Raw genomic sequence first — 57671 nt, forward strand, 5'->3', positions numbered from 1 at the left:
ATCTGGCCCAGCCTGATGATCCCGACGTCCTTCGTCTGCCCGGCGGTCAGCAGCCCGGTGCTCGTGCCCTCCGTCGTGTGGTCGTCGGCCTGTGCCCACACCGGGTAGTCCTGGTTCGCGGCCACGCGCTCCAGCCGGAAGACGCCGTCCGTCCCGGTGCCGACGGCGCGCGGGGCGCCCTGCAGCCACACCGTCGCACCCGCCAGAGGCCGGCTGCTGGTCAGGTCCACCACCTTGCCCGTCACCGTCGCGCGGGGCCCATCCACCAGCGCCAGGTCCAGCACGCAGTCATCCGTCGCGTGCGAGGTGCGGGTCAGTTGAGCCGTCGTCTCCTTGGTCTGGAAGCCGTACGCCCCACAGATGATCCGGTGCCGGCCCGGCGGCACATCAGGGATGCGGTACCTGTGCCCGGTGGCCCCACCCGGACAGTACAGGTCGTCCGTATCGCACAGGAACGCCTCGATGCTCTCGTCATCGAGGAACTGACCCGTCCCGGCCACGCGCACATCGCCCACCACGTTCAGCGCCCGCTCGCACTGGATGGCCAGGTCGAGCGTCTGCCTGTTCTGCACCGTGAACGGTGCGGCATAGCCTGTGAAGAACCGGGGCTCGGGCTGATCGCGGTCGGCGTAGAGAGCCTTGGCGTCATAGCTTCCGGCGGGCACATCCGCGATCTCGATCGCCCCCTGTGCGTCGGTGAAGCCGCCCCACATGTCCTTGAGCACGACCGCCGCATGAGCCACCGGCGGATGGGGCGCGGTGTAGTCCGTCACCCGGATCCTCAGCAGCCCGCCCGGGGGCCGCACACGGAAGCGCAGCGTGGCCGCGTTGTTGTCTCGCAGGCGGTCGGCGAACACGTCCTGCGGGTCCACCGCGATCTGCAGCGTGTGGTCGCCCTCGGCCACGCTCGTGAGGTCTACCGGGACGCGCAGTTGCACGCCGCTGACGTCGGGCTTCGGCGGCACCGGGTCGTAGATGATCGCCCGCCCCAGATAGGCCGAGCGCAGATTGGGCGTCCGCTCCAGCACCGGCACCGTCTGCTGGAACAGCGGCTGCCCGTCGAGCTTCACCGTCACCAGCGTGTTCAGGAAGACGCCGGCCAGACGCGGGCTGCCCACCAGCAGGTCGAGTTGGGTCGGCCGCTGGACATAGCCCGTGTGCAGCAACCGCGTGTTGCTCCGGAGGATGGGCGTGGTCAGCAGCCCCACGTCATTGAGGCCGTAGACCGTCTTGGCGCCCACCTTCTGGCGGTCCTTCGCGTCATGCCCGTCGGCCACCACATAGCCAACCTCGGTGGTGTTGTTGTCCTCGTTGGCCTCGCGGATGGCGTTGTCGGGGTCCACCTGGACGGTCAGCTGCTTGCGCCCCAGGCCCGTGTGCAGCATGATCTTCGTGTCGCGGGGGGCGTAGTCATACGTGAGGGGTGCCGGAGGCTGTGCTGTGGGCTCGTAGCGGTAGGAGTACACGAAGCGGGGCAGATAGAGCACGCGCTTCTGCCCGCGCGTGAACAGTGCCGTGCGGTGGTCACTCTCGTCCTTCAGGCGGATGCGCAACTGTGCCCCGTCCACGTTCACCGCGAAGCTCAGGTCGCCGAAGTACTGGGCGCCCTGGTTGGTGATCTCGATACGCGGCGACAGCGAGAGGCTCTCCCAACTGCTGAAGGGGCCGACGCGCAGGGGTTCGTCATCGGCCGCCGGGACGAGAATGCGCGCGACGAAGTCCGGGTCCGGCCCGGTCTCCGTTCCTCCCGCGGTTGTGCCTCCTCCGGTCGTCCCGCCTCCGGTCGTCCCGGTGGTGGTCGTGCCGCCGCCGCTGATGGCGGTCGGTCCACCCGTGACCGCCGAGTAGAACACCCGCCGGATGTTGGCGGGCATCTCCCCGCGCTTCTGACCCACAATGACGACATGCGCCACGCCGCGGTCGTCAAGGCAGCAGTTCATCCCCTCGCCGTCGAGGGACTGAAAGACGGAAGCCTCTGTCTGCGTCCCCGGCCGCAGGATGGGGATGGCCGGCCCCAGCCCCGACGCTCCCAGCCAGTGGAACGTCAGGCTCGGATCGCCGCCCGCCTGCTGGTACAGCAGCAGCCCGACCGCCCCGTGTCCGTTGGACACCAGTTGGTACTCGGTCCTTGCCGCCCTGGGCAGCACGGGCACTTGAACCTGTTGCCATTGCGCAGCCGACGTCGCTCCCACCGGCGCCCAGGCCAGCGTCGGCTGCTCGGCTTTGCTCCAGATCACGAACACCCGCCGGTGCGGCCAGTCCAGCACCGCCCGCAGTTCCGTTGCCGCCGCCGGGGCCGCACTGGTCCAGCCCTCCCGCGACCCCGGGGGCTGTATCTGCCAGTTGGCCTCCTGCGTCCCGTCCGCTCCCGGTGGCAGCGTGGCCACGATGGGCACGCCCCGGTGCATCCCGAACAGCTCGGTCGTCCCTGACAGGTCCACGTAGGCCGGGGGGTAGCTGTGCTGGCCGACCGTGAACCTCAGCTTGCTCAGCGGCCACTGGCTGCCCTGCTGCCCGTACCAGTTGAAGGTGGTGCTGCGCGCCACCGCCGCCAGCCCGGCCGGCGTGCGCACCAGCCCCGACGCCGTGACCCCCGTCACGCTCTGGGCGATCTCCGTCGGCCCCGTCCAGGTGTTGCCGTTGCCCTGCCATAGCAGCAGGTGGCCCCCCTGAGACCCCATCAGCAGCGATTTGTGCCCCTCGGCCAGCAGCGCCCGCAGGTTCGGCAGACTGCTGCCCTCGGGCATCTGGAGCGTGCCCCTCTGCCAGGGCCCGCCGCTGCTGGTCGCGCTGAACAGCCCCAGGGGCGCCTGACCGACGTGGCCCTGGTACACGATCACGACGCGGTCGCCGCAGGCCGCGACCTGCAACTCCGTCGTGATCCGCGCCACCGTATCCAGCGGTGAGACCAGCGAGAGGATCGAGGCGCTCCCCGCCTGCCCCGTGGCAGCCGATGCCCCCAGCAGCGTCACCGTCAACACAGCACACAGCGTCGCCATCGTCTTCATGCCGATCACCCTTCCCGCATCAGGGGTGTGACCGTGACAGACGGTCGCCATCGAGCACAGTGTTCGGCGTAGGCTACGAGCGCTCCTTGTATGAAAACGCGTGAGCGCGGACGTCCCTGTCAGGCGCGGGCGAGGCCGTCCGCGCTACTGGATGATGGAGCGGACGCCTCGAACGCGCCCGGCTACTCCAGGTCCAGCGGCCACATCGGGCGCCCCAGCTTGGAGAACGTGTACTGGGTCACGTCCGGATTGTGCACGCCGGGTGTATCCACCTCGAGGATGCGTCGGGCCAGCGGACCAAAGGCCGCGCGGAAATGCACCGCCGACTTCAGGCCGATAAGCAGCCGCTCCGCCGGCTCGATCCCCAGGCACCGCAGGGCCTGGGTGTCGTAGGGCTGGATGCGTCGCTCGGTCAGCACGATCTCTACACCGCCCACGACGAACACGGCCGTCCGCCCCATCGCCACCGGCAGCCCCCGGGTCATGGGCCCCTCGTTGACGTAGTTGCCCTCGGACAGCAGGCGGACGGTCCCAGTCAGCGTCAGCGGCTGGCCATGACGATCGTCAGTCTTGCCACCCACGTTCAGGGTGATCTCCCGGCCCTCCCCGGCGTCCCAGGCGGCGGCGACCGACTCGGGGTCCACGATGATGGCGACGGTGGAGTTCGGCGCCTGTGCCTCGATCAGCGCCTGGAGCATGACCGTCCCATCGCACGGCGCGCCGCCGCCCGGGTTGTCCGAGCCGTCGGCCAGGATGACCGGCCCGCCGTGCTCCAGCGCCCAGCCGATCGCTTCCTGCAGGGGCGTCAGGCGCAGGCGGAAGTCCTCGCGCCGCGCCCACATCTCGTCCGCCACGCCCTGCGCGGTGCTCCGGGCGAGGGCCTTGTCGCCATCGGCGATGGCAACGACTGCCGCGCCGGTGCAGGGCGTGTCGGCGAAGGGAAAACCGCCTGCCAGCGTGATGCTGATGATCCCCGGTTGCTGCTCGCGCTCATGCACCAGCGCCAGCATGTCCTGCATGGGCGGGGTGAGCGTGCACTGGCGGGGCGGGCCGATGAGCATAGGGACCTGCGCCAGGGCCGCCACAGGGCGCGTGCGGCCGCGGACGGCGTCCGCAATGATCCCGAAGGCCTCCTGGCCGCGCGCGAAGTTGTCCACGTGCGGGTAGGTGTCGTAGCCGACGAGGGCGGTGGCGTGCTCCACCATCTCGGGGCTGATGTTGGCGTGCAGGTCCAGGGTCGCCACCACCGGCAGGTCCGGGCCGACGACCTGGCGCACGCGGCGGAGCAGCTCGCCCTCGGCATCGGGGCACCGCTCGGTGACCATGGCGCCGTGCAACTCGAGCAGGACACCATCCACCGGCAAGGCCTCCGCCAGGCGCACCAGCAGCATCCCGGCCAGCATCTCGAAGGCGGTCTGCTCGACGAGGCCCGACGGCTGGGGGAAGGTCCACAGCAGCGGCACCAGTTCGGCATCGCCCGCCGCCTCGGCGGCGGCGATGAAGCCATCCGTGCAGCCGGAGGTGCCGCGCATCGCGGTGATGACCTCCTCCCCCCGAATGAGCCCGGGATAGCGGCTGGAGCCCACGAAGTCGTCCAGTGTGGTCAGACCATGGGCAAAGGTGTTCGTCTCGTGGGACAGGCCGGCGACAGCGAAACGCATGGGAGAAGCCTTTCGTGTGTCTGTTGTTCAGCGTGGGGCAGGCCGGCGGACCGGCCGCCCGGAGCATTCCCCGCCCGCGGGCCGGGGTCCTTGCCGATACTCCGCTAGCCTTGACCCCGGCGGCGGCGGGGGCCACAATGCGGGGCAGCGGCTGCCATCCCCAGCCAGTGGAGCGGCGACACCCATGCAGACCACGGCAGACACCTACGCGACCGCACTCGCCGCACGGCGAGAGGCGTATGTGGACTGGATATTGGAGCACTTCGGCGCGCTGGAGCCCAGGATGGCCGCGACCGATGGCCGCCGCTGGGCGCTCAACCACGTGCGGCTCGTGCGCGGGCAGCAGACCGACGAGGCCAACGAGTACTTCGCGTCCCTCGTCCTGACAAAGGACGCCGACATCCACTTCATTCGGTTCCTGAAGACACTACTCGACCACCGGGCCTCGCCTCACCTGTCCGAGGCAGCCCGGGGGCGGATCGGTGAGGTCCTCACCGGCTGGCCCCGCAACGACCTGAGCAGCGTCGCCCACTGGCCCCCCCGCCACACCGAGAACCACGACCTGATGCACCTGACCATCGGCCTGTTCGCCCGGCAGCAACTGGGCGACGACCTGTCGGGTCAGGTGCGCGAGATCATGCAGGCCCTGCGCTGGCGCTTCGAGCGAGGCTGGGTCGAGTGGAACTCCGCCTGCTACCAGTGCCACTACGCCAACCCGCTCACCATCCTGGCCGACCACGCCCCGGTGACCCAGTTGCGCCGGGCCGCGCAGAACCTGCTCAACGTGCTGCTGGCCGAGCGCGCCGTGCTGGGGCTCAACGGCTTCCTCGGCGGCCCGTCGTTCCGCTGCCGCACTGCCGATGCCATGCACTCGCTCACCCGGCGCAAGGTCGCGTACCTGCAAGACAGCCGCTACGACGGGTTCCTCCCCACGGTGTGGCTGGCGTTCGGGCTGGGGGAGCCGAGGTACGACTTCGCGCAGGCCCGGCAGGAGGGGCTCGAGCCGGCCACCACCGAGTATGCCAGCAGCAACGAGCCGCGCCTGAAGCAGGATGAGGGTCTGTTCTTTGCCTGCAGCTCGTTCGCGCCGCATCCGGTGGTGGTGGCCCTGGCCGCCGAGGGGGCGACCCGCGAGGTTCTCATGTACAATGGCCAACGCTTCCTGGGCTGGCCCGGCCCGGAGCATGGCGAGGTGATGTGGCGGACACAGCGGTGGATGCCCGGCGCGCTCACCGTCTACAACACCCCCCATGTCTCGATGGGCTCGATCCACTCGTCCGGGTGGGTGTGCCAGAGCCGTTACGACCAGGTGCTATTCGCCGCGGACCCGGCGGTGGGCCTGCGGGTTGAGCTGCCGCTGCCGGCAGTGACACCGCACAAGCGGCGATACGAGGTGCGGGGGAGGGTGGTGCAGTACCGGAACTGGCTGCTGGGGCAGGGCACGCTGTTCGAGGACGGCGGCCTCACCGCGCGCCCGATGGGGCCATGGCGCCTGTACCGCGTCGGCCAGGGCCTGTGCGCCCACTATGCGCTGCCGGATTCCTACCATGTCCTGCAGGTCGCCGACCTGGATCAGTACCCCACCGAGGAGGCGTTCGTCAGGGTCCTGTCGGCACCCACGCTGGCCGGGCAGCAGGTCTGTGGCGACACCAGCAGTGGGGATCAGCTCACAGTGGATGTGCGGGACATGAGCCTCCGGATCAGCGGCGTCCCCCGGCCGCACCCCCCGGCGATGCTGCACGACTGCCCGCAGATGCAGTCCGAGTATGGCAGTGGTGAGATCACCCTCCACTCCGGGGTAGGCTCGGTGACCTTCTCTGCCGACGCAGGCGCAGAGCACTGAGGACGCCGTGCGCACGTTGCTGCTTCAGGGGAGGGTGACGAGGCGGACGCAGTTGTTGCCGAAGTCGGCCACGTAGAGGTGCTTGCCATCCGGCGCCAGGGCCAGGCCGGCGGGACAGGCGAAGGCGCAGCGGTCGCCACTGCCGTCACTGAGCCCGGGACTGGGCTTCTGCACGTCCACGACGCCGGCCAGGAGCGTCTGCGGGCCAGTGGGGCGGGCCACGAGGCAGTGGGCGCCGGCGTCGGAGAAGATCAGGCCGCCGGCCACAGCAATCCCCGTCGGCAGCTTCCAGAAGGGTGGGTTCCCCAGGCCGGGCAGGGGCGCGACGGAGGCTCCGTTGACGACGAGGACGCGGGCGGTGCCGGGGTCGGTCACGTACACCGTGCCCCCGGCGAGCGCGAGGCCGAACGGCGCCTTGGCCCCGGCGGCGGACAGATCGGCCACGGTGCTCGTGACTCCCTGGGGCGTCACCCGGCGCAGCTTGAGGTTGCCCGAGTCCACCACCAGCAGACTCCCGTCAGGAGTGCGGCACAGGCCGGTCGGATAGCGGAAGCGGGCAGTGGAGCCGGGGCCGTCGGCAAAGCCGCCGGTGGGCAGGCCGGTCTCGTCAGTCGGTGTGTCGCCCCCGGCCAGCGTGCCCACTTGCCCTGCCCGCAGATAGCGGAGCCGGTGGTTGCCGGTGTCGGTGAAGACGATGGCGCCATCGGGCGCCACAGCCACGCCTGAGGGGTTCGACAGCAGGGCGGTGGCGGCCGGGCCATCCCGAAAGCCGCCCACGACAGTGGCCGTCGGGCCGCTGCCGGCGAGCGTGATGACCGCGCCGCCGGGGCTGACCTGGCGCAGGCGGTGGTTGCGGCTGTCGGTCACGATGAGTACGCCGCCGGGCCCGAGGGCCAGGGCGTTGGGGCCGTCGAAGCGCGCCTCGGCGCCCGTGCCGTCCTGCAGGCCACTCTCACCGTTGCCGGCCAGGGTGCTGACCTGCACGGCCGGGTTGCCCGATAGCGGCGGTGGGGGCATGCCGCCGCCCCCGCCCGGTCCCCCGCCCGCGTCAGTCTTCGGCTCGTGCACCAGCCCGTACCAGTAGCCGACCAGCACCACCGTGCAGGCGAGCACGATCACCAGGGCGGCCAGGGCCGGCGACATTCGTTGCTTCACGCGTTACGGCATCCTTTCCGGTGTGCCTCAGGGCCCGAACAGGCCGCGCAGTCGCGCCGCGAGGGTCAGCGGGGCGCGGACCAGACGGCTGTCCTTGCCCTCACCCATTCGGCTGTAGAGCGCCCCGCCGTAGTCGGCCAGGCAGTCGGGGACCACCTTGACCTTCGCGATGGGCCGGGCCTCACCCAGGCGCGACGGGATGCGCCAGACGGTGTCGGTGTCACAATACAGCGGCCGCCCCCGCAACAGGATCAGGCGGCCATCGGTGCGCATCCAGTCCGTCAGCGTCCGCGGCTCGCCCCCGGCCGGCGGGACGCACCGCACGACCCGGCCCCCCATGGGCGGGTTCATCTCCTCCGACGGGGCCGTCCAGTAGAGCATGTTGCGGGCGAGCACGGCCTCCTGCAGGCCCTCGGCGCGCACGACCTCCTCGGCGACCCCGCCCCCCACGGGCGCTCGCGAGACTGTCATCGTCGGCCGGCCATATTGCTGGCCGAAGTGCTGCAGCCAGTACACGCGCCCGTCCCGTTCGCCCAGCAACCGGCCGGGGAAGTGCGTGTCGGCACTTTCCGAGACCGCCAGCAGCGTGCGGCCCTGGCCGTTGCGGTCGGCCGCGCAGATCAGGCTGAGGGGCTGCATCACCGGCACACAGGCGATGCCCGGGGTGGGGGAGGGCCGCGTCTCAGCCCAGTAGAGACGGTCGCCGGTGACCAGCAGCCCCTGAGGCGACTTCAGGCCCTGCACGAGGCTCTGGGGCGCGCCGCCCCCCCGGCCCGCGCGCCACAGTTGCCCGGAGTTCGGCTGCTTGTCCTCAGTCAGGTAGACAATGTCCCGGCCCGCGGCGGCCACGGAGCGAATGTCGACAGCCGTGGCGACCGGCTGCCCCTCGCGTCCCACACGCCCCGCGCGCAGCAACGTGGCCTGGCCGTTCTCCGGCTGGCTCACCCAGTAGATGCCACTCCCCGAGGCGCACAGCAGCTTCACCTCGCCCGGTGGCGCGGCGGCCGGCCGGTGCAGTCGCACGTGGGTGGCCGCGAAGACCACCAGCAGCACCGCCAGGATGAGGAACAGGGGCTTACGCATGATAGATGTCGCTCACGGCGCGCCGCCGATCTCCCGCAGCTTGGCCTCGGCCTGCTTCTCCGCCCGCCGCACCTTGCCCCGGGCCCGGATCTGGTCGAGCGCCGCGTCTTCGTCGTCACCGGCGGCCACTGGCAGCGCGTCACGAGCGGCCCGGGCGGACGTGAGCGCCTGCCGGTACGCCCGGCGCGCCATCTCCAGCCGGCCGAGGGACCGCAGGAAGTCGCCGATGCCGATGAGCGCCGTCGGGTCGCCGCCCGCAGCCATGGCCCGCAGCGCCGTCTCGGCCGCGGCCGCCGCCTCGTCCGTGCGGCCCCGCTGGGCGTAGAAGGTCATCATCTTGTTGGCGGTCTCGCTGGCCAGCGGGTCGGCCGCGTAGGTCGTCACCAGCAGCTCATACGCCGACCGCATCTCGCCCTCGTCATCCATGGCCATGGCCAACGTGAGCATGCGCTCGGCCACCAGCGGCCCGAAGGGACTGGCGGGGTAGTTGCGCAGCAGTTCGTGGCCGTACTGCAGGGCGGAGCGGCGGTTGATGACCTCGCCCTGCGGGCCGGCCTGCGGGGCCCTGCGGTCGTCCACCACCTGCGCCGCGGCGCGGATCAGCTCGTAGTAGGCGTTGTCGGCCCAGGGGCTCTCCGGGTAGGTGAAGGCCACCGTCCGGAGCTGGTCCACCTTGTGCTGGAGGCCCTTGACGCGCTCCCTCTCCAGGAAGTCGCGACGGACTGGGTAGCCGATGTAGTTGGCGTAGGCGGGCCCGAAGAGGTAGGCCACCGGCACGCGGCCGTAGGCCGCGAAGACCTGCTGGTGGGCCAGGCGCAGGTCAGGCAGTGCCGTGCGGTCGGACTCCAGCGCGACCAGTTGCTGCATGCGGACCGCAACCCCCGACCCCACGTACAGCAGCAGCCCCAGCCCCACCGCCACTGCGGTGCGGGCGATCGAGCGCCACTTGACCGGGCTGGCTGGACGCCCCACCGCGCGGGCAGCGATCCACGCCAGCACCGCCCCGCCCAGGCACAGCAACGCCTTGCTCGCGAGTAGATCATCCCCGGCGGCCGGCACTTCGGCCAGCTTGTTGGCGTAGGCGTGGAGCGTCAGCAGCGGATTGAGGGCCGTGCCCAGCAGGGCATCCCCCGCCCAGACCGCCCCGGCCACGGCGAAGCCCACGACCGGGCTATGCCAGACGGCGGCGACAGCCAGGCTGAGCATGGACAGGAAGAACACCGACGGCAGCCCCGCCAGGACGACCGCGGACAAGTCGTAGTCCGACTTCAGGCCGACGCGATAGACCAGCAGCATCACGGCGATGAGGGCGGCGAGGAAGAGATACATCGTCACCAGGCGCGCCAGGACCGTCCGCGCGAACGGGACAGGACGCGAGAAGACGATGTCCTCGAGGCGGTTGCGGTACTCGGGGGCCAGGACATGGGCGCACAGGAAGGCGGCGAACAGCGGCGCCGCCAGTTCGGTCGTCCGGGCCACGAAGGCGGCGTTGCCCTCGGTCAGCGATTTCATCGCCATGTGCCAAAACAGCATGAGCTGGCTCGCCACCAGCGGCACCACGAACAGCCAGTAGCTGTTGAGCACCACCAGCCGTGCGTTGTAGCGCAGCAGATCGGGCGAATAGCGGCGGGCGGGGGAGTTAGCCACGGGGCCCCGCCCCCTGGCCCTGCGGCGGCAGTAGCGGCGTCAGCTTCTGCACCAGCCCCTCCCACACTCCGGCCGGCAGGCCATTCCAGTGCAGTACCACGCGGCGCTCGTCATCGGCCAGGAACACAGTCGGCAGGTCCGACAGCTCGTAGGCCTCGGCCAACGGCGCGGAGTCGCCCAGCTTCTCGGCCCAGTGGCAGCCGGTATCGGTCAGCATCGGGAAGCGGTAGCCGCGCTCGCGCGCCACGCGGCGGGCGACCGACCAGTCGTCCGCCAGGCAAATGGCGGCCACGCGCAGGCCCCGGGGGCCGTACTGCAGGTGCAGCGTCTGCAGGTTGGCCAGCACCGCCGCCGACTCCGGGCGCGCGGGTGACCAGAAGGCGATCACCAGCGGGGCCGGGCCGAGGTCGTGCAGGCCCGTGCGCCGGCCGTACTGGTCGGGTAGCCAGAAGCCGGGCAGCACCTGGTTGCGGATGGACTGGCCGGCCATCGCCTGGGCCAGCGGCTTGGGATGGAAGGGGGGGTCGTGGCGGCCCATGACCAGGGCGTGCGCGGAGATCAGCCCCAGCAGCAAGCACCCGGCCGCGGCCCCGGCCAGCGGCGGCGACCACGGGCGAGTAACGCGTCCGCGCCAGCGCGTCACCTGCATCGTCAGGGCCAGCAGACCCGCCGTGAGCACCAAGTAGGGCACGGCGTTCTGGGTCAGGGCGAAGTCGAAGATGCGGGAGAGGTAGTCGCGGCCCAGCAGGATCAGCAGCCAGTACAGCGCGACGATCGCGACCGACAGCAGGTTGGGACACAGCACCGTGACACAGTAGGCCAGGGCGCTCACGTAGAGCAGTGCCGGCAGGCCCGCCGTGAAGGCATGCACGGGCGCGCCCAGCGAGAAGCGGCTGCCGCTGCCGGCAGGAAGCGGGCCGCCCACGAAGAGCTGCGCCAGCCAGGCCGCGACGATCAGCACGGCGTAGGCCAGCAGCACGAACGCGAAGCTGCCCAGGAAGCGGACCAGCAGGCGGCTGACGGCGGGCTGGGGACGGGACTCGATGCTGTCCACGGCCCCCGACATCGCGTCCAGACGCGCCGCGACGGCCATCAGCGGCAGGGCCGCGAAGCCGACGAGCAGCACTCCGAGGCGCCAGGCCCGGTACGCGGCCAGCGAGGGGCCCAGGCCGGAGCCGAGCCCCGCGATGACCCCGGCGCAGCCGCACAGGACCAGCAGCGCCCACCCGAGCCGCGAGCGGCGGGGGACCAGGAACTCATAGCGCAGCCACGCGCGCCAGGCGCTCCAGTCCAGTCCTGTCGCGCCGGCGACGCTCTGCGTCCTGTCGGTTGGGGGTGCTGCTACGGCCATGACGGCTACGTTACTCCGTGGGTTGTTGGGGCCCGACCTAGGCGGCTGAGTCGGCTCCCGCGCGGGCGCGGGCGGCCTCGATGATGCCAATGTAGGCATCCTCGAGCGTCGGCTCGACCGACACCGCTCGCGGGTGGTCCACCTCATCGGCCAGTAGACGGATGGCGACACCGTGGGCGCCGCGGAACACGCCGGTGAAGGTGTAGGCGGCCTTCAGGCGCGGGATCTCGTCCACCTCGACGTCAATGCTCCAGACCTTGCCCCGGGTGTCGTCTATGAGGCCCTCGACGGTGCCCTTGCGCAGCAACTCGCCCTGCCAGAGGATCACCAGTTGGTCGGCGGTGGCCTCCACGTCGGCGACGATGTGGGTGGACACGATGATGACGCGGTCGTGCCCGAGCTCGGCCAGCAGGCTGCGAATGCGAATGCGTTCCTCGGGGTCCAGGCCGGCGGTGGGCTCGTCAATGATGAGCAACTGGGGGGACACGAGGAGGGCGGCGGCGATGCCGACCCGCTGCTTCATGCCGCCGGAGAGCTTGTCCACGTAGCGGTCGCGGAAGCCCTGCATGTTGACCTGGTGCAGGACCCGGTCCACGATCTGCTGGCGCTCCCCGGCCTGCGCGACATCGGACAGCAGCGCCAGGTAGTCAAGCTGCTCGGCCACGGTCAGGCCCGGGTAGAAGCCGAAATCCTGCGGGAGATAGCCCAGGAAGCGGCGGATGGCCGCGCGGTCGTGGCGCACGTCCAGGCCATTGACCTTCGCCGTGCCCGCGGTGGGCTCCAGCAGCGTCGCCAGGATGCGCATGAAGGTCGTCTTCCCCGAGCCGTTGGGCCCCAGGAGGGCGAAGACACCGTCACCGAAGTCCATCGTCAGGGATTTGAGGGCGCGCACCCCGCCCTCGTAGGTCTTGCTGAGGCCCTCGATCTGGATTTGCAGTGCAGACTCCCCTATGGTAGGTGAGATGATAGGCGTGGACGCCCGCGCCAGTCTACCCCATGGCGACGGTTCTGTAAACGTCCCCGCGCCCGACGAGGTGCCCTGGCCGTACAGCGTCGCCCCACAGAGCCTGCGCGCGTCAGATCCGGTTCAGCAGGGCCTTCAGCCTGAGCATCGGCAGGCCCCGCTCCCATTCGCTGATGATGCGGGCCGCGTTGGCCTCGGCCATGATCGCTCCCGCCGGGCCCCCCTGCACCAGCGCCAGCAGCTTGGTCAGCTCCTCACCCCAGCCCTGGTAGCGCGCGGCGGCCTCCCTGTCATCGGGCACCAGCGCGAGGAAGCGCTGCACGTCGGCCTGCTTCTGCGCCAACGGCCAGGCCGTCAGGACGGGATCAGTGAAGGCGAAGGCTGCCAGCTCCTGCCGCAGCGCCGTCCCCCGGGCCTGCAGATCAGCTCGGGCGGCCTCGTTCTTGACGCCGGCGTCGTCGAAGAAGATGAACCGGAAATCCCGCAGTGTCGGCTGGAGGTCGAAGGCCGTGTCGGTGCCATAGCTGCCCACGGAGAAGCCCGCCTTGACGGTCTGCTCGGGTAGCCACAACATCGCGCACGGCCCGGCGCCCTTCTGTGTCGTCCCGACGTAGCCTGCGTCATAGAGGCTGTCGTAGTAGAACGTCCACCATTCGCTCGCGAGGTCCAGCTCTGCCCGCTGGCCCTGCTTCAGGTCCCGTGTGGGTGTGCAGACGTGGCGGTCGGAGTCACTGACATACGCCGACGGGTAGCAACGGGTGACGACGCGGACGGAGGTGAGCGTCTGCCGGGGCTCCAGCAGTACCTGCGCGTACAGGCAGTCGCCGCCGGCCAGGGCCACGAAACGGATGCGCACCAGCGCGAGGGGCGTGTCGAAGACGAAGTCAGCGGTCCCGCGGTCCCCGGAACTGCGCCCGGTCAGCGAGTGGATCGGCGTACTGCCGATGCTCTGCCCGTTGAGCTGCAGATCGAAGAAGCCGCCCGCGTACCAGTTGCAGTCCACCGGCTGCGGCATGCCGATGTAGCCCTCACCGGGGATGGCCACTCCGGGCCGCTTCGCGTCGCGCGCGACCCCGTAGCGCAGGCCGTAGGTCCGCTTGCCGGTGTCGAGCGTGATGATCTGTCGCACGCCCTCCAGGCCGACCGTGTGGGCGGGGGCCCCGGGACCGATGGTGATGGTCTGCACACCGGAGTCCGAGACGAGCACCTGCGCCGGCAGCAGGCTGCACAGCAGCAGGGCGAGGCAGATGGCCAGTGCTGCGTCCCGCGAGAGACCGGTCTGCCCCTGTAGGGCGGGCGGCCTCGCCTGCCCTTTCCCCTCGCGCGCGGGCGGGGCCGCCCGCGCTAATGGGTGACGGAGCGCATTCGGGCGACACGGTACTTCAGCCAGGCGATGGGTGGTCATGGCGCCCCTCCTCAGATGCGATCCAGCAGCGCCTTCAGGCGCGCTTCCCCGACGGTCTTCTGCAGCGTCGTCGCCAGGCTCTGGAGGGCCAGGTCCAGCCGCGTCCACTGCGCCGCGTCCAACGACCCGGCTGTCGTCCTCATGGCTGCCAGACGGGCCGCGTAGTCGTCCAGTCGTCGCTTGACCTCGGCGGCGGCCGCCGGGTCCTTCTCCTTCTGGCGCGCGGCGTCGAGGGAAGCGAGCAGCCTCTCGACCTCGGCGAACGCCGCCGTGGCCAGTTGGGCGTAGCTGGTCTGCGCGAAGCCCTCAGCGCTGTACACTGCGATGGGGCCGGTGCGTCCGCCCTTGCGGAAGTCCGCCGACAGCTTGCCGATGATCTCCGGCGTCCCTGACAGCACGAGGTGGGCGAAGCGCTCGGGGTCGTGGAAGCCGAGGGTGGTGTCCACACGCGCCCAGGTAGTGCAGGCCTGCGCGCCGACGTTGCGGTCGCGGCTGATGTTGAAGCCCACGATCTGGCCTACGCGTGGTCGGGCCTTCATCGGTCCCCACGGCACGGCCATCTCAGCCGACCAGCCGTCCGTGCCCGCCCATGTCTTCACCTGCGCGTTGCTGTCCCACGTGGTCGTCATGCCCTCGCCGTCGTAGAGGCTGCCGGCGACGCTGAAGGCCAGTTGGTAGTAGCGACCATGCGTGTGCTCGGGCTCGATGAAGACCTCGACGGTCTCGCTGCGGAAGATGTCATGCTCATCGTGGGCGTTGCGCACCGGGGTGACCTTAGCCATCAGCGGTTCATCGCACGTGAGGCCGAAGTAGAGGTTGTCGTCATCCCACAGTACGCGGAAGAACGTCTGGGGGTCGGCGGTCTGCCCCGACTCGTAGTGGACGAAACCTCCGACCAGCGGGGCCTGCTGCCAGGCGGCGTCATCGAGCTTGCCGTCGAGCCGCAGGGCGGGGGCCTGTGCCCCGCCGACCTTCGGGCACGGATAGACATTGATCGGGTAGCTGTCGGTGGCCGGGACCGGCCGGGCCAGCGCGAGCAGCAGTATCACGGCGCTGCAGTGCCTCATGCTTACCACCTACTTCACGCTGAATTGCGCGGTCGAGGTCTGGCCGGTATACAGGTCCGTCGCGCTGACACTCCACGTGCCTGCGGGATCGTTGTAGGCCACGGGCACATCCACCGTCGCGCCCTGCGCGTCCACCAGGGCCACGCGGGCTGCCCAGTCGGCGCTCTGCCCGTTCGGGAGCTTCACCGTCACCTTCACCGCCTGCCGCCCCTGCGGCAGCACGGTCGCCAGCCGTACCCGCTGCACGCTGCCCCGCACGGCGGCCGGAGCGGCCTTGAGCGTCACGGGCTTGAGTGGCTCCGCCGCGAAAGCGAAGAACTGCGCCCGGGACGGCGTGAGCGTCACCGTGAAGGACGACTGCTTGCCCAGGCTGCGACGGCCCTTGAGGTCGTAGACAACCCGTGGCTGCGGCAGCCGTATGATTGCCTGGTCGGCGGCGCCGCCGTGGCGGAAGATCGAGACGATCTGCACCGGGCCGTTCGCCCAGCGCGTGACTTCGACGTTCCGCAGGCGGCGGCCCTGGGCGTCGCACAGGTCGAGCGCCGGCTTCACTGTCGCCTGTTCCAGGGCGGTGCGGAGCAGGCTGGCTGCCCGCTCGGGCGTGGTCTCGACGCCGAGCTTGGGGTAGCTCGCGAGCGCCAGGTTGAGCAGCAGCGTCCGCCCCTTGCCGAAGCTGTTGGTCAGCCACAGGGGAGCCTTGCCGGCAGCGCCGGCCGGTTGCGCTCCGGCCGCCTCGACGCCGGGATCCGCGCGAACCTTCTCGACGGACAGGTCGCCGATCTGCCCGTCGGCGAGGGCGGCCTCGGACGTGCCCGTGCGCTTGATCCCGAAGGCATCATCCAGTTGCCCGGCTGTCAGCGGCTTGACATGCCCGTCATAGATGGCCGGGCGCACGTCGGCGATCAGTGTGCCGCCATTCTGCACGTACTGGCGGAAGAGCTGAGCCTCCTGGGCCCCCATGGCCTGCGTCAGCGGCAGGATGATGGCCTTGAACTTACTCAGGTCCACCTCACCCAGGCGCATCTGCCGGTCGGTGAAGTAACGGAAGTTGAGCCCCAGCTCCCGCAGCGCGGCATGGCAGGCGGCGTGGTTGGCCTCGTAGCCGCCGTAGCTGGGCGACGACTGCACCTTGGCGGCATATGCCGAAGGCTGGGAGTACAGGATGCCGATGCCATCGGTCTGCATGTCGGACTGCAGCAGCAGGTCGCCGAGGCCGTCGCGCACGATCTGGGTGTCGCGCAGGATCTCCTGCACGGCGGGATAGGGGTCGAGGCTCGGGGCCAGCCAGCCGTGGAAGCGGCCAATGACTTCCCAGCGCCACCACCACACGGCATCACACCCGCGCGTGACCATCCGCCAGTACTTCTCCAGCAGCGAGTCGGCGTCTTTGGTGTAGCCCATCCAGTTGGCGCGCGGGAAGTCACGCGGGGCGATGGAACGCAGCACCTCATCGGCCGTGCCCGGATACGGCGACCAGAAGGTGTTGTAGCGCACGAAGCCATCGAGGTCGTCGGCGCTGGTGAAGGTGCCAGCGCCCTCGAAGCCGCAACGGCTCTGCGGGTCAATGGTGCGGAAGCCCTTGCCGAAGCGCTCGCACAGCTTGCAGAAGTTGTAGGACTGGTAGGCCTGCCGGTCGTACCAGCGCGGGAAGTTGCCGGACTGCAGGGCCTCCGCCTCCTCGTTGTCAGTCGGCGTGCTCAGTTGCACCTGGTCGAAGCTCGCGTACTGGCTGCCCCACGAGGCGTTCAGTGCCGCGATGTCCTTGTACTGGTCCTGCAAGTAGCGCTGGTAGGCGGCGAGGCACTGCGGACTGAGGCACGAGCCGCGCACCGCGATCTCATCGCCCAGCGAGTAGACGAACACGCCGTGCTGGCGCGCGGGCAGGTGCTTCTGCACGACCTCGTCCACGCGCGCCTGGATCGCGGCCTCATCGTTCCAACAGGAGGGCTTCATCACTCCCTGTTCGTCTCGGCGGTTGGCGATGTCGGTGGTGTAGGGGATCCAGGCAATGTCCTGGGCGGCGAGGTACGGCGGGGGCGTGCCGCCGCCCAACTGCAAGGTGACGCTGTTGCGGGCCAGGCTCTCTTCGGCGACCGGCGCGAGATTCCCGCGGGGAGTGTCCCACATGACGAAGTTGAACTGACCGCGATGGCGCTTGACGACATGGGCGAACTGCCAGGCCGAAGCGACCTCGTGCTGCCAGCCCGGAGCCGCCGCCTCGACAAGGGCCGCACGCACCGTCACCAGCATCGGCATCCACGGCTCGAGCTTGACGGCAAAGGGGGTCTCAGGCTGCGCGGGAATAGCCTGCCGCACCAACTCGCGGCCCCGGCGGTCGAGCAGACTCACCACGACGGTCTGGCCGGCCGTCGGCGCGTCACCGGCCAGTGTCACTACACCAGAGAGCGTATCGCCGATCTCGCCCCAGTCGCGCTCGAGCTTCACGCCGCCGACGGACTGGGTGCTGGTGACTGTGAACGGCAGCGCGCCGAAGGCCGCCACGCTCTTCCCGGTGCGGGCGATCACATCGCAGAAGTAGTTCCCGGCCGGCAAGACGGAGAGGTTGACCTTCGCTCCCGCGGCGAGCATCCCGGCGGGCAGCGGGAAGTCCTGTGTCCAGCCATCGTCGCGGCGCAGCCGCACCCGCATGCTGACACCGGCCCCGGCCGGCAAGCCCTCGGCGGCTATGGTCAGGGGGTTCCGCGCCGCCTGGCGGCGGTCCACGGTGGTTGCCGGCATGGACAGCTTGAGCCGGACCTGCGGCTCTTTGCCCGCTGCCCACAGGATCGCCTTGCCCACACCCATGTCCCACTCGTCATAGGCGACCTCCCAGCCCGGACGGTACTCGATGGTCGGCGTCCGGGTGATCCGCACCCCCCGGCCCTTCAGGACAGCGAAGGCAAGCGCGTCGGGCACGTCGCCCAGAAACGCGGGCAACTGCGCCAGCCGGTTCTTCTCCTTGAGGAGGCGCTTGTCATCAGTGCTGACGAGCACCAGCCCGGCGCCCTCGGTCACGGCCTCGATCATCGCGTACTGCTGGTCTACGGGCATCAGCTCGGGTGAGACACCCATGAACACGAAGGCATCCCATTTCTGCGCGAGCAGGCGCGTCATGCGGCGCAGGCCATGCTCGCCCCCGTGCCAGTCGTCCCTGGTGGTGTCCACGAGGCGTCCCCAGAAGACCATCTGCGGCTCGAAGTCGAAGCGCTGCTTCAGCTCGATGACCTCGCGCGCCGCCGTGCCCCGGCCGTTGAGGAAGAACAGCACGCGCGCCTTGCCGAGGGCATAGGGGGTCGCCCAGTCGGTGTGGGTCGTGACGAAGGTGCTGTTGACGCTGTGGTCCGCTTCCACCTCGTCGGCGTCCTGGGCGAGGCCGAGTGAGGCCACGATCAGCAACAGCACCAGCGGGAGTGCTACGGTCTTCATGGGGTGAGGCTCCCTCCTTCGGGTTGCCGCAGGGGCGGCGCATCGCGCCCCAGAACGGCCGGCTTCGCCCTGAGGGGGTGGTCCTCCTCCTCGCCGTCGCGCACATGAAGCGACCTACACACGGAGGAGAACCCGCCCCGCGCGGCGTACACTACCTCCAGTACCGGGCCGCGCGCTCCCGGACCGTGACCCGCCGCGCTTCTGGCCCGGCCTCGACAGGAGTCTCCCATGACAGTCTCAATCACCCTCGGCTTCGTGCCGTCCTATCGGCGCTGGAGCGACTGGACGGAGCAGATGCGCCGCGAGAGTCTGCAGGCCTTCGCGCAGCTCCCCGGTGTGCGCGTCGTGGCTCCCTCGGTCGCCCCGGCCGAGGCCGCGCCCGACCCCGCCACCGGCGCCACGGCCTATGGCGCCGTGCACACGCTCGACGAGGCCGATGCCGTCGCGGACTTCTTCGCCCGCGAGCGCGTGGACGGCCTCGTGCTATGTCCGCTGGACTTCGGCGATGAGCGGTCGGCGGCGAAGGTGGCCGAGAAGCTGCGCGTGCCGGTGCTGCTGTACGCCACCAAGGAGCCACCGGGAGCGCCCGGCCCGGGCCTGCTGCGGGTGTCGGACTCGTACTGCGGGAACCTCTCCATGGCCGCCGGGCTGCACCGCCGCCGCCTGCCGTTCCGCTTCGCGGGGGTGTTCTTCCCCGCTGAGCCGGGCTTGCGGGCTGAAGCGCAGGCCTTCGTGCAGGCCGTCGCCGTCGCCAAGGGCCTGCGCTATGCCCGCATCGGGCAGGTCGGGGTGCGGCCGCAGACCTTCGAGACCGTGGCCTATGATGAGATCGCCATGGCGCGCAAGTTCGGCCAGAACGTGATCTACGCCAACCTGGTTGACCTGCTGACCGAGGCGCGCGGCCTGGCGGATGGCGACCCGGCGGTGCAGGAGATCGTAGCCGACATGCGCCGCACCATCGCGGCGCTCACGGTGGCCGATGACTACGTGCTCAAGGCCGCGAAGCTGGAGGCGGCGCTGGCGGCGTTCTGGCAGCGCCAGGGCCTCTCGGTCATGACCATGCAGTGCTGGCACAGCATCCAAAGTGAGTACGGCATCTCCCTGTGTGCGCTGTTCGGGCGGCTGACCGGGCGGCATCTGCTCACGGCCTGCGAGGCGGATGTGATGGGCGCGCTCTCGATGCTCGCCCAGTACCAGGCGTCCCTCGGAGAGCGGCTGCCGCACTTCGTGGACTGGACGATCCAGCACCGTGACGACCCCAACCGCCTGCTGGCGTGGCATTGCGGCAATGCGCCGGTGTGCCTGGCGCGCAACCCGGCCGAGGTGGCCCTGCGGTCGCGGGCGGACATGACCGGCGCCGAGCCGATTGCCCCCGGCGACCCGAAGGCCGGCCTGTACCAGTTCCAGCTCCAGCCCGGCCCCGTGACCTTCTGCCGGATGGCGGAGTATGATGGCGACTGGAAGATGCTCATTGCGCGGGGGGAGATCATCCCCTCGGATGAGACCCTCGCCGGGACATGGAGCTGGGTGGAGGTCCGCGACCACGCCCACCTGTACCGCACGCTCGTGGAGGAGGGCTTCGTGCACCATGCCAGCATGATGCACGGCGACCAGGTCGCGGCGTTGACCCGGGCCTGCGAGTTCCTCGATCTGCAACCCATCATCGTGGAGTAGTGACGCAAGCATGGCCAATCTGGACATCGTCGGGCTGGGCCTGGCCACGCTCGACGTGCTGATGCGAATGGGCGACATGCCCACCTGGGACACGCCTCAGGGGATGAGCGACTTCGGGCTCGATGGCGGTGGGCCGGTGGGCACCGCCTGCGTGGCCGCCTCTCGGCTGAGCGCGCGGGTGGGCTTCATCGGCACTGTCGGCAACGACCTCGTGGGCGAGCTGAAGACCCGCTTCCTGGCGGACTACGGCGTGGACCTGAGCCACCTCGTGCCCGTGGACAGCCCCGAGCGGCAAGTGGTCGGTGTCTATGTCCACGCGCAGAGCGGCGAGCGCCTGTTCTCCGCGCTGGCGGGTCTGCACACGACGCCTCTGCCGATGGCGGCGCTGGACCGGGCCTACATCACCTCGGCCCGCTTCCTGCACCTCGACGGCTTCTACCACGACTGCGCGCTGCAGGCGGCCCAGTGGATGCACGAGGCCGGCGGCCGCGTCTGCATGGACTGCCGCCGCACCGATGACCTCACCGTCCCGGCCCCGACGCTGGAGTTGCTCCGGCATGTGGACATCCTCGTCTGCGGCAACGGCTTCTGCCGGGCACTGACCGGCGAGACGGACCTGGAGCGGGCCGGACCGGCGGTGCTGGCCCATGGGCCGCAAGTGGTCGTGGAGACCCACGGCGAGGCCGGCAGCTTCACCTTCACCGGCGACGAGGCATTTCACACACCTGCCTTCGCGGTCGAGGTCCTCGACACGACCGGCGCGGGCGACGTATTCCACGGCGCGTATCTCGTGGGGCAGTTGCACGGCTGGGACCTGCGCCAGACGGCGCAGTTCGCCGCGGCGGCCTCGGCGCTCAAATGCACCAAGCTTGGCGGCCGGCGCGGCATCCCGACATATGCCGAGACGATTCGCTTCCTGCACGAGCGAGGGGTGGCGCTGCCGGACGGCGAAGAGGCGTAGGACGGGGCCTCGCTGGTACGCCCGACACTCTTGTCGGGCGCATCGCCCCGTCGCCCGACAGGAGTGTCGGGCGTACCCCCGTCCTGCAGACTGTGTAGGAGGGGTCACCGACCCCGACCGGGTGCCAATGACGACGCAAAGGCGGCAAGTTGCATGAAGATCACAGACGTGAAGGCGCTGGCAGTCAAGGGGCGGCACTGGCCGCGCTTCCCGATGGTGTTCGTCGAGGTCTACACCGACGAGGGCATCGTGGGGGTAGGGGAGGCGCTGGCTTTCCAGGCCACCGGGGTGATGGAGTCGGTCGTGCAGATCGGTGGTTGGCTGCGGGACGAGAACCCGCTGCAGATCGAGCGCCTGTGGGAGCGGTGCTTCCGGCGCGGGGCAGGCATGGCGGCGCTCAGCGGCATCGAGATCGCCCTGTGGGACATCCTGGGACAGGTGGCCGGGCTGCCCATCTACCAGTTGCTCGGTGGCGCGTGCCATGGCCGGGTGCGCGTGTACGCCGACGGGTTCTTCCGCGGCGCGGACCCGACCCCGGAGGCCTATGGCGACAAGGCCGAAGCGGCCGTCGCCACCGGCCTGACGGCGCTCAAGCTGGACATTGACGACTTCCTGTACCTGGGCGAGCGCCCAGCGCTCATCCGCTGCCACGGCGCCGACCTGGGCCGGCACATCACCAACGCCGAGATCCGCCAGGTCGCCGCCAGCGTCGCGGCCATCCGCGAGCGCCTCGGCCCGGATGTGGACCTCGCCCTGGACTGCCACTGGGCTTTCGATGTCCCCTCGGCCCTGCGGCTGGGGCGGGCGCTGGAGCCGTACGGGCTGATGTGGCTCGAAGACCCCACGCCCTCGGCCAGCGCCCCGGCGCTGGCGAAGCTGGCGAGCGAGCTACCCGTGCCGCTGTGCCTGGGCGAGGCGCTCGCGACGCGCTTTGAGTTCCGCGAGATACTGGAACGCGGCGCCGCCCATATCATCATGCCCGATGTCGCCAGCAGCGGCGGCCTCCTGGAGATGAAGAAGATCGCCGCCCTGGCCGACACGTACTATGTGCCGATGGCGCCGCACGACATGGTGGGGCCGGTGGCCACCGCCGCCTCGGTGCAGCTCTGCCTCACCATCCCCAACCTGCTCATCATGGAGCACCAACTGACCGACGTGCCGTGGCGGCATGAGCTGACCGACGAGCCGCTGCTGGTGCAGGACGGCCACTATGCCGTGCCCACCCGCCCGGGGCTGGGCCTGAAGCTCAACCACGACGCCGTGCGCAAGTACCGGGCCGAGTAGTCTGTTCCGTGGAGGAAGACCTATGCCGAACGATGTCGTAGCACTGCTGATCAACGGTGAGCGCGTGACCACCGGCCGCACCTTCGCGGTCGTGGACCCCGCCACCGAAGAGACCATCGCGCAGGTGGCCAACGCCGGCGTGGCCACCATGCAGGCAGCCCTTGCCGCCGCACAGGGGGCCTTTGCCTCCTGGGCGCAGGCTCCGCACGCCGAGCGCAAGGCCGCCGTCCTGCGCCTCACCGACCTGCTTGAGCGCGAGCGGGAGCGCCTGGCCGGCCTGCTGGTGCGCGAGGCCGGCAAGACCTGCGACGTCGCCTCGTACGAGGTGACCTGTCTGATCGGGTCGCTGCGGTACTTCATCGAGGAAGCCGAGCGCCTGCGGCAGGATGTGATACCCGACCCGACTGGCCGCTTCCTGCACTACACGCTGCGCCAACCGCTGGGTGTCGTCGTGGGCTTCCTGGCGTGGAACTACCCGCTGCTGAACCTGGGCTACAAGCTGGGCCCCGTGCTGGCCTCCGGCTGCACGGCGGTCATCAAGCCCTCGCAGCACACGCCGCTGGCGACGCTGGCGGTCGGGGAGTTGCTGGCCGAGGCGGGCGTGCCGGCGGGCGTCGTCAATGTCGTGGCGTGCGATGACCGAGCCACGGGCGATGCGCTGCTGCAGAGCCCGGTCCCCTCGCTCATCACGATGATCGGCTCGACGGCCTCGGGCGTGAAGCTCATGAACACGGCGGCCACGACCATCAAGCACTTCTCGCTCGAGCTGGGCGGGAATGCCCCGGCGCTGGTCTACCCGGACGCCGACCTGGCCGACGCGGCGGTGCGGATCGTGAACCTGAAGTTCAGCAACACCGGGCAGGTCTGCGTGGCCCCCAACCGGGCGTTGGTGCATGAGGCGGTGTACGAGGAGTTCCTGAAGCTGGCGGCAGAGCGCGCCGCGCAGTTCACGCTCGGCAGCGGCAAGAGCGACCGCCCGCTGATGGGACCGCTGATGACCCCGGGGGCGCGCGACCACATGCTGGCGCTCGTGCAGGAGGCCGTGGCCGAGGGCGCACAGATCGTGTGCGGCGGTCGGCGTCCCGAGCAGCCCGCGCGCGGGTACTATGTGGAGCCGACGATCCTGCGCGATGTCCGCATGGACATGAAGATCGCCAACCAGGAGATCTTCGGCCCGATCCTGCCGGTCATTCGCACCACCGACGCCGACGACATGGTGGCGATGGGCAACGCCACAACCTACGGCCTGGCCGCCTATGTCTTCACCCAAGACCTGAGTACGGCGCTGCGCGCGGCCGAGGGCCTGCAAGCAGGAAGCATCTGCATCAACGAGCCGCACTTCGGGGTGCACCTGCCCCACAGCGGCCTCAAGCAAAGCGGCGTGGGGCTGGACCGCTCGACCTACAGCCTCGAAGAGTATCTCACCCTCAAGCGGGTGAGCATTCGCAAATAGGCGCGCCTGCGGCGCGTGACAGCCGCCGGGGCAGATGGCGGCAATCTGAGGAGCACTGACATGAGCAAGATCGGTTTTGGCGTCGTGGGTTGTGGCCGCATCAGCGAGAGTCATTTGGCAGGTCTGGCAAAGCTGCCCGACGCGCAGTTCGTGTGCGGGGCCGACGTGAACCTCGACTCCGCCCGCGAGAAGGCCGAGAAGTACGGCGCCGCCAAGTGGGTGGCCGACTACCATGAGATGCTCGCTCTGCCGGAAGTGGACGCCGTCATCGTGTGCGTGCCCACGTTCCTGCACGCCGAGGTGGTCTGCGCGGCGGCCGCGGCGGGCAAGCACGTGCTGTGCGAGAAGCCCATCGCCCTGAAGATGGAGGACGCCGTGCGGATGACGGAGGCCTGCGCGACCGCCGATGTGCGCTTCATGATCGGCTTCGTGCGGCACTACTCCACCGAGTGGCTCAAGCTGCGGGAGATCATTGCCAGCGGTCGCATCGGGCGGCCCGTACTGTGGCGCAACACCTCGGCCATCCGCGTGCCCTTCCTGCGCTGGTTCGTGGACGGCGAGAAGGGCGGCGGCCCGTTCATTGACGGCCTCGTGCATGACTACGACTTTGCCCGCTCGATCTTCGGCGAGGCGGAATGGGCGATGGGCAGCCTGATGACCTTCAGCGAGCACTCCACCGCCCTGGACACCGGCAGCGCCGTCATCCACTTCCGCTCGGGCGATGAGCTGGTGCGCAGTTGGTCGTGGGGCATGCCGGGGCCGAGCTGCACCTCCGCTCCGTGGCACGATGTCATCGGTCCGGGAGGCGCCCTGCGCTTCCCGAAGGGTAACGAGGGCGCCAACCTGTTCGTGGTCAACCCCGACAACAGCGAGGAAGCCGTACCCTTCGAGCCCAGTGGCGGCCAGGACTGGTTCGACCAGCAGATCGCGCACTTCGTCCAATGCGTGCAGGACGGGACCGAGCCGCTGGCAGGCGGCGAGCGCGGGCAGAAGGCGCTGGCGATCGCACTGGCGGTGCTCGAGGCCGGCCGCACGCACCAGACGGTGGCGATTCCCTGACGCATCAGAGTTGAGCCGCCCTACAGCGCCCGACAGGAGTGTCGGGCGTACCCCCCACAGGACGACTGAGGTGAGTGCAGGTTTGCAGTTCGCGAATGCTTCTGCCGAGTTATACGTGCCCGATGGCGTCGCCGAGGAGATGGCGCTGTCGCGCGTGACGCATCTGGCGATTGCCGCCCATCAGGACGACATCGAGATCATGGCCTACCACGGCATCGCCGCGTGCTTCGGCAACCCGGCGCGCTGGTTCGCCGGGGTGGTCGTGAGCAACGGGGCGGGCTGCCCGCGCACCGGCGACTACGCGGCCCTGACCGAGGACGAGATGCTCGCCATACGCCGCCGGGAGCAGAAGACGGCGGCCTTCGTGGGCGAGTATGCGGCGGTGGCGCTGCTGGACTACCCGCCTCTGGAGAACCGCAATCCCGACAACCCCGCGCCCACGCACGACCTGCGCGCGCTGCTGGCCGCCACGCGCCCGCAGGTCGTCTACACGCACAACCTCGCCGACAAGCATGACGCACACGTGGCGGTCGTGCTGCGGACGCTGGCGGCCCTGCGGTCGCTGGCGCCCGAGGACCGCCCGGCGCTGCTGCTGGGCTGTGAAGTGTGGCGCGACCTGGACTGGCTGGCCGACGCGGACCAGACGCTGCTGGATGTGAGCGCGCACGAGAACCTGGCGACGGCGCTACTGGGGCTGTATGACTCGCAGATTGACGGGGGCAAGCGCTACGACCTGGCGGCGCTGGGGCGGCGACGGGCGCACGCGACGTACAACGCCCCGCTGGAGACCGACGCGACCTCGCAGCTCTCCCTGGCGATGGACCTCACGCCCCTGATGCACGACGCGGACTGCGACCCCGGCGAGTTCGTGGACGAGCACATCGCGCGGTTCGCCGAGGATGTCCGGGCGCGGCTGGGGCGCGTCCGGCCGCGCTACCGGCTGTAGGCCCAAGAAGGAAGGCACTCTCCATGGCGTTCGAGTTTGACCTCGCCCGCTTCATCCCGTTTCGCGACCAGGAGGCCTGTGCGCGGGTGCGCGCGATTCGGCGCGAGGACCTGACCCGCCACCCGAACCCCGACTTCCACGTCCGCATCATCGAGGACACGGACGACTTCTTCCTGGCCTTCGCGCTGGACCTCGTGCGGCGCATCCAGACTGCCGCGGCCGAAGGGCGCCGCTTCGTCGCGATCCTGCCGTGTGGCCCCCTGGCCCAGTACGACAAGGCCGCGGCCATCATCAACGAGCTGCGCCTCTCGCTGGCGCATGTCCACACCTTCAACATGGACGAGTTCGCCGACCAGGACGGACGCTCGGCGCCGGGCGATTGGCCGGGCTCCTTCCAGTACGCCATGTGGCAGCGCTTCTTCTCGCGGATTGACGAGGACCTGCGCCCACCCGCCGCACAGATCCACTTTCCCTCCTCCGCCAACATCGCCGACTACGGGCAGCAGATCGCCGACCTGGGCGGGGCGGAGGTGTGCTACGGCGGCATCGGTTGGTGCGGGCACGTGGCCTTCTGGGAAGCGCACCTGGGCAGCGAGTTCGCCACGCTGGAGGAGTTCTGCCAGGCCCGCGGGCGCGTGGTGGAGCTGCACCCGATGACGATCATGCAGGCGGCGCTGCACCACGGCGGCGACTGGTCGGTCGTGCCGCCGCAGGCCGTGACCATCGGCCCGGCGGAGATCCTGGCCTGCCAGCGGCGCTCGTTCTGGCTGAACGTGAACCTGGCCGGGGTAAGTTGGCAGCGGTTCATTGGGCGCCTGGTCGCCTTTGGCCCGGTCACCCCGTGGGTACCCGGCAGCCTCCTGCAACTGGCCCCCACCGACTACACGCTCATCGGCGCCGTGGCCGACAACCTGGAGTAGCCCCCGACGCTTCGGCGAGAGGAGATCCCCCGTGGCCGACCCGTCCTTCCTGACACCCAATGACTTCACCGGCTCGGATGTCGAGCGCATCAACCAGGCGCTGGCCGCCGCCGCCGGCACCGGCCGGCGCGTCGTCATCCCGCGCTGCAACCGCGCTGCCGACGGCGACCGCGACGTGTGGCTGCTCGACTCGGCCATCCTCATTCCCGGTGACAGCACGCTCGAGCTGGACAACTGCCACCTGAAGCTGTCCGACCGCTGTCGCGACAACATGATTCGCAGCGCCAACTGCGGGCTGGGTGTGGCCGACATCCAGCCCCTGCGCGGCCTCCACATCATCGGGAGGGGGAACGTGCTGCTGGAGGGCGCCGATCACCCGCGCGCCACCGGTGACAGCGGCAAGACACTGGGGGAGCGGACCTATGGCACCGACGCCGGCGTAGACGGGGAGAGCCAGACCGGCGACTGGCGCAACATCGGCATCCTGATGGCCTATGTCGAGGACTTCAGCGTCGAGCATCTCGCGATGCAGGACTCGCACTGCTGGGCGATCTCGCTGGAACGCTGCGCGCACGGGACGCTGCGCGACCTGAGCTTCACCTCCAGCGGCGTGAAGACGATTGACGGCGTGGAGCAGACGATTCTGAACCAGGACGGTGTGGACTTGCGGATGGGGTGCCACGACCTCCTCATCGAGAACATCAGCGGCTACAGCGGGGACGACCTGATCGCCCTGACGGGCATTCCGCGCGCCGACAGCGTCGCCGGGAGCCTGGGGTCCACCATGGTCAGTTCGCTGTGCCCCCGGGGCGAGGGCGCCGACGACATCCGGCACGTCATCATCCGCAATGTGCAGGGCTACTGCCGGGGTGGGCATCACATCGTGCGGCTGCTGAACACCCCCGGCGTGCGGATGTATGACATCGTGCTCGACGGCCTGGTGGACACCTCACCGGCCGGGACGCGGTGCAAGGCCGCCGTGAAGATCGGGGATCACCACTACGGGGGCGGCATGGCGCCGCTGGGCGACACCAGCCGGATCATCGTCAGCAACGTCATCAGCCGCTCGGAGCACACGATCATGATCGGCGGGTCGCTGTGCGACTCGGTCCTCAGCAACATCATCCGGCACGACCTCCCCGGCGAGGCCGTCACGCTGGTGGCGGGCCCCGAGTCCATCCGCGACGTCACCTGCGCCAACATCCGGGTCGTGGGCGACTGACAAGCTCGTTGCCACCGCGCGCGGGCGAGGCGGCCCGCGCTACTGAGAGCGAGCGGTCTTCCTCCGGGACAGCACACTGACCGGAGCCGCGGCACAGGCCGCACAACTACGGAGGGTTACAGATGAAGATCGGAGCGAGTACCTACAGCCTGCGGACAGCCATCCAGGCGGGCGATCTGGACATGTGGGGCGTGTTCGACTGGCTGGCCGGGAACGACGCCGCCCACATCGAGATTGTGCCGCTGGTCAACCTCGGCTTCACGGTCACGCCGGACGTGGCCGAGGCCATCGCGGCGAAAGCCGCGGCCGTGGGACTGGAGGTCTCCTGCTACACCTTCGGGGCCAGCTTCATAGACAAAGCCACCGACGAGTACGAGGCGGAGTTGGCGCGCGTGCGGGGCGAGATTGACAACGCCGCGCGGATGGGCACGAAGCTCGTGCGGCACGATGTCGCCTCCCGCCCCGCCGATCAGGCCACCGACGAGCGCTTCGAGCAGGACGTACCCGTGCTCGTCGAGGCCATCCGGCAGCTCGCCGACTACGCCACGCGGTATGGCATCACCACGATGATCGAGAACCACGGGTTCTACGTCCAGGGGGCGCGGCGGGTGCTGCGGCTGCAGCGCGAGGTGGCGCGGGACAACTTCCGCCTGCTCGTGGACACCGGCAACTTCTACCCGGTGGAGTTCGACAACACGCTGCACGCCATCGCCCAGTGCGCGCCCTGCGCGGCCATGGCGCACATCAAGGACCACCTCATCCGCACCTCGGCGCCTGAGTCGCTCGACAACTGGCGCGAGCGCGGCCGGGGCATCTACACCCAGGCGACCATCGCCGGCGACGGCGACATCGGCATCCCCCAGGCCATCAAGTCCCTTCAGGACGCCGGCTATGACGGCTTCCTGTCGCTGGAGTACGAGGGGCCGGACGAGGCGCGCTACGCCAACCGGAAGGGCCTGGACAACCTGCGGCGCATCCTGGGCCAGCGCCCTGCGGAGGGTGGCGCGAGCGGCAATCGTGACAGACGACGACAGTAGCGCGGGCGGCCTCGCCCGCGCGGCGGGGACCGGGCAGGCGAGGCCGCCTGCCCTACGGGGAAGGCGCGGCGTACGTCCGCGCGCGGATCAGACCAACAAGGGAGCATCAGGCAATGAGCGAGAGCACCATTCGGGTTGGCCTCATCGGCTGTGGCATGATCACCCAGCGCAGTCACGCACCGCGCCTGGCGGAGGTCCCGGGCGTGACGATCACGGCTGTGTGCGACCTGGACACCGAGCGCGCGACGAAGGCGCGCGATGAGCACGCCCCCGCAGCGGCCCTGTTCACAGACTATCAGGAGCTGCTGGCCTCGGGGCTCGTGGACGCCGTGACCGTCGCGACTCCGGTCGCGCTGCACTGCCCGATGACGCTGGCAGCGCTGCAGGCGGACTGCCACGTGCTGTGCGAGAAGCCGATGGGGATGTCGCAGGTGGAGACGGCGCAGATGGTAGCGGCGTCGCGGGCGGCGGGGAAGGTGCTGCAGATCAACCTGTCGCGCCGCTACGACCCGTTCTACCAGACGGTCGCCCGACTGCTGGCCGAGGGCGCCATCGGCGAGGTGTGGCACATGCGCGCCATCCGCGTCCACACTTCCGCGCCCGACAAGGGCTGGTCACCGGGGGCGACGTGGTTCGTCACCCGGAGCCAGGGCGGGGGCATCGTGGGCGACATCGGCGTGCATGTCGGCGACACGATGCAGTGGTACTGCGGCGCAGTGGCCAGCGTCTCAGCCCAGACCGACAGCCGCCGGGAGGACATAGACGTGGTGGACAACGCTACGGCCCTGTTCCGCTTCCACAACGGCGCCACGGGCGTGCTGGAGCTGAGCTGGACCAGCCCGACCAACCACATGAGCTTCGAGATCTTCGGCAGCGAGGGGATACTGTCGGCCGGGGCGCCCGGCGAGGGCCTCCAGATCCGCGGCCGCGACGGGAAGACGACCACGGTGCCGCCGGCGGACCTCAACCCGGCCGGCCCCAACAGCTTCCAGTGCTTCGCCGACGCCATCGCCGGTGTGGCGCCCACGCCGGTGCCCGGCGAGACCGGGCACGCCATCCAACTCGTGCTGGACGCCATCCTCGCCTCAGGCGAACAGGGCGGCGCGCCGGTGACGATCGCGGGGGCGTGACGCGCCGTTGCAGGGCGGGGGCTTGTACCCCGCCGCGACGCTCATCCGCCAGCCCCTCCGGCGGGGTACCAGCCCCCGCCCTACAGGACAGCACCCGCGCCCTGCCTCGCGCGTGGCGCGGACGACACGACAGAACGCACAGACGAACAGACAGGTGAGACCATGGCAGCAGGAAACCGCAGTGCACTCGTCGTTCTGGACAGCCGCCAGACCGCCGCGCGCCTCGGGGCGGATCAGACCATCTTCGCCGCTCTCGATCACTTCGGGATCGCGTGCGAAGTGCTGGACGGCGGGGACTACATGGGCGCGATCCCGGCGTACATCGCCCCGCGCGCGCTCTATGTCATCGCCCATGACGGCGCAGCCGGCTGGCTGAAGCCCGAGGTGGCCGTGCAGATCGCCGAGGCCGTGGCGCAGGGCGCGGGGCTGGTGAGCTTCGACCGGTGGCCCCAGGACTGGCCCGCGCCCCTGCGGGAGCTGTTGCCGGCCGACCTGGGCGACGCGCGCACGGGCTTGCTGCGCTTCGGCCCGGAGGCTTCGTTTGTCACCTTCGGCCACGAGGCAGGGGAGGAGATCGAGCTGGGGGAGGAGATCGCGGCCCTCGCCCTGCCCGCCGGGGCGCCGTGGCAGACCCTCGCCACCGACGCCGCCGACCGGCCCGTGATCGCCTGCGGCCAGGCCGGGCAGGGGCGCATCGTCCTCTTCGGTACCGGCAACGAACTCTACGCCGAGGGCGTCTACGGCCATGTGCGTGGGATTGACGGGCTCATGTGGCGCTCGCTGGTGTGGGCCGCCGCGAAGCCCTTCCCCATGCGCTGCGTCCCGCCGTATGTCACCGCCCGTATGGATGACTGCAACGGCACCTACAACGCCTTCGACTACGTGCGGGTGATGAACCGCTATGGCATCGGCCCGAACCTGGGGCTGTTCACCGACGAGATGGGGCCGACCGACTGGGCGGCCGCCAAGCGGCTACACGACGCTGGTGGCGCGGACTTCTCGATGCACGCCTTCCGCGATGACTTCTACATGGCCCGGCCCGACTACAAGCCCTACGCGGTGCTGGCCGACAAGCCTGACCTGTCCTGTGGCGGCACGCAGACGCTGTTCGAGGGGCTGTCGCTGGATCACAACACCGGCCTGGACCTGCCGGTCGAGACCATCCGGCGCAGCTTCCGCCGCATGGACGAGGCCTTCGCGCAGGCCGGCATCCGCCACAGCCGCGTCCTCAACGCACACTTCGGCGAGGTGGGCTGGCCGGCGGTGCCGCTGTTCCTGGAGCGCGGGGTGGACATGCCCTGCAACAACTCGGCTCTCGGGCAGCTCTACAGCAACCAGCCGGTGTGGCGCCCCCGGCCCTACGGCATTCGGGGCCGCACCGGGCGCCATGGCCTGACCATTGACCGCTGCCCGCAACACCCCGGCATGACCTTCATCGCCATGAGCGTCTCGCACGTGGGCAAGACGCACATGACCACCGACATTCTCAGCGGCCGGGTGCCGTTCATCGGCGAGTCGGACACGCCCAAGCTGGCCGAGGCCTCGGCCGCCGGGGTCGCGAACATCAAGCTGGGTCTGGACGCCCTGGCCTACGGCCTGCTGTTCACCCACGAGGAGCGCATCAACGCCATCAGCTTGGACGACTGGGAGACGGTCGTCACCGCAATCGTCGCGGGACTGGGCGGCTGGGATGTGCAGTACGCCGAACGGGAGCATGTCGGCATCATCTGCAAGCGGCTGCTAGACTCCCGGCTGGTGCGGGCCAACATGACCGACCAGGGCCTGCAGTGCGAGCTGTGCGGGCAGACCGACGGCCCCTCCCCGCTGACGATCTGGGAGAACGAGGGGGACGGCTGCACCCGGCGGGTGGTGGAAGTGGACACGATAGACGGGTACGCAGCTACGCTGATATAGCACCGGCAGACGCGTAGGCGGGTCCGTCTCCGAACCCGCACTCCAATGGAACCGAGGCAGACGGCACATGAGCACCAAGATCCGGATCGGTTGGTCACAGCAGGACATCACCCCCCATCGGCCGGTGTCACTGCGCGGGCAGTTCAACCTGCGCATCGCCACGCGGGTGCAGGACCCGCTCACGGTGACAGCCCTGGCCGTGGAGAGCGGTGACGCAGGCGTCATCATCGCCTCCATGGACTTCTGCGCGGTGGACGAGGAGGTGCTGACGAAGGCACGGGCGGCCGTGGCGGAGCGCCTGCCGGGCTTCGACGCGCGGCGGCTGCTGGTCAGCGCCACCCACACCCACACCGCGCCCTTCGGCGGCCAGCAGGCGGGGCTGCAGCGGGATCTTGAATACGTTGCGGCACTCAAGCAGCGCTATCCCGACTACCTGTCCGTGGATGAGTACAGCGCGTTCCTGGTTGAGCAACTGGCGACCGCCGCTTGCGAGGCCTGGGAGCGGCGCGCCGAGGGTTACGTGGGCTGGGGCTACTCCCACGCGGTCATCGGCGAGAACCGGCGCGTGCGCTACTTCGATGACCGCGCGGTGATGTACGGCAGTACCAGCGCGGCGGACTTCTCCCACATCGAGGGCCACGTGGACCACAGCGTCAACCTGCTGTGCACCTACGACGCCGCGCAGAACCTGACGGGTGTGCTGATCAACGTGGCCTGCCCCTCGCAGGCCAGCGAGAGCGGGCAGGACTTCATCTCGGCCGACTTCTGGCACGACGTGCGTGAGGCAGTGCGCCGCCGGCATGGCGCGGGGCTGTTCGTCCTGCCGCAGTGCTCCGCCGCCGGCGACCAGAGCCCCCACCGGCTGATCGCCAAGGCCGCCGAGAACCGCATGTTGCAGCTCAAGTACGGCGGCGGGGTCGAGCGCCCGCTCAACGCCGCGCTGCGCGCAGACATCGGCCGCCGCCTCGCCGACGCGGTGGATGACGCCGAGCCCGCCCTCCGCAAAGACCTGCGCGACGAGCTGGTCGTCAAGCACGAGCACAAGACCCTCGCCCTGAAGCACTGGGACTTGAGCGCCGAGGAGTACGCCACGCTGCAGACGCAGATGGCCGAGGCGCAGCAGCGTCTGGCGGAGCTGGGCGACGCCGACCCGCTGGGCGGGGAGGTGACGTCCCTGCGCTCGCGCGTGGCCTGGTGCAAGCGCGCGGCCGATCGCTATGAGCACCCGCTGACCAGCGTGCCCAGCGAGGTGAACGTCCTGCGTCTGGGCGACATCGCCTTTGTGACCGCGGGGTTCGAGTACTACCTCGACTATGGCGACCGCATCAAGGGCCGCTCGCCGGCAGTGCAGACCTTTGTGGTACAGCTTGCCTCCGGCGGCACATACCTGCCGACTGACCGGGCGGCAGCGGGCTTAAGCTACGGGGCCATCCCCGCGAGCTGCAAGGTCTCGCCGACCGGCGGGCAGCAGATAGTGGACGAGGCCGTCGCGATCCTGGAGGGGATGTTCGCGGCGGAGTAGGGGGCTGCGGACAGCTTGGAGCGCGGCTCTCCCGAGCCGCAGGTACATGGCCTGCGGCTCGGGAGAGCCGCGCTCCAACGGCTACAGCTCGGTGATCATCTCCGTCGTCTGCTCCGCGGCGCGCTCCAGCGTGCCGGGCGGGAGCTTCCCCCACGCTTCATAGCCACCCCGCTGCGCCGCGCTCAGCGTCGGCAGATAGCCGCACTCGTCGTTGCACTCGTGGGCGACGACCACCAGTCGCGGGTGGGCCTTGAGCTTCACCTCAAGCTGCGCCTCGACGAACGGCTCGCCGGGCCAGCCGACCACCACCAGCTCACCGAGGCGCAGGACCTGGATCTCGAAGTCGTAGTTCGGGTTGGCCGCCAGCTTGTGGAGCTTGTCCAGGTCGCGCAGGGCGAAGACCCACTCCCAGGCGATGCTGGCCCTGGCCTCGTCGCGCCAGATCGGCTCGGGGTGCTCGGCGACCATGCGGCGCGCCGCCTCGGCCGCCTCAGGCGGCGGCTGGTTCCAGGGCACCGGCATGAGGCGACTGACGGCCTGCAGCGGCAGTGCCTCGATGGGGCGCAGCTTGCCCAGCAGCACGTCGGCGGTCTGCCCCAGGCGCCGCAGCATGAGCAGCAGGTTGGTGCGCCCGTCGTAGTCGAGGCTGGTGTGATCGTTGGGGCTGATGTTCCCGCAGGCGCCATTGAGGCAGCCCACGACGCAGTCCCCGCCCAGCTTTCGGGCCACGCCCTCGCTCCACAGCCCCGGCCAGTCGGCCGAGATGTAACGGTGCGGGTAGCCGTGCGTGGGGTGGCAGGTGTAGTGCAGCAGGCAGGCGATCGGTCTGCCCTCGTCGCTCTCGAACAGCGTCAGCGAGGCCTCCGGGTCCACCGGCCCCTCGACGTGCAGTACGTCTTCGTTGCAGTACCCCGGATGGGTCTTGGCGGTGCCGTCGCGCATGATGAAGCGGCGGTTGAAGGCACAGCGCCCCTCGAGCATGCGGGCATAGCGGGCGGTGGCCGGAGCCATGGCGTCACGCGCCTGCGCCACCCCGTCCAGGACGGCCCGGAAGAACAGCTCATTGTAGGCGGGGGTCTCGCCGCGCACCCACCACAGGTCCGGGGTCAGGAGGCCCTCGGGGTCGTCGAACATCCCGCCCACGCGGGCCGCCGAGTGTGACTGGACGCAGTGGATGACGACGGCCTCGGGCGTCGTGTCGAGAGCCTCGGCGATGCGGGCGCGCAAGTTCCGCGAATGGTTCTGGCTGATGCAGGCCATGTCGCAGGCGACCAGGCAGGCCGTCACGCCGCCGGACCGGAAGACGAAGATGCGCGCATAGAGCCGGTCGCGGATCTGCTCCACGGGCCGGTAGCGCCCGATGTCGCCGGAGATCTGCGTGCCGTAGTCCGGCGTGATGTCCGCCCTGGCCGCCCCGACGAGCAAGCGTTCAACTGCCATAGGAGCCCCTCCATCGTGTCGTGTCCCGCAAGTCCCTGCGGTTCCGCAGTAGCGCGGGCGGCCCGCCCGCGCGGGCAGGCGAGCCGCCTGCCCTACTGGGTTAGCGAGTCTCTCAGGCAGACGCGAGCCTAGTCGTGCCGCAGGCAGACGCGATGCCCGCGCCCCGCGGCCACAGCCCGGCGGTAAACCTGCCCGGCGATGTACACATCATGCGCGCCCAGGCCGACGAGGACCGCCAGGATGCGCTCCTGCGGGCTCGTGCGTCCGGGCTTCACCCCGGCGGCGACGCAGCCCAGCTCGGCCGCGACATCGGCCTCCGAGAGCCGTCCGGCCTCGACCAGGGGCTTGAGCTCCCCGCGGTGCTCCGCCTGCCCCCAACAGTCCACGATGATCTTGTCCGCCCCCAGGATGAGGTCGTCCTCGGCCTGCTGGTAGGAGCCCATGCCCAGCGTGAGACACCCCTTGGCGATCCACTCCGCCTTGACGAAGGGCTGCTGGGCCGTGGTGAGCAGGACCACGACGTCGGCCCCCTCGACCGCCGCCCGCACCGTCGGGGCCGCGCTGACCGGCACACCGTACTGCTCCTGCAGATCGCGGCAGAAGGCCTCGCGCCGGTCTGCCGAGAGGTCGGCCACCACCAGGCTGGCCTGCGGGAACACGGTTTGCAGGCAGACGGCGGCCGTCCGGCCCTGGGTGCCGGCGCCGACCATCGCGATCCTTGCCGTTCCCTCGCGGGCCAGGTACTTGGCGGCGATGGCCGCCGAGGCTCCGGTGCGCCAGTCGGAGATGTGGTTCCCGTCCATGAGCGCCAGCGCGTGCCCGGTCTCGGGGTCGGTCAGCACGACGATCCCCATGATGTACGGCAGGCCCCGGGCCGGGTTGTCGCCATAGCCGCCGACCCACTTCAGCCCGCCGACGTTGTCGGTGGCCATGTAGGCGGGCATGGCGTTAGCCCACGACGGATGGCCGCTGCGCGACATGTCCAGGTTGACCTTCGGCGGCATGACGACATTGCCGCGCCCCCATTCCTGGAAGACGGTGTCCACCATGCCGACGACTTCCTCGTGCGGCAATAGCGCGGTCACGTCCTGATCCGACAGAATGATCGTCTCTCTACTCACAGTGATGGCTCCTGGTTGGTGTGCGGCACATCATTTCCCGTAGGGCAGGCGGCCTCGCCTGCCCGGCCCCGGGGGCGCGGGCGGGGCCGCCCGCGCTACTGGTGCAACGGTGCCGCGCGCCGTCTCGCCTGCCCGGCCCCGGGGGCGCGGGCAGGGCCGCCCGCGCTACTGATGAAATGGCGAGCTGGCCAACCGAATCGCAAGCTGGCGGGTGTCGCGTCGTGCGCGACGGGCCCCGCCAGCACCCCTGGCGTGGACCCCACAGGCGGACGCTACGCCAGGACCGTCAGGCCGTGCTGCCGCAAGATGTCTGCCAGGCGGGCGATGGTGGGGGCGTCGGGCAGGGGGACATCAGGCATGGTGTCCGGGTGGCCCACCGTCTCGTACTTCGACCGGGCCAGGTGGTAGGGCAACAGGCGTACCCCCACGAGGTTCGGCAGGCCGCTGAGCAGTTCCGCGATGCCGGTGAAGCTCGCCTCGTCGGCGTTGAAGCCAGGGATCGTCGGAATGCGGACCTCAATCGGCACGCCGCACCCGGCCAGCTTCCGCAGGTTGTCGAGGATCCCGGCCACGGGGCTGCCGGTGTGCTGCTGGTGGTGGCGGTCGTCGGTGTGCTTGACATCGAGCAGGAACAGGTCGGTCACGGGCACGACCGTGGCAAAGGCCTCCCAGTCCACCGCGCCGGAGGTGTCCACGGCGCAGTGGATGCCCTCGGCGCGCAGAAGCCTGAAGACCTCCGCGCAGAACGCCGCCTGCCACAACGGCTCTCCGCCCGACATCGTGCAGCCTCCGCCGGAGGTGGCGTAGAAGGTGCGGTCCTCCAGCACCGCCGCCGCCACGTCATCGGCTGACATCTCCTGGCCAAACATCTCCAGCGCACCGAGCAGGCAGGCGGCCACGCACTGACCGCAGACCGTGCACACCTCGCGGTTGAAGGTGTGCTCGCCGTCGCGAAGGATGTGCGCCCCGGTCGGGCAGACCTCGGCGCACTTGCCGCAGCCGACGCACTTGCGGCGGGCGAAGCCGATCTCGGGCGTGGGGGAGACGCTCTCGGGGTTGTGGCACCAGCGGCACTGCAGGGGGCAACCCTTCAGGAAAACAGTCGTCCGCAGGCCCGGCCCGTCGTGGACGCACAGGCGCTTGAGGTCCAGCACCATCCCCCGCATCACGCGACCTCCGCCTTGGTGATGAACATCTCCTGCTCCTCGGGGCCGAGGTCCACGAACCGCACGTTCCAGCCGCACAGCCGCACCTGAAGATTAGCGTAGCGCTCGGGATGCTGCTGGGCGTCGCGCAGCAAGTCGGCGTCAAAGATGTTGAACTGCAGGGCCATGCCGCCCTGGGCGAAGTGGCTGCGGATGACCGAACAGATCGTCCGGATGCCCTCGGGTCCGCGGGCGACGCTCGGGTGAAGCATGATGTCCAGCACCGTGCCGTTGGGGAACTGGGCCAGGTCCACCCGCGTGACGGAGTTGATGAGCGAGGTGACGCCGTCCTGGTCCATGCCGATGGTCGCGCCGGTGTTGATGGTCAGCGGCTCCCCGGCCAGGTGGCCGTCGGGCAGCGCCCCGGTCTGCCGGCCGTACGAGCGGACGGTGTCTATGATCCCGTAGAGCGCGGCCTGGAAGACCCCGCCCCGGGCGTTGGGCTCGTGGTTGATGCGCCGCCCCAGGAAGTCCGTGATCCGCACGGCCAGGTCATCCACGGCGGGGTCATTGTTGCCCCACTTGGGGACGCGGTGTTGAGCGGTCAAGCGCAGCTCCTCATGGCCTTCCCAGTTGGCCGCCAGCGCCGCGCGCAGCTCCTCCAGCGTACAGCGCCGCTCCTCGTAGACAAGCTGCTTGATGACCGCGAGGGAGTCCACGGCATTGGCCAGACCGGGGCAGCAGCAGCCGCTGGTGTTGTAGGCCGCGCCGCCCTCGGAGACATCCCGGCCGCTCGCGAAGCACGAGTCCATGGCGCCCGACAGCAGGGGCGAGGGGCTCACCCGCGCCCAGAGCCGCTCGTCGCGGCGGACGCGGTCCGCCGCCTTCGTGAAGTGCGCGTCCAGCGTGTCCAGGTACGCCGCCATGAAGTCCTCGAAGGCGGCGTAGTCGCTGCCCGCCATCAGCATCTCGACGGGCTTGGCCAGGTTCAGGCTGCACGCCCCCGAGCAGTTCAGCTCGCGGCCCATGACCGCCGGCTCATAGCAGCCGATGAGGATGTACTCGTCGGCATCGGCCAGGGCCTTGCCGTTGTCGCACAGCATGGCGACCTGGGCGGTGTCGTTGACCGCCACAATGCCGGTACAGCCGGCCTGGATGCAGCCGACCACGTGCTCGAGCAGGTCCTGGGGCGTGCGCGGCCCCAGCCGGAAGTGGAGCTTCGGGTCCACGATCTGGATCTCGCGATAGACCTCGAAGGCCAGGTACGACAGTTCGTTGGCCTCCGGGCCGAACAGGAACGGCTTGCCGTACATCTTGCCCTGCGTCCGGGCGAAGAACTTGACCCAGAAGTACTTGAGCAGCTCCTTGGCCTGGTCGCGGGTGAAGCGGCCGGACTGCAAGTCGCCGACGAGGAAGTCGTTGTAGAGCTGGTCGAAGCGGCCCATGGAGCGGACCGAGTAGCCGTTCTCCATCTCCTGCAACTCGTGGTGCAGGTACCCCAGTTGCAGGGCCTCGTGGAAGGTCTGCGGGGGGCGCTGCGTGAGGGCCTCCAGCACTGGCCGGGCCGGAGCGTCCGCAGGCAGTGCGTCCGCCAGGCGCCGGGCCAGGATGATCGCGCCCTCGTAGACGAGGGCCACCGCTTCGTAGAAGACGCCCTTCCGCGCGGCGGCGCGGTCGCGCAGGCCGGTCCAGCCATGCCGCAGGAGGCTCCGCCAGTCCGGGCAGGTGTGCCCCGTGTCGAGCTGGCCCGTCCAGGCGCCCGGCACAGCGGGTGGGTCGCCCGCGAACTCCCGCGCCTCCTCCTCGCGCCGCCACTCTTCCCGCAGCGCCACGAGCAGGTTGTGGTGCTCCAGCTTGTCGGCGAAGTAGTCGTCCGGCTCCACGGCCAGCCGTGCCCGCGAGCACAGCAGGTGGAAGAGCCAGGCGCGCGTCAGGAGGCGGGGCTCGTCGGGATGCGCGGCGCGATGCCGGGCCAACTCCGCGACCAGCTCCTCCTTGGAGAGCCCCGAGGCCGGGTCGAACCGGGCGTCGAGGTACTGGCGCTCAAGCTGTGGGCGTGCCTCATCGAAGGGCTTAGGCATGGGTTTTCTCCGCGATCTCATCCATCTTGTGGTCGAAGGCCTCATCCACGACCTGGAACTCCGGGTGGTCATAGTAGAACTGGATCGTGCGCTGGATCCCTTCGGCAAAGTGGGTGGTGCAGACGAACTCCGGGACCGCCGCCCGGATCTTGCTGCTGTCATACACCCCGTTGCGCGAGAAGGAGATGAGCTTCTCGCCGAAGTCCCCGCCCAGCTCGAACCCCAGATCATGCGCTGGAACATAGCACAGGTTCGGCGGGCGGCCCAGCGCGTCGCCCACCATCTGGGCGACACGGTTCCAAGTGTAGCACTCATCGGAGGTAATGTGGTAGGCCTCTCCGCACGCCGCCGGGTTGCCGCACAGGCCGACGAAGGCCTTGGCGAAGTCCTCGGTGTGGGTCACGGTGCACAGCGCGGTGCCGTCATCGTGCATCAACAGGGGCCGGCCCTGCAAGATGCGCCGGGCAATGGTCCAGGAGTACTGCTGGTGGTTCGGCCCCACGGGGTGCAGGATGCGGAGCCTGTTGTAGGTGAAGGCCGGGCGGACGATGGTGTAGTCCAGGCCGGTGGCCTCGTGCTCGGCCTGCAACCGGCGCTCGCACAGGATCTTGTTGCGCCCGTATGACCACAGCGTGTTGCCGACCATCGTGTGTGCTTCGGTGATGATCTCGCGGTCGGTGCGAGTGCGGTAGACGGCGCCCGAGGAGACGAAGATGTACTGGCCGCAGCGCCCGCGGAAGACCTCCAGATTGCGTTCCAGGGCGTCCACGCCATAGGTCAGGAAGTCCGCCACCACGTCGAAGGTCAGATCCCCGATCTGGGCGCGGACCTCGTCGGGCTTGCCGATGTCGGCCTGCAGGCAGTGCGTCGCGGCAGGGACGAACTGCGGGCGGCTGCCCCGGTTCAGCACGTACAGCTCAAGGTCGCTGCGCTGCGCCGCCAGCGCGGCGATGTCGCCGCTAAGGCACCCGGTGCCGCCCAACAGCAGGACTCTCATGATGGTTCCTCCCACAGCACCGGTTCCACGCGGCCGCTCGCCAGCGAGCGGAAGACGGCGTCGGTGATGACTTCCGTCTTGACGGCGCTCTCGAGCACGCACACCGGCGGGCGCCCCGTCAGCAGGGCCTGCACGTAGTCTTCGATCATCGGCAGGTGCCAGTTCTCGTCCGTATGGGCGGGGAACTCCTGCGTCCCGGCGCCGGCGAGCTTGACGACCGGCCCATTGCCATGCGGGGGCCAGGCCGGCCAGTAGATGCGCCCCTGTGTGCCGAACAGCTCGAACTCATGCCGCGTGCCCGGCGATGTGCAGTTGAAGAGGATCGTGAACATCGCGCCGCCGGGGAACTTCAGGACGACGGTGGCGATCTCCTCCACGTCGTTCATCACTTCGGGGTGCAGAATGCTGCCCTGCGCCACGACCTCCGACGGCATCCCCAGGAAGTTGTGGGCGATGTCAATCAGATAATAGCCCAGCTCCTTGATGCGGCTGAGGCCCGACGCCTGGCAGACATGGGCCTTCGCCGGGTTGTAGAACGGGGTGGAGTAGATGGCCCAGCCACCGGTCAGCTCCCCGATCTCGCCCCGGGCCAGCAGCGCCTCGGTCAGCTTCACCTGCTCGGACAGGCGGCGGTAGTTGGAGCAACTGGTCACGCGGTCCGAGCGCCGAGCCGCCGCCAGCAGGCGCAGACATTCCGCCCCGTTGAGCCCCAGCGGCTTCTCGCACAGCAGGTGCTTGCCCGCCGCGAGCACGGCCAGACTCAGCTCAATGTGCGTGGTCTGCGGGGTCGCGATGTACACGGCCTCGGCCGCGCACTCGGCCAGGGCGACGGCGGGATCGGTGTAGACCGTCGCGACGCCGAGCTGCGCGGCCACGGCGGCGGCGCGCTCCGGGCTCAGGTCGCACACCGCGACGAGTTCGGAGTTCTCAGTCTTCACCAGGGCGGGGCCGACCCGCCGGCTGGCGATGTCACCGGCCCCGATGAGAAGCCATGTCACCTTGTCCATTGCCTCGCTACCGCTCCCGCTGCCGAAAGGTTGAGCCTCGGCGCGCCTCAGGGGCGCACCTCCAGCCTGACTGCGCCGACGTACATCGTCGTCTTGCTGCTGTTCGGGCCGAACTCCACGGTCTGAATGCGGTGGATGTCCGGGTGGGTGAAGGGCAAGCCCTGGGCCGTCTTCCCCTCGACCGTCAGGTCGAACGTGCTGTGCAGCAGGTCGGCCTGGATGACCACCTGCTGCCAGGTGTCCGGCCTGATCGTCAGCCCCGCGATGGGCTGCTCCTTCTCGCTGTCATAGTAGCTCACCAGGCCCTTGGGCGAGAAGCGCACATGGAAGGCCCGGGCGCGGAAGACGTCGGGCTGGGAGTCAAAGGCATCAATGTCCACGAGATAGGCATTGGTGGAGGGGACACAGACCCGGGCCGAGAGGGTGAGACTGCCGTTGGTCATGTCGGCCACATCCGCTGGGCTGAGCACCAGCCAGAGACACCCGCCCTCATTCCGCTTCTCGTCCCGGCGGACGAGACTGAGATAGTGGGTCGTCCCGCGTTTGCCGCTGCCGGGCGGGTCGTCGCACAGCACCTGCACCCGGTCCGGCGCGCCCTCGGTGACATGCCACGCGGCGCCCTCCGGCCGCGTCGGCGGGTCCAGGTCGTCCGGTGTCGGGCTCACCCCGGCCGGGGCGGCGGCGAAGTCGTCATCCAGCGCCACGAAGGGCTGGCGGCTCGCATTCTTGCGCGGGATGAGGCCGGCGGCCTTCGGCAGCGGCGGATCGGGGGCGTAGGGCACGAACTGCAGGGAGTACAGATCGGCATCCTTGAGCACGAAGCGCAGGCGCACCGGCTTGCCCGCCAGCGGCCGCAGGTCGCCCCCCACCTGCGCCCAGCGCACGATGTACTGCAGGTGGTCGCCGTAGATCGGCGGGCAGTCCTCCAGCGCGTACCCTTTCAGGGGCTGGCCGGCCTCGTCCTGTACCTCAACCTGCACCGACCCGGCGCCGGAGGTCTCGAAGTTGAGCGCGAGATTGCCGCCCGCGAAGCGCAGCGGCTTGGTCACGATCTCCCCGCCCGACATCGGCGCGCACGCCGAGACGAAGCCGTCCATGCGGATCGTGTAGCGCCGCACGTTCATGCTTGTGCCTTCCCAGTAGCCCTCGGTGGCGAACAGGGACAGCTCGTTGGGGGCATCGGCCAGCGACGAGGGGGTCTCCAGCATGCCCCAGAACACGAAGTTGTCGCCATAGACCCAACTGTCGTGCCGGCGCGGCCCCGGCCGGATGAAGGCCTCCGGCCAGCGGCGGAAGGTCTTGCCGTCGCGACTGCTCATGAACACCGCATCGGTGACAGCGGTGCCATAGCGCGCGCTGCCGGCGGAGGCCCGGGCCAGGCGCTCGGGCAGCCCCGGCAGGAGGGTCACCGGCTCGGACCACCCGCGGTCCGTGTAGCGCATCGGGAACCCCAGGAAGATATGCGGGGCCCGGTAGTAGGGCTGGATCTGGTTGGTGTAGAGGTGCTCGGGCGTGACGCCGGGGTATTCGAGCCACTCCGGCGCCGGGAAGGGGGCCGTGAGCGTCCTGGCGGCGGCGGTCATGATGCCCCGCACGCCGTCCTTGAAGCCACGGTGGTACTCGCGGTACTCCTGCCGCACGGGGTCCCAGAACAGCAGGTTCTGCGAGTCGAACGCTCCCTCGGTCACGAGCGGCTCTTTGCTCAGCGGAGTGAAGTGAACACCGTCACCGGACTTGAGGACATAGAGCCCCGTCTTGGGCTTGCCGCCCAGAATGATGATCTTGATGCGCTCCTCGGGCGGACAGGCGGGGTTCTGATCCAGCACCACGGCTGTGTGGGCCGGGTCGCCCCCGACTGCGGCCGCCAGCTCGGGCGTGAGGACGATGTTGTTGTCCTTGGAGCCCTTGAACTCGACGACCCCGAGGTTCGGCCGCTCCCAGTGCAGGCCGTCCTTGCTCAGCGCCAGGCACAGGTTCCACGGGTGGTTCTCGAGCGCCAGCGTCGCCGGGCCGCCGGTGTTGTACTGCAGCCCCCGGTAGTACATGCGGTACACGTCGCCATCCTTGAACACCGACTGGTACGCGCTGGCATTGCCTTCCCAGGGAGCGTCGGTGGTGAAGACGACCTCACGCCGCTCGGGGCGGTGAAGCTGCAGTTGCGCGGCGCCCGTGAAGCCCTGGATCAGATAGTCGTCCACGAGCAACTCCAGGCGCGAGCCGATGTCAGTCGGCTCCGGCGCCGGCCAGGCAGTGGCCGCCAGGCCGACAGCCAGCAGGACGGCCAGCATGGTCCTCATCATCGGTCATCCCTCCTGGGCACGCCAGTCATTTCACTGCGAAGCTCCCGGTGGCCTCCGCGCCGTCCCACAGGCTCCGGGCGCGGAGGGTCCACTTCCCGGCGGGGGCGTTGACTGGCAGGCGGAAGCGACGGCGGCAGGTGGCATCCTCGGTGCAGGTCAGGGCCGAGAAGGCCTGCAGCTTGCGCCCGTCCGGGGTCGTGACGGATACGTCCAGCAGGTAGTTGCCGCGGATGCTCTTGCCGCCCACGATCAGGCCATAGGCCACCTCCGCCCCGCGGCTGTAGGAGGCGCCGAGGCCTTCGAGGCGCAGGCCCTGCGGGTCCGAGGGAAACAGCCCCAGTACCCGCGTGCCGCCCCACGGGCACTTCAGCATCAGCGTGTGCTTCGGCCCGGGCTTGAGGCGCTCGCCGGTGACCATGTCGCGCACGACGCCACCCGCCTGTAGATACGGCAGCGTCACCTGGGTTGTCTCGAGCTTGCTCTCGTGGTTGATGAGCAGCAGCAGCGTCGTGCCCTGCGCCGTCTGGCGCAGCGCCGCCTCGATGCCGGGCGTGCTGGACGTCACGTTGGCCGGGCAGCCGGCGGCAGCGTTGCGGAGCAGGTCGAGAATGGCGTCGGCTGCCCCGTCCGCGTTCTGGCGCACGAGGGCGTCGAGGTAGCAGTCCTTGAGCTGGAAGTTCAGCAGCGTCGCCCGACCCTTGCCGCACGGGCTGTTGTAGACCAGGGCCGTCTGGCCCTGCTGCTGGTAGCTCCGCCGGCCGGGCAGTTGCGCCTTGGTGCCGGGAATGGTGACAGGCACATCGGCGATGTCCGCATCGCCCGTGACGCCGAAGACGGGCTCGAAGACCCCGAGCGGCTGCTTGCCCTCATCCTGGGAGGGCACCTCATCGGCGATCAGCAGGCCGCCCCGCTGCACCCACGCGCGGATCGCCTCAGCCTCCTGGCGCTTGAGCAGATGGATGTCGCACAGGACCAGCACCCGGTAGTTGTCCAGGCCGCCCTTCGCGATCTGCTCCTCGTGCAGGCAGTCCAGCTCGCCATAGGCCTGCCGGAAAGCTTCCAGGGCCACCATCACGTTCCAGTATTCCTCCTGCAGCAGAACATGCTGGGTGCGCGGGAAGAGGAACGCGGCCTTGGCCCGGGGGACAGCACTGCGGGTCAGCAAGGGCGCGAGGGACTTGACCTCGCTCATCGTGCTCCGGTACGTCTCCCACCACGCCGGGTCCTCGGGGAGGCCCCAGAAGGTGTTCAGGTAGTCGCAGCCGGCCGCGACGGAGGTGTAGGTCAACTCGCGCGGCGACCAGGGATACCGGCGACCGGGCGCCTCGGGGCCCAGGTTCGTCCCCCAGCCCGCCTCGACCCAGAAGCCCAGCTTCTTGTGATAGGTGTAGGCCAGGTTGCGCATCTGCGCGAACGCCATGTGCATGCCGGCGATACGCGGCAGGCGGTTCTCCTGGAACTTGCCGCTGCGGAAGTCTGTGGACAGGTAGGGGTAGATGTCGTAGTTTACCGAGTCAAACGGCGCTCCCCAGTGGAACACATCGTCCACGGCCCAGAAGCCCTTGAAGTTGCGCCCGGCCGCGCCGAAGGTGCAGTGCGAATCGTGCGTCAGCTCCACCCAGAAGTCCGCGTCCAGCTCCTTGACCAGCGCGTAGCCCTGCCGCCAGTCTGCCGCGAAGCAGTCACTCCAGAAGTCCACGTACTTCAGCCACAGGGCCGGGTCGGCCATGGCCTGCTCGCGGGTGGGCATCTCGATCCCGTAGCGGCGCTTGAACTCCGCCTGCGCGGGCGGGCGGTTGTCGCAGGTCTGACCGCTGACCTGGAAGGGCTCATCCATGTAGCCCTGCACGTTGAGCAGGCGCGGGACCTGCTTGCACGTAGCGATGGCGGCCTCTATGCGGGGGCGGAGCGCCTCCTTGTACTCGGGGGAGAAGACCGATACCGGCGGCAGGCCGTCCCGCCGCAGCAGTGAGAAGTCGCCCTGGAAGGAGTAGCTGACCGCCATGCCCTTCTGCTGGGCGAGGTCCTCGGCCACGTCATAGGGTGAGCCGGGCTTGGCGCCCAGGCGACGGGCGCTGAAGGTGAGCGTGTTGAACCCGTGGGCGATGATGTCGTCAATCTCGCGCGCGATGGCCGCCGGGTCCGACGTCCGCAGCGGCGACAGGCGCATGGTGGTGGGGTAGAAGTCCCTGAGGTCCAGCCGGGGCACGACCGTGAAGGGCGCCCCGAAGCTGTCGGCAACCTGGCCGCCGGCCAGCAGCGTCACCACGAGACGGTAGTCGCCCTCCATCAGGTCGGGGATGGGGACGGCCCAGGTGTAGACGCCCTCCTTCACCGTCGGTTCGGGCACAGGCTGCTCGCGCCCCCAGGGGTCCACCACGGCGGCCTTGAGCGTCTTGCCCTCGGTCAGCAGGCCCTTCAGGTCGCCCTGCACCTGCAGCGTCATTCCCTGCGCCACCACGTGACGGTTGCCGGGCAGCGAGAGCGGGTTGGTAACTTCGCAGACCAGGCTGCGATGGAAGACCGGCTGGCCCGCCGTGTCGGTGGCGGCCAGGTCCAGTTGCCACGGCCCGTCTGCGTCGGCGCTCCGGGTCTGGGCACCGGTCCACGCGGCCTGGAGCGCTTGCCCCGCGTGCAGCGGGTACGTGCCGACGACCGTGGCCTGCGCGTTGTGAGTGACGGTCGCCGTCAGCGTGCCGTCTACCGTCGGGGTGACGCCATCGAGGGCATAGCTCAGTTGCACGCCGCCGCCCCGGCGTAGCGTCGGGGGCGGGTACACTGGTCGCGCGACGGTCAGCCCTTCCGTCTGCCGGCCCAGCCACAGGATCGCCGTGGCCAGCAGGTCATCGCTCAGGTCGCCGGTGAGCAGGCCGCTGCCCGGGAGCGCGTCCATGAGCACTACGCGGCCCTGCCCGTACTCGCTGCACAGCACCAGCGGGCGCCCGCCGGCGGCGACGACGGTCGTGGCCCCCGACCGGGGGAGGACGCCGCGCAGATGATGCGCCGTGCCGAAGCGATCCGTGAGGGCGTTGGTGATCGGGTGGGGCGTCGGGAACGTCACTGGGCCCTCCACATCCACGCCCCGGTCATAGATGTGCGTGTGCTGGGCCATTGGCTTGATGTCGGCGGCCGGTCGCCAGGCGGAGTCGTCGTAGTCCACGGCCGCCCAATTGGGCTCCTCGGGGATGTGGAACTTCCAGGCCTTGCCGCTGACGATGAGCTGCTTCGTGCCGTCCTCGTACTCCAGACCGATCTGGGCGAAGAAGCCGCCCGGCCCGTCTACGTTGCGGGCCTTGAAGGCCACGGTGTTCTTGCCCTGGCGCAGCTTCGCGCCGAGGTCCCACAGCTCGTTGTCGAACCAGCTCCAGTGGTACCCGATCTGCTCGCCGTTGAGGTAGACCCAGTACAGGTTGTCCGCGGTGCAGCGCACGAAGGCGCGCTTGACGGGCTTGGTGATCTCGAAGCTGCGGCGGATGTAGCGGATGTGGTCGTCGGACTCGCCCGGCTGCGTGCCGATCCACATCCAGTTGCCGGAGTCATCGGGGAAGAGGTCGGCGGCGATGGCATCGGCCGGTGCGGCCGCGCCGAGTGCCCGCCACAGCGGCGCGGTCGCTGGCAGCGAATCCGGCAACCCGGCGATCAGCACGCCACCGCCCTGGCTCACGAAGCCCTCCAGCGCCTTGTCGCCGGCGGGCAGCTTGCTCAGGTCCGAGGCGCCATCCAGCACGACGACGCCCGGGGGAATCGGGAGCGCCTCGCCTGCCGGGAGCGTCTGGACGCGACCGTGCAGGTCCGTCAGCGCCTGCGCCATCGGCAGCCCCGACGAGCCGCCGGTGAGGTCCACGATGCGGATGGTGTCGGCTCGGGCGCCCCCGGTCAGCAGCGCCAGGAGCGAAACGGTAGTCAGCGTGGCACGCACGATGCAACCCTCCGGTGTGGGTCAGATTGGCGCGGCGTCTCAGTGCGCATAGGTGAGGATCAAGTCAATCCAGGTGATGCTGAGCGGCTCGGCGGTGGTCTGCGCCGGGCGCGTGTACACCAGGCGAAGATCATTGGGCCCCAGGCGCCACCAGGCCGCGTCGGCGGGCAGCCTGTGCTCCCCGCGACGCCACCACTCGGCCTCGAAGATGTAGGCCTGGTCCCGGGCAGTGCGCGGGTCCACGGTCTGGGCGCCGCGCCGGGCCTGCTCGGACTCGGCGTCGCCCGAGATCGTCAGCGGGCCCTGCCCGTTGACGGTCAGTTCCAGGCGCTCCCCGGTCTCCAGCGGCCGGCAGTAGATGACCACCTCGGCCTTGGCAGTGTAGCCCCGGCGCTGCATCCCGGGAATGTCGTCCCCCAGGCGCAGGCCCACGGTACACTCGCCCCGCTGCCCGCCCGCCGCGTCCGTCATGGCGAAGGGCTTGGCGCGCAGGGCGATGGGGTCCACCATATAGTGCTTGTCGGCGGTGAGGACCTGCTCCGGGTCGGCCAGGTCGTTGAGCCACGGCATGTGGCGCCACTGGTCCTCGGAGAAGCCAAGCTGGAGGCCATCCGCCCCGGCACGGTGGAACAGGAGCGCCTGGGCGAAGTACATGCCCTTCGTCTTGGGCTTGTCATAGCGGCGACGGCCCGTGGCCTCGTCGCCGGGGCGCTGGTCGGTGTCCACGAAGCCGAGCGCCTGCCACTCGGTCGGGTAGACCTTGACGCCCGTCTCGGCCCCCAGCTTGACGAAGTCCTCCACGCGGATGTCGAAGTAGTCGCCGGGGCGCAGGTGGGTGGGGACGATGATGTCCACCAGGTGCTCGCGCAGCCATGTCGGCCAGTCCAGGCCCAACTCCGCATACCCATACGCCGGCACGCGGACCATCATGTCCAGATGCTTCCCCCGGCGGGCGCCGAACTCGTCCAGCAGTTGCCGCACCTCGCGCAGGAAGCTGGTCATGGTTGCGGGGTCCGGCTGCTCAAAGAACGGGGGGTAGACGGCGAGGTCGAGTTCCAGGCCGTCGGCCTCGGCCTCCAGCGCCTCGCGGAAGATCGCGAGCTTGAAGGCCCGCACCTCGGGATGCTTGAAGTCCAGCAGCACGCGGCCGGGGATGCGGTACTCCGGGTGCTCCTTGTTCAGGCGGCCCACGAAGGCCACCCACATCCAGTTGTCGGCGGCGGCAGGGCCGTACTCGTGGTTCATCTCCAGACGGGCCAGGAGCTTGAGCCCCACGGCGTGGGCGCGCTCCACCGCCATCCGCAGCGGGCCGGGGCCCTCGCGGATCAGCCCCATCACGTTCTCATGGACCCACAGGTCGCCCTCGCGCAGCAGCCCCCGCTGCCGCTCGTCGAGGCCCTCGCCGAAGACCTCGCCTACCTTCGTCTCGTAGCAGAAGACGCTGCCCGGCCCCAGGCCCCATACGAGGAGGCCGGCATTGCTGCCGGCCAGCGGGTCCACGTAGCGCTCCTCCAGCGTGCGCCGCGTGAACGGGGGGCGGGTGTAAAAGGGGCTGAAGCCATCGTGGCGATAGGCCAGGTCCAGCTTGCGCAGCGGCTGCTTGCTCCAGTCCACCGGCGGCGCCTCCGGCGCGAGCCCCAGCGCCCGCTGGGCTGTGCGCACATAGCGTTCGTTGATCGTGAACAGCCCCAGGGCCTTCGCTTCGGCGTAGGGGCGCTGGCCGTAGTGATAGCGCGTCGCATCGGCCAGGCTGTAGTTCTCCAGTCCGTTGACCTCCAACGGGCTGAAGTACATCGTCTCGCACTTGCGCGCCCGCAGGTCCCAGCCCCACTGTGCGCTGGCGTCGGCCCGGACGGCCGGGCTCTGCTGCCCCACGAGTGCCGGGTTGCGCCACAGCTCGCGCAGCGAGGCCAGGTGGCCGTCGGGCTTGACGAAGTACATCCCGCAGCGCGGGTCCATGTACGCCCAGCCGCCCTCGACGTAGATCTCGGTGGTGATGTGCCCGCCGAGGATGTGCATGACCAGCCGCCCGGGAAGGCCCGCGACCTCACACAGCGCCACGTGCAGGCGGCTGAGCGTCTCGCAGAGGATCTCCGGCTTGGCGACCATCTGCTCCTCGGTGCCGCCGTAGACATAGCGGGTGAAGTCCGCGTCCGGGGCCTGCCGGCGCAGGTCGCGGCAGAAGCGCATGAGCGCCAGGGCGCGTTCGCGGTCGGTGCGGCAGCCGGCGGTGAGGCGGCCGACCAGGGCATCGAGTTCGGGCCGGTCGCCACGCCGGTAGCGGGGTGTCAGCGGGGTGAACTCGGTGTAAAGGACCGCCTCGGTCTGCGGGCAGAGGATCACCAGTTCGTCGCGAAGCTGGGCCTCCACGTTGGGCCCGTAGTTGATCCCGAGTTGCTCCTGGTTGAGGCGATAGGCCTCGGCCCGGTCGTCGCCCACGAGGCGGTCGGCGGCGGCCCGGCCGGTGTACGGGGCCAGGTCGGCCACGGAATGCGCGCGCGGCCCGCGATAGAGCTTCTCCTGTGCCCGGGTCCAGGCGTCATCCGCGAGGGCGTCGGTGCTGGTCAGCAGGCACAACACGACGCCCGCGACCAGCCAGGGCGCGAAACAGTCCATGGTAGCATTCTCCCCTGTTGTGGGCCGTAACGGCCCCGTCAGCGCGAGTTCAGATCGTTGGACAGCACGAGCTTCTGCACGCCGAGCTTGCTGCTGGCCGGCCAGGCCAGCTTGAGGACGTGCTCACCCGGCTGCAGCGATACGACAACAGGCTTGTCGGCAGCGGTCGTCGGCAGCCACTGCCAGAAGGTCTCGGTCGCCGAGGCGCTGCCAGCGGGCTGGCCGTCGCAGGTGACGGCCACTTGCCCCGGTCCGCCCATCGCCCGGCCCCGCAGCCACACGCGGTACTGCCCGGCCTCGACCACCTGCAGCTTGAGGACGGCCTCGCCCGGCTGCTTGCCGGTGAGGGCCGCGAGCTTCCAGGTCGGTCCGCTGCGCAGGGCCGTCAGGCCCACACCACCACTCAGCTGCGCCTCGTCGGCGGTCACGGCGGGGTAGCTGTAGGTGGGCAGATCGGGCGACGCGGCGGCGGTCAGGTTCACATCATCCACGCACAGCTTGATCGTCACCGGCTCGCGCGTGTTCATGTTGACGGCGACGTAGGCGCTGTTGCCATAGTCGGGGACGGTGAAGCTGCAACTGAGACGCTGCCACGTCCCCGGCTTCGTGTCATCGTACGTCGTTGTCGCGAAGGCGGTGCGTGTCTGGACCTTGTCGCGAATGGCGCAGCGCAGGCTCACGGGCGGGGTGCCGGGCGTGATCTCGACGACCTTCACCCAGGCCGAGAGGCGATACTGCTGGCCGGCCTGCAGGCTCATGATCTCCCACGGCGGGCCGCAGGCGTAGCGGGTGACGAGGTATTCGTTCTGGCCCTGGCCCGTGCCGGTGACGAGGGCGCCGAGCTTGCCGCTGTGCGCGGCCTCCGGCGAGGGGTTCACCACGAAGCCCAGACGCGTGACCCAGCCTGAGATGCCCTCCTCGAAGTCGGGGTTGGGCATGAGGGTCGGCAGGGCAGACAGGGCGGGCGAGCGGGCCTCCCGGAGTTGCTGGGCGTAGAACGTGCCGAAGTCCGGGCCGGGGAACTTGCCAATCTCGGTGATGGCCCCGGGCATAGAGTGGATGAGGTATCCGGCGCTCTTGCCCCCGGAGGCTGTGCTTTGCAGGCCGATCATCGCCCCCGCGAAGCTGAGGCGCACGATCTCCCGGAGGTCCTCGTTGTGGGTGCGGTTGGCGGCGAAGGCGAGGCCTTCGTCCATGATGCCGCCACTGCCCGAGCCGGCCGCGGTCAGGGGGCAGGAGGTGTAGCGGAAGCCGTTCTCGGCCGGCACCCACATCGTGTCCACGATGAACTTGGCGATGCCCACGATGTCATCGGCGACCTGCTCGCGGCCGGTCTCCTGGTAGAAGCGCTTCATGCCGGTCATCAGCACGCCGGCCATGAAGCCCGCCTCACCGGAGTGCTTCTGGTCGTCGGGGCAGTTGCAGTGGCCCGTCGGGAGCTTGTGGTAGTACAGGCCATACTCGGGCCGTGTCGCCTGGGCCTTCTCGTGCACCTTGGTCAGCATGATGTCGGCGGCGTTGAGGTAGTACGGGTCGCGCGTGGCGCGGTAGGCGCTCATGACCGCGATGGTCATCCAGCCGGGCTCACGCGCGTTGCCGAAGTCGAAGTTGGTGGTGTTAGGACCGGCCATCCAGTCGGCGGCGAGGCGGGCGCTGGCCAGGACCAGCGGGTCACCCGAGAGCATCCCGTACAGGAAGTTGCCGCCGGTCCACATGTGCCCGCGGTTGGTGGCGTAGCCGAGGGAGTAGACTTCCATGTCCTTGTAGTTGCGCGGGTAGTAGCCGCCGGTGTGGCCCATGCAGTGGACCCATATCTCGCCCGGCATCGGCTCGACGCCGCGGTCGGGTAGCCGCGTGGGCTCCTCGGCCCAATGGATCGTGTCAATGTCCGTGTTGTGGCGCGAGGCAGCCTCGCCCAGATAGAAGAAACGCGGGTCGCCGGTGCGCAGGTACTGCTGCAGCATGCCGACCTGCAGGTCGTACTCGATGTTGCCCCAGTTCAGGCGGCGCTCGCCCCACCAGTCGCCGTAGTTCATCAGCCCGTACTCGTGGTCGCGCTCGCGCCCATCGAGGTAGGCCGTGAGGCCGTCAGCCAGGATCTGGTCATAGGCGGCCCAGGCGGCAGCGTTGTCGGCGAGGATGTCGCCGGCCGCCTGCGCGGCCTGGTAGTACCGCGCCGGGGCCACGGCGGTGAGCGGGCGGGCGGCGCGCGCCATCACTTCGGCCGCGTCGGCCGGCGGGCCCAGCCATAGCTCGTGGCGCTTCATCAGGCCGCGCCGGTAGGTGTAGTTGCCATCGCGCAGGTAGTAGTACAGCTTCTCCTCATCGGGCTTGTTGGCGTACAGGTCGGCGGGGGAGATGGGCGGGCAGAGGCCCAGGCGCAGACCCGACGCGGTCGCGCCCAGCGACTTGGGGTACTGCTGCCAGAAGTCCTTGACCGCGAGCGTCAGGGCGTCGGTCTTCACCCAGCCGGCGAGGCGCTTGCCCGACGCGGCGCCGACGAACTTGTCGTCGAACTGCTGGACGACGTCGGCCCCACCGGCGAGGCTGACGGGAGTGGCGTCCACGACCCCGACGGTAGTGCTGGTCGGGGCGGCGGCGGTTGCCGCGTCCAGCGACAGCGACTTGATGGCCGTCAGGTTCTCGTGAATGAGGTCATTGCCGAAGACGTGGTCCACGCGGACGTACGACTTGCCCGCGAAGGCCGTAACGAGCAGGGCGCCCATGAAGTGCTTGCGCCCGGCGGCGGTGTAGTGGCCATCCATGCGGACGGTCGTGCGGAGAGCGCCGCGCTCGATAATCTGCACGTCCTCGGTCTCGAAGGCGAACGCGGTTCCGTCCTTGTCGGTGAGCGTGCTGGTCAGGCCGGCGAGGAGAGCATCGCCGGCGGCGGCGCGCAGCTCGGCGGCGCCCGCGCGCGGCGCGATGACATGCGCCGGGCCGGTGTCCACGAGCACGCCGCCGCGCCCGGACAGCTCGGCCAGCTTCAGCGGGGCGGCCACCGGCGGGCTGGCGGCCTTCGCCCCGTACTCGAGCACGAGGCCGAGCCTCTGGTCAGCCTTCAGGTCAAGCTGGGTGTCCAGCAGCAGCCACTTGATGCTGCCATCCTCCCAGCGCGACTCCGCACGGGCTTGCAGGGGCAGCGGCCCTGAGGGGGCCAGCAGGCGGGTGTTGGTCGCCTCGAACAGCGCGCCCTTCGCGAGGGGCACGCCGCAGGTCAGCGGCGTTCGGGCGCGATCCTGGCCGGCGGGCTCGGCGACGGTCAACTCCACCTTGCCGGCGGGCACGGGGCGTGGGGCGGCGGGGCTGGCGACGGGAACTGTCTGCTCGACGGCGGCCTTGTCCAGGCCGGTCAGCACCAGACGGAGCGTCCGGTTCGGGCCGACAGACAGACCGGGGAAGTCCAGCCGGTGGTTGTTGCAGGCGTACTTCTCCGGCCCCGCGCCTGGCGCGCCGGTCAGCTCGCCCGTCGCCACGGCAGGCGCATTGGTGATGAAGCGGACCTGCAGGTCGTAGGTCTTGCCGACCTCACGCCAGACCGGGCGAACGGTGAGGGCCCGCAGGGCCAGGGGTGGCGGCGGGGTCGCCGGGGCCTGGGCGAAGGCGGCACAGGCAAGCAGGAGTGTCAGCAGTGGCAAGACGCGGCGCATGGCATGCCTCCGAGAGGAAGTGGGGGATCAGTGCTTGGTGATGAAGGCCTGGACCAGGGGTGCATCGAGGTCGCGGTCGGTGAGCACGAGATAGACGGGCAGGTAGATGCCGCCCATGGCCAGGCGGTTGAGGACACGCACGGCAACCGTGTTGCCCTGCCCGGCGCGCAACTGTGACGCGACATCCGCCAGGAAGGGTGTGGTCCAGATCTGCTCGGGGGTCAGGCCGGTGCTGGGGCAGGAGTGCTCGCAGACCTGCCGGCCATTGACGTAGACCCACGCGTCCTCATCTACGGCCCCGAAGTACAGATAGGCATGTTTGCGCGCGGGGCCGGCGGGCAGCGTGAGCTGCTGGCGGTACCAGCCGAACCCCGTGTAGTCGGGGAAGCCCTGGCTCTCCCAGCCGTTCCCCTTGTCGCTGCGCACGACGGCCCAGCGGGAGTCGTCCGCACCCTCGGAGAACCAGCCGTCCTTGACGCCGACATCGCGCGGGTCGGTGGTGAAACGCCACTCGGGCGCCAGCGGACGGACGGTGACCTCCTCCGGCTTGATCTGCTGCAGGCTCTGCTTGACGCGGATCGCGTCGCGCCACCCCTTCAGCTTCTCCTCCAGGTCCGGACCGCCCTCACGCAGGTACTGCACCTTCTCGCGGCGGGCGATGGTCTCGAACTCCGCGAGTACAGCGGCGTACTGGTCCGGCCAGGCGTCCGGGCCCTGCACGAGCTTCACGTACAGGATCGGCAGCTTGGCGAGGTCCACACGCCGGCGCGCCTCGCCGGTGGGGCATTGCTGCTGCGCGTCGTCGAACAGCCGCGTGGACTGGTCGAGGAATTCCCTGGACAGGAACGGGGAGGTCATCGGGTAGCGGATGCCGCCCTCGGGCTTCTCCATCGTGTCCATGTGCTTGGCCTTGTTGGCATAGGACAAGTCCCAGTACGCCAGGAGGTCGCCAGCGGCGCGGCCGTAGTAGCCGGTGATGAAGTCAGTGACGAGGTCGGGCACCTGGAGCGACGGGTCCCACAGGACTTTGGCCATCACCCACGACCGCAGGGCGGCGAACTCGCTGCCGAAGCCCTGGTAGGCCGCCTGCATCATGATGCCCTTGACCTTGTGGCTCACGTAGAAGTCCACGGTCGGCTGCAGCACATCCATGTTGGGCATGGGGGCCGAGTAGTGGCTGAAGTTGACGAAGTAGTCCCAGATGCTCAGGTTGTCGGCGACCTTCGACCAGGCGATGATGGCGTCGCGGTAGCGCTTGCTCCGCGGGCCGGTGTTGTCGGTGAAGCAGGTGAAGGGATACGGCCACGAGTGCAGGTCGTTGCACAGGCGGATGATGACATTGTGGCGCGGGCGCACAAGCTTCGGCGCGTCCACGGTGTCGAGGTAGGCCAGGGTCGAGACCATGACCTCCGGCCGCTCCTGCTCCACGGCCTCGGCAATGTGGTTGAGGAAGGTGATGAGCGTCCCCGAGGGGCTGCCGTTGGCGTTGTCCACGGCCTGGCAGTTCGGGCACAGGCAGTGCTGCCCGCCGTCGTTGGGCGAGACTTCCACGATCTCGGTGTGCGGGTTCTTGCGCAGGATGGCCAGGAGGCTCTCGGTGGCGAGGCGCAGCACTTCGGGGTTGGTCAGGCAGAGCTGCTGGGCCGACCGCTTGCCGCTCTTGGCGAGCATGAAGTACTCCGGGTGTTTCTCGAAGTACTGGCCGGGCGGGACGAGCGTGTTGAACGTGTGGACGAAGAGGCCGTCGTAGTCCACGTGGCCGCCCCATTCCTCGGGGACGGCGGCGCCGGGGGCGTTCGTGCGGTTGCGCAGCGACCACGTGGCATCGAAGGCGTCGAAGTAGAACGGATCGCGCAGGAACAGGCGGGGCGCAAAGCCGCGCGGGACGGGAGCGAAGGTCAGCGTGCGACGGTGGGGGATACGGGCCGAGGTGCGGTCATACCAGCGACAGCCCAGGTCCTCCTCGAGCAGGGCGTAGACGGCGTTGATGGCTCCGCGGGCCTTGCCGCCCACGAGCAGCAGGCGCTGGCCGGAGACGGCGATGGCGTAGCCCTCGTTGCCGAGCCCGCCGCGCGGCAGCGGCAGCTTCACTCCGGCCAGCCGGTTGGTCTGGCCGACGCTGATCTCGGTCGGCCGGGCGGGCTCCGAGTCCGGGACGATCGCGAGCTTCGCGTCGGTCATCTCGCCGAGCCATTGGGCGAGATCGGCGGCGGCCTTCTGGTCCTGGGTGGTCGGGGCCGCCGGGATGACGATGACATAGTCCGTGGCCCCGCCCTTGGCCAGCGTCAGGGGCGCGGCGGCCTGACCCGTCGGCTGCAGGCTGTTGTGCCAGCGGGCCGGCGCGGCAACACACACCGCGGAGATCAGGAGCAGCGGCAGGGCGATCGGTAGCCAGGGCGCGGTCGGTCGGTTCATGTCCAGTCACCTCAGCAGGGGCCTCGGGGGCCGTATGGCGGCTTCTTCGCGCCGGCGACGCCCGTGCCCTCCCTGGAGCGCCGCACCTTGCGCCCCGCGCAGGTCACGGACGCGCGGGCAGCGAATTGCAGCGAGCGCCGTGGCGCACTGCCGATGCCCCCAAGGAGAGGTTGAGCCTTGAAGATACTGCAGATCACAGCCCCGGGCGAGTTCGCCCTTCTCGATGTGCCCATCCCCGAGCCGGGAGAGGGCCAGGTGCTCATGCGGGTGGACGCGGTCACCACTTGCGTCCAGTGGGACCTGCACTGCTGGCACAATGAGCCCATGTTCATCGGACACCAGTTCAAGTACCCGTACACGCTGGGGCGCTGCGGGCATGAGGCCACCGGGTGGATTGAGGCGGTCGGGCCGGGCGTCACCGAGTTCGCCCCGGGCGACCGCGTGAGCGCCTGGCGGGACCATTCCGAGAACGTTCAGGGCGCCTACGCGCAGTACTACGCCCTGCCGGCCGCGAGCACGATCCGCGTGCCCGAGGGGCCCCCGCCGGAGGCGCTGGCGCCGATCGAGATGGCCATGTGCATGGCCACGGTCTTCCGGATGCTCCGCGAGATGAACGTCATCGAGGGGCGCGTGTTCGGGCTGACGGGCCTGGGCCCGGCCGGGCTGATCGCCCTGCAGATGGCGCGGGCGGAAGGGGCGGCCGAGGTCATCGGCTTCGACCCGCTGCCCGAACGGCGCGAGTTGGCCCTGAAGCTGGGCGCGGATGCCTGCTACGACTCCACGACCGACCTCAGCGACAGCTTCCCCGCCCGTCCGGCGGCGCCGCGGCTGGAGACGACCGTGGACTGCGTGGGCGCCAGGCAGACGGTGGAGTTCGCCATGGATCACACCTCGGACGTGGTGGCGCTCTTCGGCGTGCAGCGCGAGGACTACATCTATGCGCCGCGCCATGGGCGCCTGCGCCTGTGCGGCTACAAGGGCCACTTCCGCGAGTCCGCGGAGTATGCCGTGGCGCTGATTGAGCAGGGCAAGCTCGACCTGGCGGCGCTCGTATCGCACAACTTACCCCTGGAGCGCTACGCCGAGGGGACGGCCCTGCTGGAGGCCCGGCAGGCCATCAAGGTCTGCTACTGGCCCTGGAAGTCCTGAGCGCGGCACGGGGCGAGCGGCGGGAGGTCATCGGCAGTTGGCGGGGAAGGGGCGGCAAACCTGTCCCGAGGAGCCCTGCTGATGTACCGATTGGATCCC

At 69.7% G+C, this 57671-nt stretch carries 36 protein-coding genes (2 of these 36 cut by a window edge); 15 read left to right on the top strand and 21 right to left on the bottom strand.

What is annotated here, in order from left to right:
• Positions 1–3008, bottom strand: partial view of a carboxypeptidase regulatory-like domain-containing protein gene (locus LLH23_02735; protein MCE5237388.1) — the 5' portion only. The gene continues 781 nt to the left of window position 1, outside the view; 3008 of the gene's 3789 nt are visible here — the first part of the coding sequence; the start codon lies at positions 3006–3008; its stop codon lies off the left edge, out of view.
• A gap of 182 nt (positions 3009–3190) precedes the next feature.
• The gene (locus tag LLH23_02740) at positions 3191–4669 is read right to left on the bottom strand and encodes a M81 family metallopeptidase (protein ID MCE5237389.1); all 1479 of its coding nucleotides are present in this window, start codon (positions 4667–4669) and stop codon (positions 3191–3193) included.
• A gap of 184 nt (positions 4670–4853) precedes the next feature.
• On the opposite strand from LLH23_02740, the gene LLH23_02745 reads away from it, so the two are divergent.
• Positions 4854–6512 (top strand): hypothetical protein, encoded by a 1659-nt coding sequence (locus LLH23_02745; protein MCE5237390.1) that lies wholly within the window; start codon positions 4854–4856, stop codon positions 6510–6512.
• A 24-nt stretch (positions 6513–6536) separates the two neighbouring features.
• On the opposite strand, the gene LLH23_02750 is transcribed toward LLH23_02745, so the two are convergent.
• From LLH23_02750 to LLH23_02785, 8 genes are all read right to left on the bottom strand, one after another.
• Positions 6537–7667 (bottom strand): hypothetical protein, encoded by a 1131-nt coding sequence (locus tag LLH23_02750; protein MCE5237391.1) that lies wholly within the window; start codon positions 7665–7667, stop codon positions 6537–6539.
• Positions 7668–7694: 27 nt separating this feature from the next.
• A complete protein-coding gene (locus LLH23_02755; protein ID MCE5237392.1) occupies positions 7695–8750 on the bottom strand; it encodes a hypothetical protein in 1056 nt (351 codons plus the stop codon).
• Between the two features lie 12 nt (positions 8751–8762).
• Entirely contained in the window at positions 8763–10397 is a 1635-nt protein-coding gene (locus LLH23_02760) for a hypothetical protein (GenBank protein MCE5237393.1), read from the bottom strand.
• Positions 10390–11748, bottom strand: a complete 1359-nt coding sequence (locus tag LLH23_02765; protein MCE5237394.1) for a redoxin domain-containing protein — start codon at positions 11746–11748, stop codon at positions 10390–10392. The genes LLH23_02760 and LLH23_02765 overlap by 8 nt, the downstream gene beginning before the upstream one ends.
• Before the next feature lie 37 nt (positions 11749–11785).
• The gene (locus LLH23_02770) at positions 11786–12640 is read right to left on the bottom strand and encodes an ATP-binding cassette domain-containing protein (GenBank protein ID MCE5237395.1); all 855 of its coding nucleotides are present in this window, start codon (positions 12638–12640) and stop codon (positions 11786–11788) included.
• A gap of 184 nt (positions 12641–12824) precedes the next feature.
• On the bottom strand, positions 12825–14117 hold the full coding sequence (locus LLH23_02775; protein MCE5237396.1) for a hypothetical protein: 1293 nt from the start codon (positions 14115–14117) through the stop codon (positions 12825–12827).
• Positions 14118–14128: 11 nt separating this feature from the next.
• Positions 14129–15184, bottom strand: a complete 1056-nt coding sequence (locus tag LLH23_02780) for a carbohydrate-binding family 9-like protein (protein MCE5237397.1) — start codon at positions 15182–15184, stop codon at positions 14129–14131.
• 9 nt (positions 15185–15193) lie between these two features.
• Positions 15194–18610 (bottom strand): beta-galactosidase, encoded by a 3417-nt coding sequence (locus LLH23_02785; GenBank protein MCE5237398.1) that lies wholly within the window; start codon positions 18608–18610, stop codon positions 15194–15196.
• Between the two features lie 228 nt (positions 18611–18838).
• On the opposite strand from LLH23_02785, the gene LLH23_02790 reads away from it, so the two are divergent.
• The 12 genes from LLH23_02790 to LLH23_02845 all read left to right on the top strand — a co-directional run bounded on the left by LLH23_02790 (position 18839) and on the right by LLH23_02845 (position 33732).
• Positions 18839–20284 (top strand): hypothetical protein, encoded by a 1446-nt coding sequence (locus tag LLH23_02790; GenBank protein ID MCE5237399.1) that lies wholly within the window; start codon positions 18839–18841, stop codon positions 20282–20284.
• Between the two features lie 10 nt (positions 20285–20294).
• The gene (locus tag LLH23_02795) at positions 20295–21245 is read left to right on the top strand and encodes a PfkB family carbohydrate kinase (GenBank protein ID MCE5237400.1); all 951 of its coding nucleotides are present in this window, start codon (positions 20295–20297) and stop codon (positions 21243–21245) included.
• A gap of 153 nt (positions 21246–21398) precedes the next feature.
• On the top strand, positions 21399–22529 hold the full coding sequence (locus LLH23_02800) for a mandelate racemase/muconate lactonizing enzyme family protein (GenBank protein ID MCE5237401.1): 1131 nt from the start codon (positions 21399–21401) through the stop codon (positions 22527–22529).
• Between the two features lie 22 nt (positions 22530–22551).
• On the top strand, positions 22552–23982 hold the full coding sequence (locus LLH23_02805; protein ID MCE5237402.1) for an aldehyde dehydrogenase family protein: 1431 nt from the start codon (positions 22552–22554) through the stop codon (positions 23980–23982).
• A 60-nt stretch (positions 23983–24042) separates the two neighbouring features.
• Entirely contained in the window at positions 24043–25041 is a 999-nt protein-coding gene (locus tag LLH23_02810; protein MCE5237403.1) for a Gfo/Idh/MocA family oxidoreductase, read from the top strand.
• Positions 25042–25111: 70 nt separating this feature from the next.
• The gene (locus LLH23_02815) at positions 25112–25987 is read left to right on the top strand and encodes a PIG-L family deacetylase (GenBank protein ID MCE5237404.1); all 876 of its coding nucleotides are present in this window, start codon (positions 25112–25114) and stop codon (positions 25985–25987) included.
• Between the two features lie 23 nt (positions 25988–26010).
• Positions 26011–26907, top strand: a complete 897-nt coding sequence (locus LLH23_02820) for a hypothetical protein (GenBank protein ID MCE5237405.1) — start codon at positions 26011–26013, stop codon at positions 26905–26907.
• Between the two features lie 31 nt (positions 26908–26938).
• The gene (locus tag LLH23_02825) at positions 26939–28129 is read left to right on the top strand and encodes a hypothetical protein (GenBank protein ID MCE5237406.1); all 1191 of its coding nucleotides are present in this window, start codon (positions 26939–26941) and stop codon (positions 28127–28129) included.
• A gap of 122 nt (positions 28130–28251) precedes the next feature.
• The gene (locus LLH23_02830; GenBank protein MCE5237407.1) at positions 28252–29166 is read left to right on the top strand and encodes a sugar phosphate isomerase/epimerase; all 915 of its coding nucleotides are present in this window, start codon (positions 28252–28254) and stop codon (positions 29164–29166) included.
• Between the two features lie 113 nt (positions 29167–29279).
• Positions 29280–30296, top strand: coding sequence for a Gfo/Idh/MocA family oxidoreductase (locus tag LLH23_02835; protein ID MCE5237408.1), 1017 nt, complete (start codon positions 29280–29282; stop codon positions 30294–30296).
• A 162-nt stretch (positions 30297–30458) separates the two neighbouring features.
• Positions 30459–32210 carry a hypothetical protein gene (locus LLH23_02840; protein ID MCE5237409.1) on the top strand — a complete coding sequence of 584 codons (1752 nt, stop codon included), beginning with the start codon at positions 30459–30461 and terminating at the stop codon, positions 32208–32210.
• Positions 32211–32277: 67 nt separating this feature from the next.
• Entirely contained in the window at positions 32278–33732 is a 1455-nt protein-coding gene (locus LLH23_02845) for a hypothetical protein (protein MCE5237410.1), read from the top strand.
• 81 nt (positions 33733–33813) lie between these two features.
• On the opposite strand, the gene LLH23_02850 is transcribed toward LLH23_02845, so the two are convergent.
• The 11 genes from LLH23_02850 to LLH23_02900 form a co-directional block, all read right to left on the bottom strand.
• Positions 33814–35172 carry a hypothetical protein gene (locus LLH23_02850; protein ID MCE5237411.1) on the bottom strand — a complete coding sequence of 453 codons (1359 nt, stop codon included), beginning with the start codon at positions 35170–35172 and terminating at the stop codon, positions 33814–33816.
• A gap of 128 nt (positions 35173–35300) precedes the next feature.
• On the bottom strand, positions 35301–36293 hold the full coding sequence (locus LLH23_02855; GenBank protein ID MCE5237412.1) for an ornithine cyclodeaminase family protein: 993 nt from the start codon (positions 36291–36293) through the stop codon (positions 35301–35303).
• Positions 36294–36565: 272 nt separating this feature from the next.
• Positions 36566–37459: a glycyl-radical enzyme activating protein gene (locus tag LLH23_02860; GenBank protein MCE5237413.1), complete on the bottom strand. Its 894-nt coding sequence runs from the start codon at positions 37457–37459 to the stop codon at positions 36566–36568.
• On the bottom strand, positions 37459–39519 hold the full coding sequence (locus LLH23_02865; GenBank protein MCE5237414.1) for a hypothetical protein: 2061 nt from the start codon (positions 39517–39519) through the stop codon (positions 37459–37461). Before LLH23_02865 ends, LLH23_02860 begins: the two co-directional genes overlap by 1 nt.
• On the bottom strand, positions 39512–40516 hold the full coding sequence (locus tag LLH23_02870; GenBank protein ID MCE5237415.1) for an NAD-dependent epimerase/dehydratase family protein: 1005 nt from the start codon (positions 40514–40516) through the stop codon (positions 39512–39514). Before LLH23_02870 ends, LLH23_02865 begins: the two co-directional genes overlap by 8 nt.
• Positions 40513–41523, bottom strand: coding sequence for a Gfo/Idh/MocA family oxidoreductase (locus tag LLH23_02875; protein MCE5237416.1), 1011 nt, complete (start codon positions 41521–41523; stop codon positions 40513–40515). The genes LLH23_02870 and LLH23_02875 overlap by 4 nt, the downstream gene beginning before the upstream one ends.
• A gap of 47 nt (positions 41524–41570) precedes the next feature.
• Positions 41571–43823, bottom strand: a complete 2253-nt coding sequence (locus LLH23_02880; protein ID MCE5237417.1) for a hypothetical protein — start codon at positions 43821–43823, stop codon at positions 41571–41573.
• A 25-nt stretch (positions 43824–43848) separates the two neighbouring features.
• Complete coding sequence (locus LLH23_02885) at positions 43849–47742, bottom strand: hypothetical protein (protein ID MCE5237418.1); 3894 nt, start codon at positions 47740–47742, stop codon at positions 43849–43851.
• A 39-nt stretch (positions 47743–47781) separates the two neighbouring features.
• Positions 47782–50358, bottom strand: a complete 2577-nt coding sequence (locus tag LLH23_02890; protein ID MCE5237419.1) for a hypothetical protein — start codon at positions 50356–50358, stop codon at positions 47782–47784.
• 38 nt (positions 50359–50396) lie between these two features.
• A complete protein-coding gene (locus tag LLH23_02895) occupies positions 50397–54008 on the bottom strand; it encodes a carbohydrate binding domain-containing protein (protein MCE5237420.1) in 3612 nt (1203 codons plus the stop codon).
• Positions 54009–54035: 27 nt separating this feature from the next.
• Positions 54036–56423 carry a DUF4838 domain-containing protein gene (locus LLH23_02900; protein ID MCE5237421.1) on the bottom strand — a complete coding sequence of 796 codons (2388 nt, stop codon included), beginning with the start codon at positions 56421–56423 and terminating at the stop codon, positions 54036–54038.
• A 177-nt stretch (positions 56424–56600) separates the two neighbouring features.
• Here LLH23_02900 and LLH23_02905 point away from each other — a divergent pair, with 177 nt between their 5' ends.
• Both LLH23_02905 and LLH23_02910 read left to right on the top strand, forming a co-directional pair.
• Positions 56601–57572, top strand: a complete 972-nt coding sequence (locus LLH23_02905) for a zinc-binding dehydrogenase (GenBank protein MCE5237422.1) — start codon at positions 56601–56603, stop codon at positions 57570–57572.
• A gap of 81 nt (positions 57573–57653) precedes the next feature.
• On the top strand, positions 57654–57671 hold the beginning of the coding sequence (locus LLH23_02910) for a hypothetical protein (protein MCE5237423.1). 1269 nt of this gene lie beyond the right edge of the window; 18 of the gene's 1287 nt are visible here — the first part of the coding sequence; the start codon lies at positions 57654–57656; its stop codon lies beyond the right edge, outside the window.

The sequence above is a fragment of the bacterium genome (assembly GCA_021372615.1).
In the GTDB taxonomy this organism is placed as follows: Bacteria; Armatimonadota; Zipacnadia; order Zipacnadales; family UBA11051; genus JAJFUB01.

Coding starts and splice junctions, on each gene's coding strand:
- LLH23_02740 (MCE5237389.1), bottom strand. CDS start 4,669: ATGCGTTTCGCTGTCGCCGGCCTGTCCCACGAGACGAACACCTTTGCC.
- LLH23_02745 (MCE5237390.1), top strand. CDS start 4,854: ATGCAGACCACGGCAGACACCTACGCGACCGCACTCGCCGCACGGCGA.
- LLH23_02755 (MCE5237392.1), bottom strand. CDS start 8,750: ATGCGTAAGCCCCTGTTCCTCATCCTGGCGGTGCTGCTGGTGGTCTTC.
- LLH23_02765 (MCE5237394.1), bottom strand. CDS start 11,748: ATGGCCGTAGCAGCACCCCCAACCGACAGGACGCAGAGCGTCGCCGGC.
- LLH23_02775 (MCE5237396.1), bottom strand. CDS start 14,117: ATGACCACCCATCGCCTGGCTGAAGTACCGTGTCGCCCGAATGCGCTC.
- LLH23_02780 (MCE5237397.1), bottom strand. CDS start 15,184: ATGAGGCACTGCAGCGCCGTGATACTGCTGCTCGCGCTGGCCCGGCCG.
- LLH23_02785 (MCE5237398.1), bottom strand. CDS start 18,610: ATGAAGACCGTAGCACTCCCGCTGGTGCTGTTGCTGATCGTGGCCTCA.
- LLH23_02790 (MCE5237399.1), top strand. CDS start 18,839: ATGACAGTCTCAATCACCCTCGGCTTCGTGCCGTCCTATCGGCGCTGG.
- LLH23_02795 (MCE5237400.1), top strand. CDS start 20,295: ATGGCCAATCTGGACATCGTCGGGCTGGGCCTGGCCACGCTCGACGTG.
- LLH23_02800 (MCE5237401.1), top strand. CDS start 21,399: ATGAAGATCACAGACGTGAAGGCGCTGGCAGTCAAGGGGCGGCACTGG.
- LLH23_02805 (MCE5237402.1), top strand. CDS start 22,552: ATGCCGAACGATGTCGTAGCACTGCTGATCAACGGTGAGCGCGTGACC.
- LLH23_02810 (MCE5237403.1), top strand. CDS start 24,043: ATGAGCAAGATCGGTTTTGGCGTCGTGGGTTGTGGCCGCATCAGCGAG.
- LLH23_02820 (MCE5237405.1), top strand. CDS start 26,011: ATGGCGTTCGAGTTTGACCTCGCCCGCTTCATCCCGTTTCGCGACCAG.
- LLH23_02830 (MCE5237407.1), top strand. CDS start 28,252: ATGAAGATCGGAGCGAGTACCTACAGCCTGCGGACAGCCATCCAGGCG.
- LLH23_02835 (MCE5237408.1), top strand. CDS start 29,280: ATGAGCGAGAGCACCATTCGGGTTGGCCTCATCGGCTGTGGCATGATC.
- LLH23_02840 (MCE5237409.1), top strand. CDS start 30,459: ATGGCAGCAGGAAACCGCAGTGCACTCGTCGTTCTGGACAGCCGCCAG.
- LLH23_02845 (MCE5237410.1), top strand. CDS start 32,278: ATGAGCACCAAGATCCGGATCGGTTGGTCACAGCAGGACATCACCCCC.
- LLH23_02850 (MCE5237411.1), bottom strand. CDS start 35,172: ATGGCAGTTGAACGCTTGCTCGTCGGGGCGGCCAGGGCGGACATCACG.
- LLH23_02860 (MCE5237413.1), bottom strand. CDS start 37,459: ATGCGGGGGATGGTGCTGGACCTCAAGCGCCTGTGCGTCCACGACGGG.
- LLH23_02865 (MCE5237414.1), bottom strand. CDS start 39,519: ATGCCTAAGCCCTTCGATGAGGCACGCCCACAGCTTGAGCGCCAGTAC.
- LLH23_02870 (MCE5237415.1), bottom strand. CDS start 40,516: ATGAGAGTCCTGCTGTTGGGCGGCACCGGGTGCCTTAGCGGCGACATC.
- LLH23_02875 (MCE5237416.1), bottom strand. CDS start 41,523: ATGGACAAGGTGACATGGCTTCTCATCGGGGCCGGTGACATCGCCAGC.
- LLH23_02880 (MCE5237417.1), bottom strand. CDS start 43,823: ATGATGAGGACCATGCTGGCCGTCCTGCTGGCTGTCGGCCTGGCGGCC.
- LLH23_02890 (MCE5237419.1), bottom strand. CDS start 50,358: ATGGACTGTTTCGCGCCCTGGCTGGTCGCGGGCGTCGTGTTGTGCCTG.
- LLH23_02895 (MCE5237420.1), bottom strand. CDS start 54,008: ATGCGCCGCGTCTTGCCACTGCTGACACTCCTGCTTGCCTGTGCCGCC.
- LLH23_02900 (MCE5237421.1), bottom strand. CDS start 56,423: ATGAACCGACCGACCGCGCCCTGGCTACCGATCGCCCTGCCGCTGCTC.